Source organism: Sorangium sp. So ce128, assembly GCF_051525245.1.
Classification (GTDB): domain Bacteria; phylum Myxococcota_A; class Polyangia; order Polyangiales; family Polyangiaceae; genus Sorangium; species Sorangium cellulosum_B.
Map to the genome: position 1 here is coordinate 13147017 of NZ_CP150313.1, position 57294 is coordinate 13204310.

At 71.9% G+C, this 57294-nt stretch carries 46 protein-coding genes and 1 pseudogene (2 of these 47 running past the window's edge); 32 read left to right on the top strand and 15 right to left on the bottom strand.

Going from position 1 to position 57294, the window contains the following annotated elements:
- The 4 genes from WME82_RS49855 to WME82_RS49870 form a co-directional block, all read right to left on the bottom strand.
- A protein-coding gene (locus tag WME82_RS49855) for an isochorismatase family protein (protein WP_438041066.1) crosses the window boundary here: on the bottom strand, positions 1–543 show its 5' portion. It extends 24 nt beyond the left edge of the window; the window shows 543 of its 567 coding nt (coding positions 1–543); its start codon is at positions 541–543; the stop codon falls past the left edge of the window.
- Positions 544–548: 5 nt separating this feature from the next.
- Complete coding sequence (locus tag WME82_RS49860) at positions 549–992, bottom strand: hypothetical protein (protein ID WP_437714683.1); 444 nt, start codon at positions 990–992, stop codon at positions 549–551.
- Positions 993–1006: 14 nt separating this feature from the next.
- A complete protein-coding gene (locus WME82_RS49865) occupies positions 1007–1390 on the bottom strand; it encodes a (2Fe-2S) ferredoxin domain-containing protein (RefSeq protein ID WP_438041067.1) in 384 nt (127 codons plus the stop codon).
- 626 nt (positions 1391–2016) lie between these two features.
- On the bottom strand, positions 2017–2649 hold the full coding sequence (locus WME82_RS49870) for a hypothetical protein (protein ID WP_437743421.1): 633 nt from the start codon (positions 2647–2649) through the stop codon (positions 2017–2019).
- 116 nt (positions 2650–2765) lie between these two features.
- Here WME82_RS49870 and WME82_RS49875 point away from each other — a divergent pair, with 116 nt between their 5' ends.
- A complete protein-coding gene (locus tag WME82_RS49875) occupies positions 2766–3476 on the top strand; it encodes a TetR/AcrR family transcriptional regulator (RefSeq protein ID WP_438041068.1) in 711 nt (236 codons plus the stop codon).
- Positions 3477–3504: 28 nt separating this feature from the next.
- On the opposite strand, the gene hisN is transcribed toward WME82_RS49875, so the two are convergent.
- The 3 genes from hisN to WME82_RS49890 form a co-directional block, all read right to left on the bottom strand.
- Positions 3505–4302 carry a histidinol-phosphatase gene (gene hisN / locus WME82_RS49880; protein ID WP_438041069.1) on the bottom strand — a complete coding sequence of 266 codons (798 nt, stop codon included), beginning with the start codon at positions 4300–4302 and terminating at the stop codon, positions 3505–3507.
- Positions 4303–4410: 108 nt separating this feature from the next.
- Positions 4411–5418: an alpha/beta hydrolase gene (locus tag WME82_RS49885; protein WP_438041070.1), complete on the bottom strand. Its 1008-nt coding sequence runs from the start codon at positions 5416–5418 to the stop codon at positions 4411–4413.
- A gap of 107 nt (positions 5419–5525) precedes the next feature.
- Positions 5526–6668 carry a hypothetical protein gene (locus tag WME82_RS49890; protein WP_438041071.1) on the bottom strand — a complete coding sequence of 381 codons (1143 nt, stop codon included), beginning with the start codon at positions 6666–6668 and terminating at the stop codon, positions 5526–5528.
- A 341-nt stretch (positions 6669–7009) separates the two neighbouring features.
- Here WME82_RS49890 and htpG point away from each other — a divergent pair, with 341 nt between their 5' ends.
- Both htpG and WME82_RS49900 read left to right on the top strand, forming a co-directional pair.
- Positions 7010–8998 (top strand): molecular chaperone HtpG, encoded by a 1989-nt coding sequence (gene htpG / locus WME82_RS49895; protein ID WP_438041072.1) that lies wholly within the window; start codon positions 7010–7012, stop codon positions 8996–8998.
- Between the two features lie 62 nt (positions 8999–9060).
- On the top strand, positions 9061–10083 hold the full coding sequence (locus tag WME82_RS49900; RefSeq protein ID WP_437743426.1) for a hypothetical protein: 1023 nt from the start codon (positions 9061–9063) through the stop codon (positions 10081–10083).
- 58 nt (positions 10084–10141) lie between these two features.
- On the opposite strand, the gene WME82_RS49905 is transcribed toward WME82_RS49900, so the two are convergent.
- A complete protein-coding gene (locus tag WME82_RS49905) occupies positions 10142–11002 on the bottom strand; it encodes a tetratricopeptide repeat protein (RefSeq protein ID WP_012241841.1) in 861 nt (286 codons plus the stop codon).
- Between the two features lie 184 nt (positions 11003–11186).
- Between WME82_RS49905 and efp the strand changes: the two genes are divergently transcribed.
- Positions 11187–11750, top strand: coding sequence for an elongation factor P (gene efp / locus WME82_RS49910; RefSeq protein ID WP_437296963.1), 564 nt, complete (start codon positions 11187–11189; stop codon positions 11748–11750).
- 71 nt (positions 11751–11821) lie between these two features.
- Here the strand turns inward: efp and WME82_RS49915 are convergent, their stop codons facing one another.
- On the bottom strand, positions 11822–13774 hold the full coding sequence (locus WME82_RS49915; protein ID WP_438041073.1) for a hypothetical protein: 1953 nt from the start codon (positions 13772–13774) through the stop codon (positions 11822–11824).
- A gap of 151 nt (positions 13775–13925) precedes the next feature.
- Between WME82_RS49915 and WME82_RS49920 the strand changes: the two genes are divergently transcribed.
- The 3 genes from WME82_RS49920 to chrA all read left to right on the top strand — a co-directional run bounded on the left by WME82_RS49920 (position 13926) and on the right by chrA (position 17809).
- Positions 13926–14120, top strand: a complete 195-nt coding sequence (locus tag WME82_RS49920; protein ID WP_437530338.1) for a DUF5522 domain-containing protein — start codon at positions 13926–13928, stop codon at positions 14118–14120.
- 251 nt (positions 14121–14371) lie between these two features.
- Positions 14372–16540, top strand: a complete 2169-nt coding sequence (locus WME82_RS49925; RefSeq protein WP_438041074.1) for a VWA domain-containing protein — start codon at positions 14372–14374, stop codon at positions 16538–16540.
- 63 nt (positions 16541–16603) lie between these two features.
- The gene (chrA, locus tag WME82_RS49930; RefSeq protein ID WP_438041075.1) at positions 16604–17809 is read left to right on the top strand and encodes a chromate efflux transporter; all 1206 of its coding nucleotides are present in this window, start codon (positions 16604–16606) and stop codon (positions 17807–17809) included.
- 76 nt (positions 17810–17885) lie between these two features.
- On the opposite strand, the gene WME82_RS49935 is transcribed toward chrA, so the two are convergent.
- Positions 17886–19076, bottom strand: a complete 1191-nt coding sequence (locus WME82_RS49935) for a glycosyltransferase (RefSeq protein WP_438041076.1) — start codon at positions 19074–19076, stop codon at positions 17886–17888.
- 204 nt (positions 19077–19280) lie between these two features.
- Positions 19281–20444, bottom strand: coding sequence for an acyl-CoA dehydrogenase family protein (locus tag WME82_RS49940; protein WP_437743431.1), 1164 nt, complete (start codon positions 20442–20444; stop codon positions 19281–19283).
- 94 nt (positions 20445–20538) lie between these two features.
- On the opposite strand from WME82_RS49940, the gene WME82_RS49945 reads away from it, so the two are divergent.
- Positions 20539–20718 carry a hypothetical protein gene (locus WME82_RS49945; RefSeq protein ID WP_437743432.1) on the top strand — a complete coding sequence of 60 codons (180 nt, stop codon included), beginning with the start codon at positions 20539–20541 and terminating at the stop codon, positions 20716–20718.
- Here the strand turns inward: WME82_RS49945 and WME82_RS49950 are convergent.
- Positions 20686–24084 (bottom strand): hypothetical protein, encoded by a 3399-nt coding sequence (locus tag WME82_RS49950; protein WP_438041077.1) that lies wholly within the window; start codon positions 24082–24084, stop codon positions 20686–20688. The genes WME82_RS49945 and WME82_RS49950 overlap by 33 nt on opposite strands.
- A 1048-nt stretch (positions 24085–25132) precedes the next feature.
- Here WME82_RS49950 and WME82_RS49955 point away from each other — a divergent pair.
- Positions 25133–26209 carry a hypothetical protein gene (locus tag WME82_RS49955; protein WP_438041078.1) on the top strand — a complete coding sequence of 359 codons (1077 nt, stop codon included), beginning with the start codon at positions 25133–25135 and terminating at the stop codon, positions 26207–26209.
- Between the two features lie 156 nt (positions 26210–26365).
- On the opposite strand, the gene WME82_RS49960 is transcribed toward WME82_RS49955, so the two are convergent.
- Positions 26366–27460 (bottom strand): hypothetical protein, encoded by a 1095-nt coding sequence (locus WME82_RS49960; RefSeq protein WP_438041079.1) that lies wholly within the window; start codon positions 27458–27460, stop codon positions 26366–26368.
- Between the two features lie 1046 nt (positions 27461–28506).
- Here WME82_RS49960 and WME82_RS49965 point away from each other — a divergent pair.
- Positions 28507–28881: a hypothetical protein gene (locus WME82_RS49965; protein ID WP_438041080.1), complete on the top strand. Its 375-nt coding sequence runs from the start codon at positions 28507–28509 to the stop codon at positions 28879–28881.
- Here WME82_RS49965 and WME82_RS49970 read toward each other — a convergent pair.
- Positions 28847–29227, bottom strand: a complete 381-nt coding sequence (locus WME82_RS49970) for a hypothetical protein (RefSeq protein WP_438041081.1) — start codon at positions 29225–29227, stop codon at positions 28847–28849. The two genes, WME82_RS49965 and WME82_RS49970, sit on opposite strands and share 35 nt — an antisense overlap.
- 496 nt (positions 29228–29723) lie before the next feature.
- On the opposite strand from WME82_RS49970, the gene WME82_RS49975 reads away from it, so the two are divergent.
- The 10 genes from WME82_RS49975 (at position 29724) to WME82_RS50020 (ending at position 42507) form a co-directional block, all read left to right on the top strand.
- Complete coding sequence (locus WME82_RS49975; protein WP_438041082.1) at positions 29724–30377, top strand: sigma-70 family RNA polymerase sigma factor; 654 nt, start codon at positions 29724–29726, stop codon at positions 30375–30377.
- A gap of 333 nt (positions 30378–30710) precedes the next feature.
- Positions 30711–32099 carry a sigma-70 family RNA polymerase sigma factor gene (locus WME82_RS49980; RefSeq protein ID WP_438041083.1) on the top strand — a complete coding sequence of 463 codons (1389 nt, stop codon included), beginning with the start codon at positions 30711–30713 and terminating at the stop codon, positions 32097–32099.
- Between the two features lie 174 nt (positions 32100–32273).
- Positions 32274–32840 carry a cytochrome c maturation protein CcmE gene (locus WME82_RS49985; RefSeq protein WP_438041084.1) on the top strand — a complete coding sequence of 189 codons (567 nt, stop codon included), beginning with the start codon at positions 32274–32276 and terminating at the stop codon, positions 32838–32840.
- Positions 32841–32924: 84 nt separating this feature from the next.
- Positions 32925–33383: a hypothetical protein gene (locus WME82_RS49990; protein ID WP_438041085.1), complete on the top strand. Its 459-nt coding sequence runs from the start codon at positions 32925–32927 to the stop codon at positions 33381–33383.
- Positions 33323–34156 carry a phospholipase D-like domain-containing protein gene (locus tag WME82_RS49995; RefSeq protein ID WP_438041086.1) on the top strand — a complete coding sequence of 278 codons (834 nt, stop codon included), beginning with the start codon at positions 33323–33325 and terminating at the stop codon, positions 34154–34156. The genes WME82_RS49990 and WME82_RS49995 overlap by 61 nt, the downstream gene beginning before the upstream one ends.
- Before the next feature lie 18 nt (positions 34157–34174).
- A complete protein-coding gene (locus WME82_RS50000) occupies positions 34175–34948 on the top strand; it encodes an endonuclease/exonuclease/phosphatase family protein (RefSeq protein WP_438041087.1) in 774 nt (257 codons plus the stop codon).
- Between the two features lie 101 nt (positions 34949–35049).
- Entirely contained in the window at positions 35050–35691 is a 642-nt protein-coding gene (locus WME82_RS50005) for an NAD(P)-dependent oxidoreductase (protein WP_437548267.1), read from the top strand.
- Between the two features lie 159 nt (positions 35692–35850).
- The gene (locus WME82_RS50010) at positions 35851–39363 is read left to right on the top strand and encodes a DVUA0089 family protein (RefSeq protein WP_438041088.1); all 3513 of its coding nucleotides are present in this window, start codon (positions 35851–35853) and stop codon (positions 39361–39363) included.
- Positions 39364–40147: 784 nt separating this feature from the next.
- Complete coding sequence (locus WME82_RS50015) at positions 40148–40672, top strand: hypothetical protein (RefSeq protein WP_438041089.1); 525 nt, start codon at positions 40148–40150, stop codon at positions 40670–40672.
- 251 nt (positions 40673–40923) lie between these two features.
- Complete coding sequence (locus WME82_RS50020; RefSeq protein WP_438041090.1) at positions 40924–42507, top strand: MSCRAMM family protein; 1584 nt, start codon at positions 40924–40926, stop codon at positions 42505–42507.
- Positions 42508–42581: 74 nt separating this feature from the next.
- On the opposite strand, the gene WME82_RS50025 is transcribed toward WME82_RS50020, so the two are convergent.
- Positions 42582–44033: a hypothetical protein gene (locus WME82_RS50025; protein ID WP_438041091.1), complete on the bottom strand. Its 1452-nt coding sequence runs from the start codon at positions 44031–44033 to the stop codon at positions 42582–42584.
- Positions 44034–44562: 529 nt separating this feature from the next.
- On the opposite strand from WME82_RS50025, the gene WME82_RS50030 reads away from it, so the two are divergent.
- The 12 genes and pseudogenes from WME82_RS50030 to WME82_RS50085 form a co-directional block, all read left to right on the top strand.
- Positions 44563–45744, top strand: coding sequence for a YkgJ family cysteine cluster protein (locus tag WME82_RS50030; protein ID WP_438041092.1), 1182 nt, complete (start codon positions 44563–44565; stop codon positions 45742–45744).
- Between the two features lie 138 nt (positions 45745–45882).
- Positions 45883–47214: an aspartate kinase gene (locus WME82_RS50035; RefSeq protein ID WP_437743451.1), complete on the top strand. Its 1332-nt coding sequence runs from the start codon at positions 45883–45885 to the stop codon at positions 47212–47214.
- A gap of 244 nt (positions 47215–47458) precedes the next feature.
- Positions 47459–48262: an HAD family hydrolase gene (locus tag WME82_RS50040; protein WP_438041093.1), complete on the top strand. Its 804-nt coding sequence runs from the start codon at positions 47459–47461 to the stop codon at positions 48260–48262.
- Positions 48263–48271: 9 nt separating this feature from the next.
- On the top strand, positions 48272–49381 hold the full coding sequence (locus WME82_RS50045; protein WP_438041094.1) for an ABC transporter ATP-binding protein: 1110 nt from the start codon (positions 48272–48274) through the stop codon (positions 49379–49381).
- A complete protein-coding gene (locus WME82_RS50050) occupies positions 49378–50706 on the top strand; it encodes an ABC transporter substrate-binding protein (protein WP_438041095.1) in 1329 nt (442 codons plus the stop codon). The genes WME82_RS50045 and WME82_RS50050 overlap by 4 nt, the downstream gene beginning before the upstream one ends.
- The gene (locus tag WME82_RS50055; RefSeq protein ID WP_438041096.1) at positions 50703–51584 is read left to right on the top strand and encodes a carbohydrate ABC transporter permease; all 882 of its coding nucleotides are present in this window, start codon (positions 50703–50705) and stop codon (positions 51582–51584) included. Before WME82_RS50050 ends, WME82_RS50055 begins: the two co-directional genes overlap by 4 nt.
- A complete protein-coding gene (locus tag WME82_RS50060) occupies positions 51581–52447 on the top strand; it encodes a carbohydrate ABC transporter permease (RefSeq protein WP_438041097.1) in 867 nt (288 codons plus the stop codon). Before WME82_RS50055 ends, WME82_RS50060 begins: the two co-directional genes overlap by 4 nt.
- 321 nt (positions 52448–52768) lie before the next feature.
- A complete protein-coding gene (locus WME82_RS50065; RefSeq protein WP_437743457.1) occupies positions 52769–53044 on the top strand; it encodes a hypothetical protein in 276 nt (91 codons plus the stop codon).
- Between the two features lie 376 nt (positions 53045–53420).
- Complete coding sequence (locus WME82_RS50070) at positions 53421–55130, top strand: cytochrome-c peroxidase (protein WP_438041098.1); 1710 nt, start codon at positions 53421–53423, stop codon at positions 55128–55130.
- A 422-nt stretch (positions 55131–55552) separates the two neighbouring features.
- Positions 55553–55855, top strand: a pseudogene (locus tag WME82_RS50075) (hypothetical protein); the annotation flags it as partial.
- Positions 55856–56147: 292 nt separating this feature from the next.
- On the top strand, positions 56148–56804 hold the full coding sequence (locus tag WME82_RS50080; RefSeq protein ID WP_438041099.1) for a hypothetical protein: 657 nt from the start codon (positions 56148–56150) through the stop codon (positions 56802–56804).
- Between the two features lie 84 nt (positions 56805–56888).
- Positions 56889–57294: the 5' portion of a mechanosensitive ion channel family protein gene (locus WME82_RS50085; RefSeq protein WP_437858223.1), read on the top strand. Its footprint extends 443 nt past the window's final position; the window shows 406 of its 849 coding nt (coding positions 1–406); it begins with the start codon at positions 56889–56891; its stop codon lies off the right edge, out of view.

A 57294-nucleotide genomic window follows, 5' to 3' on the forward strand; every position in this document is an offset into this window, starting at 1 on the left:
CTTGAAGTCGTCGGTGCCGGCGATCCTGAGCCAGTCGAAGACGACGGTCTCCGCGGTGGTGATGATGGCGCCTGCGGCGCGGCAGAGATCGAGGCCGGCGAGCCGGTGGTCGTCGCGGCGGGAGGCGACGCCGTCGAGCGGCACCTGGACGAGGACGCCGCGCGCGGCGAGGTCGCGCACGGTCTGGAAGACGCAGACGTGCGCCTCCACGCCGACGACGATGGCGGCGCGGGGCGCGCGCCCGGTCGACGTGCGCAAGGCGCGCTCGAACTCGGGGGAGCCGCAGGCGGAGAACTCCATCTTGGGGATGACGGGCGCGCCCGCCTGGGCGAGCCGCTCGGCGATGGGCGCGACGGTCGGGCCGAGGCCTGCGGGGTACTGCTCGGTGGCGATGACCGCCGCGCCGAGCCGCCGCGCCGCCTCGATCAGCACCGTGGCCGCGCGGGTCAGCGCGTCCATCTGGGGCGCCGGCATCGCGCCGGCGAGCTTCTCCTGGACGTCGATGACGATGACCGCGCTGTCTGCGGGCTCGATCCTTTGCATGGTGGCTACCTCGTGGCCCGGAAGCTCCTCAGGAACCGGAGCAGGTCGCTCCGCAGGTCGAAGCGGAGGAGCGCCTCGCCGATCAGGGCGCCGCCGTCTCCGACGAGCACGCCGGGCAGGACGGTCATCGACGTCATGAGGTCGCCGGGGCGCACGGTCTTCCGGCCGGCGAACGCGCAGCGGCGGCCGTCGTTGGCGGTGAACTCGAAGGAGTAGGGCAGGGTGCCGGTGCGCGCGACGTCGAGGCCGAGCCGCCCGGAGAGGTAGCGGTGGTCGGCGAAGCCCTCGGCGTCGATCTCGCCCTCGATCTCGACCTCGGGCTTGCGCAGGAAGGCGAGGAGGCCGCGCGAGCGCGCGCGGATCGTGAACGACATGGGCCGCTCGTCGGAGGGCGAGTCGACCAGGTGGAAGCTCCCGGCCATGGTCTCGCAGAACTCGAAGCCGCGCATCACGCCTCCGCCCATCACGCCTGCGGGGGCGCGCCCCGGGGTGGCGCCGGCAGCGGCGGGCCGGCCGTCGCCTCCGTGAAGTCCTCGGGCGGGAGCACGAGCCGCTCGACGCGGCGGCCGGAGGCGAGGGCGTCGACGATCTCCGGGACGTCGGCGGGGGTCACGCGGCCGTAGAAGTAGCCGTCCGGCTCCACGGCGATGACGGGGCCCGCCCAGCAGACGTCGAGGCAGCTCGCGGAGCAGGCGCGCGCCTCGACCTTCGCGAGGCCCCGCTCGGCGAGCGCGGCCTTGAGCTGCACGTGGATGCCCTCGGCGCCGCGCTGAGCGCAGGAGCCCTTGGGAACGCCGTCGGGGCGGCGGTTGACGCAGACGAAGAGGTAGCGCTTTCGCTGGGGCACGAGGCGGATCCTCGTGCGTCGCGGGGGCCAGGTCAAGCTGGGGAGAGGTAGGGCGGGATGCGCCGGGGGCGCGCGTCGAGCTTCGCCGGGGGGCGGGTCGGCGGCCGGACGGGCGCACAGATGCTGTGCGCGAGGCATTCTTGGGCCCGGTGGCGTACCGTACTCGGAGGTTGTCGACGATCTTGGCGGTTCAGACTTCTTCGGAACCGCATTCGTAAAGGTTATCGAGACTGCGTTTTGACACGAGGCTACTGTGTCACACCCCAGGAGTTTTCATGGCTACAGGTGATTATAGCCTCATTCCAATGGTAGCAAGCTACCTTGGTTTGAGCCCAGTTTCAGCGCAGTGGAGAGGAATCGATGCGGTCCTCCCGATCCTGGAGCGTATGCGCAGCGACGGGGCGATCGTCCTCATAAAGCTTGATGGTGGTAGAGGTCCGTCCGATAACGGCCCGTATACCGTCCTTGCTTCCGGTGGGCCTCTCAAGGGCGACTTTGTTCGTGCGGACGTGTCATCGATTGAGCACGGTGTCGCAGAGGTGGTCGTGGAGTATGCGAGAAGGTGCTGGGGGTTCGTTGAACCCTCGTAACCTGCTCGGGGGGTGAACGCCGGGCGGCTCCTCGCCTCAGGCCCCGGCTTCTGCGGCGGTGCGCGCGCGGTGCCGGCGCCGCGCGAGGTTCACGATCCCGATCGGCGCCACGAAGAGCACGGTCGCGAACCCGAGGACGCCGACCACCATCCCCGCGAGGCTCGCGAGCGCGAGCCAGAGCACGTCGAGCGCCGCCGGGCTGGAACCGGACGAAGAGCGCTCGTCGACGCGCATCTCCCTGCGCAGCTCCCCGACCTCTCGATCGAGCAGCGCCTCGAACGGCCGGCCATACAGGCTCTCGCTGCGGCGGCCTCGGAAGAACGCGCGGATCGTCCGGCGCGGGGCCGAGAGCAGCCCCGCGAAGAGGCCGCCCAGGTTGAGCTGCCAGGCCGCGACGAAGCCCTTGCAGCCGGCGCCGAGCTCCCATGCCGCGATCTCGAACTCGCCGATCGCGTTCGTGTCGTAGCCCGTCAGCACGTGGTGCAGGTCGTGGTAACGCACGGCGCGCACGCGCGCCCGGGTGTTCGGGAACGGGACGGGGAGCGGGCCGAGCTTGAAGTCGACCCACGCGTCGCCGTACCCGCCGTCCGCGCCGAAGCGGTTCACCTCGAAGTAGAGCGCCCGCGCCTCCCGCATCGTGAGGCCTTCGTCGTAATGCACCAGAGCCATGGCACCACCCTCGTTCGATGACTTCAGTCACTGACCATGGTCATTCTTCGCGCTCGTTCTGTCAAGGAGATCTCCGCTTGACGTGGAGGCATCCGCGGCAACAGATTGCCCGGTCGATGAGCAAGGTCATTCCAGGCGCGACGAAACGCCGGAAGCGAGCCGCGGCGCCGCGAGCTCCGGTCGCGCCGGCGCCGGTCGCGTCCGCGCCGATCGCGCCGCCGCCCGAGCGCGGCGGGCGCGCCCAGCAGAAGCTCGACACCCGCCGGCGGATCCGGGACGCCGCGTGGGCGCTCTTCACCGAGCTCGGGTACGACGGCACGACGACCAAGGCGGTGGCGGAGCGCGCGGAGGTCGCGACGGGGACGGTGTTCGTGCACGCGCGCGACAAGCCCGACCTGCTCATGATGGTGATGCACGACCGGCTCGCGGCCGCTGTCGACGCGGCGTTCGAGGCGCTGCCGCGCAAAGAGCCCCTGCTCGCTCAGCTGCTCCACGTGTTCCAGCGGCTGTTCGCGATGTACGGCGAGCAGCCGCTCGTCTCGCAGGCGTTCGTGAAGGCCTTCCCCGCCGCGTCGGGTCCGAACGGAGAGCGGCTGAACGCGCTCACGTTCGCGTTCCTGCACCGCATCGCGGGCCTCGTGCGCGACGCGCAGGCGCGCGGCGAGGTCGCGGGCGACATCGACCCGCTCGCCGCGGCGCACAACGTGTTCGCCCTCTACTTCGCGGCGCTCCTGTCCTGGCTCAGCGGCTTCGTGACGCTCAACGCGGCGCTGGATCCTGTGCTGAAGAGCTCCCTCGCCCTCCAGTTCCGAGGGCTCAGGGCGTGAGGCGCCGGCGCTTCAACGTCGGCGCGCGTCAGCGCGTGCCCTGCCGGGGATCGCCGGCGCGGAGCGCGGCGAGCACCTCGGCGTGGACGCGCGGGTCGCCGGCGGCCACCACGTCACCGGCGCTCGCGGCGTCGAGCGGGCGCCCTTCCCAGTCCGTCATGACCCCGCCGGCGCCGGTGATCACCGGGACGAGCGCCGCGAAATCGTGGAGCTTGAGGCCGTACTCGACGACCACGTCGATGCTGCCGCTCGCCACGAGGCCATACTGGTAACAATCGCCGCCGTAGCTCACGAGCTTGGCCCGGGACGCGACCTCACCGAAGGCGCGGGTCTTCGCCGGCGGGAAATACTGCGGGCCCGTGGTGGAGAGGCGCGCGAGCGAAAGCCCCGCGCACGCGCGGACGCGCGCCGGCGCGCCGTTCCAGAGCGTCGGACGGCCCAGGACGCCGAGCCAGCGATCGCCGAGGACCGGCTGATCGATGACGCCGAGCACCGGCCGGCCCCGGTGCAGCAGCGCGATGAGCGTGCCGAAGAGCGGCTTGCCCGTGATGAACGCCTTCGTCCCGTCGATGGGATCGAGCACCCACACGAGCTCCGCCCCCTCGTCCTGGCGGCCGAACTCCTCTCCCACGATCCCGTGGCCCGGGGCGTGCGCGGCAAGGAGCTCGCGTATCGCCGCCTCGGCCTCGCGGTCGGCGATCGTGACAGGGCTCGCGTCCGCCTTGTCGTCGGCCTCGATGCCCTTGCGGAAATAGCGCCGGATCACGGCGCCGCTGGCGTCCGCGAGCCGCTCTGCCAGCTCGACCAGGTCCTGGGAAGGGGTCATCGTCTCCTCCGTGGGCCCTCGACGCGAGCCTCACGGCGCGATCCCCTACGCGCGCCGCCCGCTCACGGCAACCACCTCGCCTCGCAGCGCCCCGGAGCGAGCTCCGCATCAGGCCGCATGAGGTCGCGTCGCCCCCGGGGCGCTCGACGACAGGCTCGCTCGGAGATACGAGCCCAGCGTGTCCGTGCCCCGCACCCCTTCCGGGTGGAAGTCGGCCAGCACCGGCCCGTTGTGGGGCATGTCCCGCAGCACGTCGAGCGTGACGTCGACGCCCGCCTCGCGGGCGCGCCGCGCGAGCTCCTGGCCCTCGTCGTGGAGGCGCTCGGCGTCGCCGACCTGGATGAACAGCGAGGCCAGCCCCTCCAGACCTGCGTGGAGCGGTGACAGCCGGGGATCGTCCAGCGGGGTCGCGCCCGCGAAATCGCGCGCCTGGCGCAAGAGACCCTCCCGGGTACCGTAATCGGTCGCGTCGTTCGCGCGCGCCGAGGCGCTGCTCGAGGTGAGGTCGAGCCAGGGAGAGATGAGCGCGGCGCAGCGCGCCTGCGCGCCGCGGTCGCGCAGCGCGAGCTGCGTGACGAGCGCGAGGTTGCCGCCGGCGGAGTCGCCGGCGAGCGCGATCTCCCCCGGTGCATGGCCGCGCTCGACCAGCGCATCGAAGGCGGCGAGCGCGTCCTCGAGCTGCGCGGGGTAGCGGTGCTCCGGCGCGAGCCGGTAGTCGATGCCCACGACGCGGGCGCCGCTTGCCAGCGCGAGCCGCGCCATGAGATCCGCGTGGGTCCTCGTGGAGCCGAACAGGTACGAGCCGCCGTGGAGGTAGAGGACGACGCCGCGCGACGCCGCGCCCGGAGGCTCGAACCAGGCCGCGGGGACGCCCCCCAAGGTATCGTCCGTGCGCTTCACGCGCCGAACGGCCTTCCGGGAGTACGGGCGCGCGTCGAGCTCGGCCCTGACCTCGGGGTAGGGCCGGTCGAGCAGCTGGATGAAATCGCGGCGGAGAAAGCGGACCACCCACTCGAAGCCGAAGCCCCAGCTCGGGCGCGCGGGCCCCCGGCGGGCGCGTTCGGTCGTGGTCTCCACGAACGCGAGGCCGAACCTCTTCATCAGGCGAAGCATCATGGCGGGCATCGTAGCGGACGCCTCCCGCGATCGCGGCGTCCTGTGCCCGCGCCGGTCCGAGCGCCGCGCCGTCGCTCCTCTCGGCGAGGCGCGCGTTGCGGCGCGCGTCAGCGCTTCTTCCGCGGATCGCCCCGGAGGATCGGGTACGCCATCAGCAGGCTGAACCAGACCACCAGGAACTTCGGGTCGGTCAGCGTCTCGAACGGGATCTCGAAGCGCTCGTTCGCGGTCGCGGCCTCCGCCTTGCGCTGCTGCGCTTGCGCCACCGCGGGGCTCACGACCTCGATTCGCCTCGCGCCGCTCGCGCCGCTCGCGACGCCAGTGCCGCCGGTCGCGGGCATCTTCGGCAGCAGGGTACCCTCGGCGATCGCCCTCTCCTCGGGCGTCCGCTCCGTCCTGAGATCCGGGTCGATGATCACCGCCGCCGGCTCGAGCGCCTCGGCGCCCTCGGCGCCGCCCGGCTCCGCGGTCGCGACCCGCGCGTCCTCTTTCTCCGGTCGATCCACCGGGACGAAGCGCGGCGCGACCTCGCCCGGCTTCCGATCGCGGAGCTCGACGGTCACCTGGGTCGGGATGTACAGGCGCCGCGCCTCCTCGATCGGGACCACGGTGTCCTTAACGGAGGCCGGCGGCCCGCCCGCGAGCTCGGGCACCTTCGCGCGCGCCGCGTCGATCGCCGCCTGCTCCGCGGCCATCGCGGCCTTGCAGCTCGGAAGGGACGGATCGAAGTCGAGGCCGACGGCGCTGGCGCCCCCCTTCCTCCGCTCCTGGGGCGGCGTGCACTCCTCGTGGATGCGCTCCGCGACGTCGTCATCCTCCCGGTGCAGGAGCCCGAGCGGGAGCTCCTTGCGATCGTCGATGCCGTTCGCGACCTCCGGCCGGGCCACGAAGCGGTACCGCACGCGGAGCGCGAGGGTGCGGTGCCCCGCGGCGTCGACGACGGTCACGGCCTCCTTGGCGAAGTTGTCCGTGGTCGCGCCCTGGACCTCGCGCCGGCTCACCATCACCCGGGACTTCCGTAGCCCCGTGAACACCGATCGCGTCTGCGTCCGCACGCGCTCGAGGATCTTGAAATCGCTCGTCCCGGTCGGGACGTAGACATAGCCGTCGAACTGGAGCACAGCGGGCGGACGCTTCACGTCCCGATCGGCCGTCTTGCCCCGATCGCCGCACCCCGCGAGCGCCAGCACCCCGGCCAGCACGCCGATTGCCGGGAGAACACGGAGGACTGCACGGAGAAGTGCTACCACAACAGATCTCCACGACGGCGAGGGTGCAACGCCGGTGAATCTAGCTCCGGCGACCTGATGAAGAAACCCTTACCCACCGGAAAAGCCGGGCAGGGATGCGGGGATCGCGCACAACGACCTGAACGTGACGACCCGGCGCGCAGATCCCGACCTCGACGCAGGCGTTGGCCCGCGGCCTGGTGAGCCCCTTACCTCGGCCGGGGGGCGCCGCGGCGGTGAGGCTTCGAGCTGGCCGCGGAGCGCGCTCGGAGCGAGGCGACACATCGCGGCGCGTCTTGGGGACGCCCCGCGGCGCGCCGGGGGATTGCCCTTTCGAAAATCGGATCCATTTGGTCGCCGACATGAACACGGAAAGCCCGAACCCCGAAACCAGCGGTTCCACGCCCTCTGCCGAGCCTTCGGGTGCGGCCCCGGGCCCGGAGACGCCCGCGTCGACCCCGTCCGAGGAGGCCAAGGCCGCCGGCGCGGTCGAGCTCCCCTTCCAGGCCGAGGTGCAGCAGGTCCTCGCGCTGGTCATCAACTCGCTCTACGCAAACCAGGAGGTCTTCCTCCGCGAGCTCATCTCGAACGCGTCGGACGCGCTCGACAAGGCCCGCTTCCTGGCCCTCACGCGCGAAGGCGTCGCTGAACAAGCCGGCGAGCCCGCGATCCTCATCACGCTCGACGACGCCGCCCACACCCTCACCATCGAGGACAACGGCATCGGGATGACCCGGGACGAGGTGGTGCAGAACCTCGGCACCATCGCCCGCTCTGGGTCGCTGGAATTCCTGAAGGCCAACGCTGAGGCCGCCAAGCGGAAGAAGGACGGCGGCAAGCTCCAGCTCATCGGCCAGTTCGGCGTCGGCTTCTACGCCGCGTTCATGGTCGCCGCGCGCGTCGACGTGCAGACCCGCTCGATGCTGCCGGGCGCGGAGCCCGTCCTGTGGCGCTCGTCCGGCGCGGGCTCCTTCACCGTGGCCCCCGGCGATCGCGAGCACCCGGGCACGAAGATCGTCCTCCACCTCAAGGACGACGCGCGCGAGTACACGAAGGTGTGGCGGATCAAGGAGATCATCCGCAAGTACTCGGATTTCGTTCATTTCCCCATCAAGGTGAACGACGAGGTCGCGAACCGCTCGGCCGCGCTCTGGACGCTGCCCAAGTCGCAGATCACCGAGGAGCAGCACGCGGAGTTCTTCCGGCACGTGACCGGCGGCTACGAGGGGGAGAAGCCGCTGCTCACCGTGCACCTGTCGATCGACGCGCCCGTGCAGTTCCACGCCCTGCTCTACGTGCCCGAGAAGGCGCCGGCGGACATGTTCCACAAGGACCGCCGTGGCGTGCGCCTCTACGCGAAGCGGGTCCTCATCGTCGAGGACTGCGACAAGCTCACGCCGATGTACCTGCGCTTCCTGCGCGGCGTCGTCGACTCCGAGGACCTCTCGCTGAACGTCTCTCGCGAGATGCTCCAGGAGAACCGCACGCTCTCCCAGATCGAGCAGCAGATCGTCAAGCAGGTGCTCAAGTCGCTCAAGGACCTCTCCGAGTCGGAGCCCGAGCGCTACGCGGCTTTCTGGAAGGAGTTCGGCCGGGTCATCAAGGAGGGGGTCACCAACGACTGGAAGAACAAGGACGCGATCGCCGAGCTCTGCCGGTTCGAGTCGATGAACACGGAGGCCGGCAAGGTCATCTCGCTCCGCGACTACGTGGCGAAGATGCCGGAGGCGCAGAAGGAGATCTATTACGTGACGGGGCTCGGCCGCCACGCGGTCGAGCAGAGCCCGCACCTCGAGGCGTTCCGGAAGCGCGGCTACGACGTGCTGTTCCTCGTGGATCCGGTCGACGAGTGGTTCGTGCAGTCGCTGAACGAGTTCGACAAGCGCCGCCTCAAGAGCGTGATGCACGGCGATGTCGACCTCGGCGCCGAGCCGGAGAAGAAGGACGAGCCGGAGGCGTCGGTGGACGCGGCCGTGGCGGCGGTCAAGGCGGCGCTGGGCGACCGGGTGAAGGACGTGCGCGTCTCGCGGCGCCTGACCGACAGCGCGAGCTGCCTCGTCGCCGCCGAGGGGGATCCAGGGGCGAACTTCGAGCGGATCATGAAGCTCATCGACCAGAATACCGGGGAATCCAAGCGGATCCTGGAGCTCAACCCGGGCCACCCGGTGGTGAAGAACCTCAATATCCTGGCGGGGCGCGAGGCCGGCTCGGAGCGGGTGAAGCAGTGGTCCGAGCTCCTCCTCGACCAGGCCCTCCTCGTCGAGGGCGTGGTCCAGGAGCCGGCGAAGCTCGTCCGGCGCATCCAGGATCTGCTCGCGCAGGTCAGCTCCGCGGCCGTCAGCCAGCCCTGACGAGCCGCGGTTTCTTGGCCGGGGCCGAGCGCCGGTGATAGGCGCGGGACGAGGTCGCCAGGATGTCCCGAATCGCAACACCGGCGCTCGGCCGCCGGGCCTTTCTCCGAGCGCTCGGCGCGGCGGGCGGCGCCCTGGCCGCGCCGGGGCTCTGGGCGCCGGCGCCGGCGCTCGCCAGGGCGGCCTCCAGGGTGAGGGCCGTCGAGGCGTCGGACATCGGCGTGACGCTGAAGATCGAGCTGTCGAACGCGCCGTTTCCCTGCGATGGGGCTCCCTACCAGGACGCCACGGCGATGGTCTTCGTGCCGGCCCATTACCGCGCGCCGGAGAGCGATGAGCTCGACCTCGTGATCCACTTCCACGGCCACGTCACGACCGCGGAGCGGGCCATCGCGGCGCACAAGCTCCGCGAGCAGCTCCACGAGAGCAAGCAGAACGCGGTGCTCGTGGTGCCGCAGTGCGCGGTGAACGCGGCGGAGTCGCCCCCGGGCAAGCTGGGGCAGAAGGGCGGCCTCCGGCGGCTGTGCGGCGAGCTCGCGTCGGTGCTCGCGAGCCCCTCGGCGCGGCGGGCGCTCGGCGATCGCGCCATCCCGCGGCAGGCGAGGCTCGGGACGCTCTGCCTGTCGGCGCACTCGGGCGGATACCGCGTCGCGGCCGCGTGCCTGCGCCACGGCGGCTGCGAGGTGAACGAGGTGTACCTGTTCGACGCGCTGTACGGCGAGGTCGACGCGTTCCGCGACTGGGTGCTCGAGCGGAAGGGCCGAACGGGGCGGGACAGGCACAAGCTCATCAGCCACTTCGTCGCGGGCGACGTGCGGCGGCTCAACCTCGAGCTGGAGCGTGCGCTCGAGGCGCAGGGCGTCGCCTGCCTTCACGAGCGGCGCCCGGGCGAGCTCACGCGCAAGCAGCTCCTGGACGGCCGCGCCATCTTCATCCAGGTCCCGCTCGCGCACAGCGCGGTGACCTTCGAGCAGAACGCGTTCCGCGACTGCCTGTTCGCGTCAGGCCTCCGCCGGCAGCTCCGATCCAGCTGGTTCAAGAAGAAGGACGAGCCGCGCCGGATCGACGTGCGGCGCGGGTCCTGACGTCGTCCCGCCGCCGCGGCGCCGCGTGGGGGGCGCCGGCCGGTCGTGGCGGCGCGCGTCAGTGCCGGAGCGAGACGTCGGCCAGCGCGAGGCGCGCGTCGTTGATGTAGGCGCTGTCCGGGAAGCGGCGGATGAACGAACGCAACGTCGTCTTCGCGTCGTTCCAGGCCTGGATGTCGAGGAGGCACTCGGCGAGGAGGAAGGTCGCGTCATCCATGACCTCCCGATCGGGCGACGCCTCGGAGAGCGTCATGAGCAGCGGAATCGCGTCGCGCTGCCGGTTCAGCCTGCGGTAGGCGCGCGCCAGGTTGAGGCGGGCCGACGGGGTGTGTGACGCCGTCTCCTTCTGCCGGATGGCGTCCTCGAAGGCGACCGCGGCCTCGTGCCAGCGGCCCGTCCGCATGTGATCGAGGCCCGTCTGGTACGATTTGATCGAGAGCTCCGAGCGCGACTTGTCGACCGAGTCCGAGAAGAACGCGAGCTCGGCGCGGGTGAGCGGCGCCTTGCGCAGCGCCTCGAAGCCCTCGATCACCTCCTGTCGCCGCTCGGCACGGATGAGCTCGTAGAACGCCGCGGCGTCGCTCTCGGCCTTGGCGCGCGCGTCGCTCCGCTGCTGCATCTCCTTGAGATCGGCCTCGTGCTTCGCGATGCGGTCGCGCGCGCCCTTGGTCTCGGCCTGGACGGCGTCCACGCGTGCGTCCCAGGCGAGCTTGACCACGCCGATCACCACGATCACGAAGAGCAGGTTCGCGCTCGCGCTGTTCCAGAAGGCGCGCCGCTCGTACGCCATCTGGCGCTTGGAGATGCTCTTCAGATCCGCGGCGAGGGCGTTCGTGAGGTTGTTCGTCTTGATGATGAGCCCACGGGATTCCACGATCTCACGCTTGATCTCCCTGAGCTCGTCGTCGAAGTCGTGCATTTTCAGGTCCTGAAACCGTGCCCTGTGCAGGAGGCTGTGCTCGTGCTAAGGGGGCCGCGAACGCGGACCCCCGACCCGTGGAAGGGGCCGCGAACGCGGACCCCCGAGCCGCGCCAGGGTGCCGCGGACGCGGATCCCCGGCCTCGCCGACAGGCCGCCCTTACGCTACCAGGAAGCTCTCCCCATGGACACAAGCGACATCCGAAAAGGCCTCAAGTTTATGGTCGACGGCCAGCCCTACTCGGTCATCGACTTCCAGTTCGTCAAGCCGGGAAAGGGGCAGGCGTTCACCCGCGTCAAGATCCGGAACATGGCGACGGGCGCGGTGCTCGAGCGCACGTACAAATCGGGCGAGAAGCTGGAGCCGGCGGACGTGGAGGAGCGCAGCCTCCAGTACATCTATCCGGAGGGCACCGACTTCGTGTTCATGGACGCGGCGACCGGCGAGCAGCTCACGGTCCCCGGCGACAAGATCGGCGATGACTCCAAGTGGCTGAGCGACGGGATGTCGATCGACGTGACCCTGTTCAACGGGCTACCGATCGGCGTCAGCATGCCCCCGCACGTGGTGCTCCAGATCGTGAGCAGCGAGCCGGGCGTCAAGGGCGACACGGCGAGCGGCGCCACCAAGCCCGCCACGGTGTCGACCGGCGCGACCGTCAACGTCCCGCTCTTCGTGAAGGAGGGCGAGTGGATCAAGATCGACACGACCGACGGCAAGTACCTGGAGCGCGTCAACAAGGGCTGAGCCCCGGCCGACCCTCGGCTGACGCGCGGCTGACCCTCCGGGGGCGGGGCGCGCCCACGGGCCGCCGGGGGTCACTTCGCCTCGAAGATCACGGCGGCCGCGCCGGAGACGCACGCGACGCGGGCTCCTCCGTTGGCCGGCGCGCACGCCGTCGCCTGCGCGAGGTCGCCGCCCGTCCAGAGGCGCGCGGCGCCGCCCGCGGTCGCCACGAGGAGCCCGCCGGCGGCGGGGATCGCCAGCGTGGCGCCGTCCGGCGACCGCGCCGCGCCCTGAGGCGCGGGCGTCGTGAGCGGGAACGACAGCGCGGACGAGGCCGGCGCGGCCGCCCGCAGGTCGATCGAGATCAGCGCGGCGCCGAGGGCGATGTCGAAGCCGCGCTCGGACGCGGCGAGCGGAACGAACGGCAGGCGCTCCGTCCCGGCGCAGCGCTCGGGCGCGGCCGCGCCGGGCCGGGAGCGAGGCCCCTGGCCGCGGAGCAGCGGGAGCGGGACCTGCATCTCGCCGACGGCATCGGGCGAGCTGCGGAAGAGCGCGAGCAAGGTGGGCGCGTCGCAGCGCCGCTCGACGGCGACGAGCTCCGCGGGCCCGGCGTGGACGGCGGCGGGCCAGGGAGGGATGTCCGTCGCGGACTCGGTGGACGTGGCCGGGTCGACGCGGACGACGCCCTGCGCGGTCCTGACGAGCAGGGCGCCGCTCGCCTCGAACGCGAGCGGGCCGAAGGCGCCGGTCCTGGTCGGCTGCGGGGCAGCGGCGGTGCGGTACACGGCGGCGGCGGTCGCCGGCGGCGCGAGCTTCGCGAGGAGCTTGCCGTCCTCCTTGGTGCGCGCCTCGGCGCCGCCCCGGTCGAGCGCCGCGATGGCCGCGATCGGCGCGCCCCGCGTGGACGCCGCCACCGCCTCCGCGTGGTCGATGGCGGCCGCGAGCCCCGGCTCGCCGCAGCGCACCGGGCCAGGGCCCGTCCAGACGAGGGCCTCGCCGGCGCGCGCGGCGTCGCGGCCGGTGGTCGCTCCGGCGCCGCTTTCGGCGTCGGCGCAGAGGGCGGCGTGGAACCGGCGCAGCCGCTGGGCGGAGGCGGCCACGGCCGGCGCCGTCGACTTGCCGCGCGCGTCCCGGAGCAGGGAGGCGGCGAGGGCGCGCAGCGCCTCGCCGGGCTGGGCCGCGTCGCGCGAGAGGCCGGCGGGGCGATCCAGGAAGACGAGCGGGGCGCGGACCTCGGACGCTGGGCCCGCCGGGGCAGGGAACGGGCGCAGGGCGCCGGCGAGGCCGACCGAGACGATGAGGTCGTCGCGGCCGTCCGCGTCGCGGTCGGCGACCTCGAGGGAGGCGGAGAGCGCTTCCTCCGCAGGCGGCGCGCGGAGGCGGAGCTCCAGGGCGAGCTCCGGCGGCGCGCCCGCGCCCGCGGCGGGCCCGGGGAGGCGGATCACGGCGATCCAGCGCGTGGGGCCCGTACCCGCGGCGCCGCGGTGAGCGCCGCCGCACTGCGGGGCGAAATCGAAGGCGAGCGCGGAGGGCCCGATCTGGCTGAGGCCGACGCGCGGAGTGCACCCCTGCGCGTCGAGATCGCCGGGGAGCGCGGCGAGCGTGCGCAGCGCCTGCGGCCGCGCGGCGGGCGCGAGCAGGAGCTCGCCGCGCAGGCCGTCGGGCGACCGCGCCCAGGCGACGAGATCGCGCGCGCCGTCCCCGTCGACGTCGAGGAGGAGCCCGGTCTCGAACGTGCGCCCGGTCGGCGCCGCGGCCACGGGGCCGCCCTCGAGGGGCCATCGCTTGCCGCCTTCTGGCGCCGGGACGCTCGGCACGACCGCGAACCGAGGCGCGGCGGCGTCCGGAGCGCCGGCGTCGGCCTCGGGGCCGGCGGTCGCCGCGCCAGGGCCGACGCCGCTCAGCGGGGGCGGGGAGCCGGAGGGCGCCGCCGAGCCGAGCGTGTAGGGCGTGTAGGGCCTGGAGCTCGGGCAGCCATCGCAGCCGGCGGCGGCGAGGAGCGGGAGCAGGGCGCGGAGGAGCTTCGAGCAGGATCGATCGGGCATCGCGGGCGGACCCGGCGGCGCACCGGTGTGCGGCGGGCGGCGCAGGAGTAGCACGGGCGGCGGGCGGGCGTCGTGGAGCCGGCGCGCCATCCAACCGCCCGCGCGCCGGATGGCGCCGGTGCGCCTTTCGGCGTAGCTTGATCGAGCGTAGATGAGCGGGCCGAAGCCTCCCAGGGCCGTCGAAGGCGAAGACTATTACCTCGAGGGAGGCCGGGTGGTTTTTACAGAGGCGTATCACCTGAAACGGGGATACTGCTGTAATTCCAAGTGCCGCCACTGCCCTTACCGGGAGAAGGCGCCGGCAGAGTCGATCACCGTCGCGCTGCCTCGGCTGAAGCTCCCCTGACGCCGGTGACGCCTGCGCAGCGGTCGAGCCTCCGCGGCGGATCGCGGCGAGCGGCGCCATGCAACGCGCCGCTGTGACGGTATCGAAGAAGCTGCTGCGCACGCGCGCGCCGGCGTTCCGCGGTGGCCGCAGGCGGCAATCCGTCTGCGGTTGATGACGGGCGGAGAGCCCCGGCGCACCATGGAATGTCGGTTGATCCGGATTGCGTGGAGCGTCTAGGATTTCGCGCCCACATTCGCGCGGGAGCTCCTATGCGTCGCAGTCTTCACCCTCTGCTCTGCTGCCTCTTGCTCTCCGTGCCGATCGGCTGCGACGCCACGTCGGCGAACAGACCGCCGTCCCACGATACGCCGGCGGAGCTGCCGAGCGTGGACACGGATGGCGATGGGATCAGCGATGCGGTTGAAGGGCGCGGCGATGCGGTCGATACGGATCGCGACGGTCAGCCGGATTTCGAGGACACCGACTCCGATGGCGACGGGCTGTCCGACAAGCTCGAGGGCGCTCCCTTCCCAGGAGAAGCGGAGCCGCCTGACAGCGACGGCGACGGGGTGCCGGATTACCGCGACGAGGACTCCGACAACAATGGGCTACCCGACGAGGACGACGGCGACAGCGACCGCGACCGCGACGGAACCGCCGATTATGTGGATCTCGACGATGACGGCGACGGCCTCCTGGATGTGGTCGAGCTCGGGTCGGACCCGCTCGATCCGGTGAACACCGACGGCGACAGCTGGCCTGATTTCCGTGACAGGGACTCCGACGACGACGAACTCCTGGATCGGTTCGAGAGAGAGTTCGACGCCGACGGCGACGGGATCCCGGCGTTTCAAGATCTCGACTCGGACGGTGACTGCCGGCCCGATTCGATCGAGCGCGGCGACGGCGAGCCCGAGCAGCCGCCCAGCGACAGCGACATGGACGGCGGGGGCGATTTCCTCGACCTGGACAGCGACAACGACAGCCTGCTCGACGAGCTCGAGGACCTCAATTGCGACGGCGTGCTCGACCCGGGCGAGTCCAGCACCGCGAGCGAGGACACGGACGAGGACGGCGTGAACGATCTCATCGAGCAGGCCGCCGGCACGGACCCGAACGACGACCTGGACAACCCGCGGGCCAGCGGGGATTTCGTGTTCATCGTGCCTTATCAGAGCCGCCCGGATCCCGCGCAGGACACGCTGGATTTCTCGACCAACATCTCGCAGGCCGACGTGGTGTTCGCGATGGATACCACCGCGACCATGGGCGGCCAGATCACTCATCTGAAGGGCGCGCTCCAGGAGATGATCGATCAGCTCGCCGAGGAGATCCCGAACATCGGCATCGGGGTGACTCAGTACAAGGACTTCCCGATCGACTCCTACGGGGGCCGCAACGACCAGCCGTTCTACCTGGAGCACCGGGTGATGAGCGTCCTCACGCCGGCAGGGCGCGAGTCGGTGCAGGACGCGGTAAACTACCTCAAGGCCGAGGCCGGCGGCGATATCCCGGAGAGCGGCTGGGAGGCTCTTTATCAGATCGCCACCGGGGCGGGCACGAACGAGGGCGGCGCCGACGTGCCCATGTTCAATCCGCTGAGCGCTCCGCCGGGCATGACCCCGGCGGGCGAGACGGTCGGGAACATCGGTGGCGTGGGCTTCCGCTTCGGCTCGCTGCCCATCGTGGTGATGATCACCGACACGCCGAGCCACAACGGGACGTTCGTGCAGCACAACTACGCCAGGTCCAGGGTGGAGTCGCCGACCCATTCGGAGGCGCTGCAGGCGGTGACGGGCGTGGGAGGCCGGCTCATCGGCATGGTCGCCTCCAGCTCGGTCGAGGCGCAAGCCGACCTGACGGCCGGCGTGGTGGCGACGGGCTCGGTGGTCCCGCCGGCGGCGTGGGGACCGGAGGGCATGCGCCCGCCGCGGTGCGCGGTGGGACAGTGCTGCGTCGGCGAGAACGGGAGCGGCGTGACGATCGAGAGCGGCAAATGCCCGCTCGTGTTCCGGGTCGCCAGCAGCGGCGACGGGCTGAACCTGGCCGTCGTGCAGGCGATCAAGGTGCTCACGACCTATGTCACGCTCGACATCTCGGCGGCGGCGGTGGCGGACGAGATCGACGCGGTCGACGCCGCGAGCGCGTTCATCGACAGGATCATCGCGAACAACAGCGCTCCTGAGCCCTGCACCACCGGCTTCAGGGTCATCGACAAGAACGTCGATGGCGTCGCGGATACCTATACCAACGTGTTCCCCGGGCCCACGGTCTGCTTCGACGTGATTCCGAAGACCAACGTCTCGGTGCCTCCGACGACGGAGCCGCAGGTGTTCACGGCGAACATCGTCGTCACCGGCGACAGCGTGACCACGCTCAGCACCCGCAAGGTCTTCTTCCTCGTCCCGCCGGAGATCCCGGTGCCCCCCATCGACTGATGAGCATCCGGCGCTCGCGGCTCCCTGGAGGCCCGGCGAGGCCTGTTTCACGCGGCACGTATCATGAGCAAAGACTCTGGCATCGAGGGGGCGCCGACGTCCGGGGAGGCCCGCGGCGCGGCGCTCTGGGAGCTCGCGCGGCTCTTCTTCCGGCTTGGCGCCACGGCCTTCGGCGGCCCCGCGGCTCATGTCGCCATGATGGAGGACGAGGTGGTCGGCCGGCGCGGCTGGATGACGCGCGAGGACTTCCTCGATCTCTATGGTGCCACGAACCTCATCCCGGGACCCAGCTCGACCGAGCTCGCGATCCACATCGGGCATCGCCGGGCCGGCTGGGCGGGCCTGCTCGTGGCCGGAGGGTGCTTCATCGTGCCGGCGGCGCTCATCACGCTCGGGTTCGCGTGGGCCTATGTCCGGTTCGGCGCGGTGCCGGAGATGTCGGCGCTCCTCTACGGGGTGAAGCCGGTGATCATCGCGGTCGTGGCCCAGGCGCTCTGGGGCCTCGGCCGCGCCGGGCTGCGCTCGCGGCGCTCGCTCGGCCTCGCGGCGCTCTGCGCGGGCGCGAGCCTCTTCGGGATCCACGAGCTCGCGGTCCTGGCCGGCGCGGGCGCGCTCGCCGTGTCGCACCGGCTGGCGGCCGGGCGCCCCGCGGGTCCGCCTCCCGGCGCGGCCGCCGTCGCCGTCCCGCTCGCCGTCCCGCTCGCCAGCGGCGCCGCCGCGACGGCCGCGGCGGCTGTGAGCGTGCCGTTCGGGCTCCTGCCGCTGTTCCTGTTCTTCGCCAAGGTGGGCTCGGTCCTCTTCGGGAGTGGGTATGTGCTCCTCGCGTTTCTCCGCGCGGATCTCGTCGAGCGATACCGGTGGATGACGGAGGCGCAGCTGCTCGACGCGGTGGCGGTCGGCCAGGTGACGCCCGGCCCCGTCTTCACGGCGGCCACCTTCATCGGCTATCTCCTGGGCCGCGTCCCGGGCGCGCTGGTCGCCACGGCGGGCATCTTCCTTCCTGCGTTCTTCTTCGTCGCGCTGAGCGGACCCCTGATCCCCCGCGTCCGCCGTTCCCCCGTGGCCTCGGCCTTCCTCGACGGCGTGAACGCGGCGTCGCTCGCCCTGATGGCGGTCGTCTCGTTCCGCCTCGCCCGCGCGGCGGTGGTCGATTGGCTCACGGGCGCTCTGGCCATCGCGGCAGCGCTCCTGCTCATCCGGTACCGCGTGAGCTCGCTCTGGCTCATCCTGGCCGGCGCCGTCATCGGCGTCGCGTCGGTTCACGTCTGAGCCGGCGCTCCTCGCTGCTCCGGCCCCTCCTCGCCGTGCCCGCGCCCGGGGAGCAGCCCGGGATCCCTCGCCCCCGCTACCTGGCGGGTGATCGCAAGGAAGACGGCTCCTCCGCGGCCACCAGCGCCGTCCCGGGCCCGATGTGGAACGCGTTGCCCCGCCAGGCGACCCGCCGGTTCGAATACGCGTTCAGCCAGCAGAAGAACCAGCACAGCGTCCGGAGCGGCTCCACCGCCACCAGCGCCAGGTTGGAGCGCGCCGGGCGCAGCATCTTCAGGGCCAGGAACGTCCCCAGGCTCTGGAGCGTCCAGGCGAACAGCCACATCTCCAGCGCGAGGCCCGTCGGGTTGAGGAGCAACGTGAGCCACGCGATGAGCAGCGGCGAGTTGAACGGCTCCGCCGCGAAGCAGCGCGGAACGAGCGTGCGCCGCATCTTCGCCCAGCGGGTGTGTCGATCCAGCATGCGCGTGAGAGAGCAGCTCGTGTTGCGGTTCTCGATCGGATCCAGGCAGAGATCGACCACGAACCCGTACGCGCTGAAGCGCTGTCCGAGCATGTCGTCCTCCGCCAGCACGTGGGCCACGCTCTCGAACCCTCCCACCCGCGCGAGATCGACCCGCCGCATCGCCATCGATTTGCCCACGCTGATCGACCGCCCCGCGAGCTCGGCGGCGGCGACGACCCCGGGCGCGATGAACGCCCCGAGCTGCGCGTTCTCGACCACCGCGCCGAGCGTCCGCTCCCCCGTGCCCACGACGACGCTCGAGACGAGCCCCACGCCCGGCCGCATCAAGATCGACAGCAGCGAGCGGAGGTAGTCCGGACGGACACACACGTTCGCGTCCGAGATGACGAGGACGCTGCCCTCGGCCCTGCGCTCGAGCTCGAGGAGCTGCGCCACCTTCGGGTTCAACGCCTCGGTCGGATCCGTCAGGCAGAGCCGCGCCTTCAGCTCGGGGTGCGCCGCGATGAAGGCCTGGATCACAGGCACCGCCCGGTCTTCTCGCGAGGCCACGCCGAAGACGATCTCGTAACAGGGGTAATCGAGCCGGGCGAAGGATTCGAGGTTGTCGGCGAGCCCGTCGTCGACGCCCGCGACGGGCTTGAGGATGCTGACGAACGGGGTCGCCCCGCACGGCCGCGACGCTTGGACCGGCGCCACGAGCCGGTGCCGCGCCATCCTCCAGAGGAAGGAGGTCTGAATCGTCGCGTAGATGATGGATGACAGCGCCGTCGGCGCGACCGTCGCCAGATCTCCCCAATCCATGGATGGCCATGCTGATCGAACCGCGTGGCGTCTCGATGGCCGGACCGCAAACCCAGCGCTGACTTTCCGCAACCGAGGCGTGACAGCCCCTCATCGCCCACGACACACCGTGATGGCCGGTACGAACTCGGGGTGTTACGCGAGATCCGTCGCCGACACACGCGCGCCGAGGCCACGCGAGCCCATCGGCGCGGCCGGGCAGCGTCAGCTGATGCGGCCTATCAGCTCGCGGGTGATGTTCTTCTGGTGCGACTCGAGCGTGCCGCCGCCGATCTCGAGCAGCTTGGCGTCACGGAAGAACCGCTCCACCTTGTACTCGGTGCAGTAGCCCCAGCCGCCGAGCACCTGCATGGCGTTGTCGGCCACCTCCTTGCCCACCGGCGCGGCGAAGAGCTTTGCCGCGTCCGTCCCGAGCCGGTTTCTCCGCTCGGGGCTGACGTTGCGCGCCACCGCGTAGATGAGGGCGCGCGCCGCCTCGGTCTTGGCGTAGCTCTCCGCGATGTAGCGCTGGATCTGCCCGTGCTCGGCGATGGGCTTGCCGAAGCTCCTCCGCTCTCCGGCGTACTGGATCATGATCTCCAGACAGCGGTCCGCGATTCCGAGGCTCATGGCCGCGAGCGTGAGGCGCTCCAGCTCCAGGTTCCTCATCATGTTGCGGATGCCGCCCCCCTCCGGGCCCAGGACGTTCCAGGCGGGCACGACGCAGTCGTCGAAGAGGAGCTCGCTCATCGTGCTCCCCCGCATTCCCATCTTCGGGGTCTTCTCGTCGGTCGAGAACCCCGGGAACCCCCGCTCCACAACGAAGGTCGTGACCCGGCCCTCGATGGTCGCATAGACCAGGAAGATCTGGGCCTCCGGGGCGTTCGTGATGAGCGCTTTGCGCCCCTTCAGGATGTACCGATCCCCGTCGCGCCGGGCGAACGTCTTCATGCCGAGGACGTCTGTCCCGCTCGTCGGCTCGGTCATGCCCATCGCGCCGATCCACTCGCCGGAGAGCACCTTCGGCAGGTACCGCGCGCGCTGCTCGTCATTGCCGGCGTGGAAGAGGTTGTTCACGAACAACATCGCGTGGGCGAGGTACGCGAGCGTGAACCCGGGATCGCTCTTCGCGAGCTCGTGGTGGACGATCACCGCGGCGACCGCGTCCATGCCCGCGCCCCCGTGCTCCGAGGGCACGGTCACGCCGAGCAGGCCGAGCTCGCCGAGCCGCCGCATCAGGGGGACGTTCAGGGTGGCGCTCCGGTCGTGCTCGTCGGCCTGCGGCTCGACGACCTCACGGGCGAAATCCCTCACCATCTGCCGCAGCATCCGGTGCTCTTCCGTCGGGTTTTCCAGATCGCCTGCCATTGCGGAGGATGACGCGCTCATCGCGGCCCAACGTAGCACGCGCGGCCGCGCATCAGCGATGGGGTGGCACGCCGTTCGCCTCGTCCCCGGACGGACCTCATCGAAAGGGGCACGAATGAGAAGCTGGACCGATGTGGTGCTCTGGAGCGTGGTGCTGGTCTCGCTGCTGACCTGGCTGCTCGCCGTGGTCGGTGTGCTGACCGTGCACCCGTGGACCCCCGCGCTCCTCGTGATCTCCGCCGCCTTCGCCGTGACGGGGATGTTACGGCAGATGCCCGGGCGGCCGCGGCTCTGAGCCGGCGGGAGCGGCCGGGGCGCCCGGCGGCGCGTCCGTCGCTGTCGCCGGGGGCGAGGGCCCGTCCTGGCAGCACCGGACGCCGGTCGAGTAATCGAGGTAGCTCCTCGGGTGGGCCGTGATGAGGGCCTCGCAGCCTGCGCGGGTCGAGCGCGCGTAGAAGCCGCCGGCGAACGCTCCGCCCGGCTCGTTCACCCACTCGTCGAGGTTGCCCACGAGATCGTAGACCGCGTCGCTGCCCCAGCGGCTCCTGCACCGCGGGCTCCCGCCCGTCTCCCGGAGCAGCGGCTCCCGGGCGCTGCGCACGCGGTTCAGCCGGGGATCCAGGTGGCCAATCGACGCATTGCCGTGGAGCAGCGCGGCGGGGTGCGCCGGCCGGTAGACATTGCACGCGCCCTCCTCGAACGTGTCGCCGTACGGGTAGAGCGTGTCGTCCTCGCCCCGGCACGCCGTGACGAACTCCTCGACCGAGCAGAGCCGCTTGCCGGCCGCGGCGCAGGCGCTCTCGGCCACGAGGCCGGTCACGTAGCCGCTCGGCCGCACCCCCGACCGCGAGCGGGCAAGGGCGGCGATCGCCCGGCCGCGCTGCCAGGCGGCGAGCAGCGGCAGGGGGAAGGCGCGCGCGTGGACGTCGCCGATCCGCCGCAGGCCGGTCGACCAGTCGGCGAGGGTGAGCTCGAGCAGGTTCGGGGTCGACGGGTAGTCGGGCGAGAGCGCCTGTCCGGTGGCGCCGTCGACGAGCATCGCCTCGAAGCGATCGACGCAGAAGCGGCCGCCGTCGATGGCCACCATGTCCGCCGGACACGCGGGCGCGCCCGGCAGCGCGGCGGCGGGCGCCTCCGCGGGCTCTCCTGCGGCCGAGCGCGCCGCGCCCGCGCTCGCGGGCAGCGCGGGGCGAGCGACGCCGGCTTCGGCCTGCGCGTCGAGGCCGCTCACGGCGCTCCCGAACCACCGCAGGCTGCCGTCGGAGGCCCAGACCGCATCGCCCACCACGCAGGCGCCTGGCGCCGCGAGCTCCGGGACGGTCACGAAGGCGCCGGGCGCCGGGGCCGGGACCGCGCGCCGCGCGGGCTGCCCGTCGACGCAGAGCGCGCCGGTGTCGTCGGCCGGCCAGGGCTGCGACGCGAGCTCGGCGCCTTCGTCGTCCAGCCACACCACGTGGCGCCGGGCCGCGTCGCTGAGCAGCGCGCCCCCCTCGGGCAGGGCGACGAGCCGCACCGCGAGGTCGCCCTCGGCGATCGGCAGCGAGGTCACGCGCGCCGCGCCGGGCCGGCCGAGCGCGTCGATCGAGAGCGCCACGACCTTGCGCGGATCCGCGGCGCTCACGCCGGCGACGATGGCCCCGCCGCCGCGGCGCTCGCATGCGTCGAACCCCGCGCGCACCGGCGACGCGATGGCGAGGGCGGGCGGCGCGCGGCGTGCGGCGTCGGGGTCGGGCGCGCCGGGCGCGACGGGCGCGAGCCCGCCCTGAGCGCCCGGCGCGCCCGGCGCGCCCGAGGCGTCGATCCCGGTGATCTGGAGCCTGTCGCCGAGCACCTCGAGGAAGAGCCCGCGCTCGTGCCCGCCGACGAGCGCCGTGCTGTCCTCGTGCGCGCGCCCCCGCAGCGCGGGCACCACGAGCGGTTCGGGCAGGAGCCGCGCCACGTCGGTCCTCGCGAGCCACCAGGACGACCCGATGCGCGCGGCGCGCCGCCTGTCGGTGGGGCGCTCCGGCTCGCCGATCGGCGTGGCCGGCGCGCCGCCGGCGGCGCCTGCCGGCGCTGCGCCGAGGCTCTCCGGCGCCGCCGCCGCGGTGACCAGGGCGCGCGCGTCGAGCCGGTGGAGCTGCCCCGCGGCGAAGGCGAGCCCCTCGCCGTCCGTCGCGAGCGCGCCCCACGCGATGCGCGCGCGCCGCGCCGGGAATGGGTCCGGCTCGCGGCGCGGCTGCCCGTCGGCGCGCGAGGCCGAGAAGAGCCCGCCGGAGATCGTCTGGAAGTACGCGCGATCTCCCGCCCACGCGGCGAGCCCCGGATCGTACCCCGGCTGCCCCGCGGCGCGCCGGGCGCCGCTCGCGGCGATGCGCTCGAGCGCGCCGATCTCGGCCGGCGTGACCGGGGTCGCGTCCGCGAGGCGCGCCGGATCCACGGCGCAGACCGCCCTGGGCGCGGCGCCGGCGACAAGCCGCTGGAGCGAGGGCGCGACGCGCGTCGCCTGGCAGGCCCCGTTGCGGCCGGTGATGTCGACGACCACGGCGCCTGCGGTCGCCGTCACGAGGCGCGGATCCTGGTGGCCGCGCAGCGCGCCGTACTCGAGGTCGCCCTCGACCACGACGGCGCGCCGGCCCGGATCGAGCTTGCCGTCCTCGCCGAGCGAGGCGAAGGCGATCTGCGCGCTCCCGAGCCACGACGTGCTCGTTTTCTTCGAGCTCGCCGCGTAAAACAAGAGATCGATCGCGCCTGGCCGCCCGCCTGCGTCGATCAGCCCCATGCCGTCGAGCGGCGGCCGGAAGCGCAGCCCGGTGGGGGACGACGTGGCCGCGATCCCTTCGGACGGCGAGACCCAGCGGAGCCGCACCTCGACCTCGGGCAACGGGTCCGGCCGCTTCGGCCGGGGCGCGGGGCGCGCGGTCTTCGTGGGCCGACCGTCGCGCCCGCGGTGCTCGCCGCGCTTCTTCCGCGTGGCCTTGCCGCTCGCGCCGGAGGCCTTTGCCGGCTGCTTCGGCTTCGCCACCGTCGCCTTGCGGCCGGGGGCCTTGCGCGCGGGCTTGGCCGCGGCGGAGCGCTCGCGCGCGGCGCGCTGGGCCGGCGTCGTGGAGCTGCCGCGCGGCGCGGTCTCGGCGAGCTCGAGCAGCGCGACGCGCTCGCCCACGGCGGCCATCGCGTGCGCTCGGATCGGGGCGCACGTGCGCGATGCGGCCGAGGCCTCGCCGGGGAGGACGGCCGTCACGCAGAGCTCGCCGCCTTGCGAGGTGAGCAGCGTGGTGGTCCCGTCCGGGGAGGCGTGGGCGCCGGCGAGGTCCTCGTCGAGGAGCAGGTGCGGCGGTCCGAGCTCGCCGGTGGCAGCGTCGAGCCGCCTGACCCAGCCGGCGCGATCCGACGACAGCTTGGAGAGGAGCAGCACCGAGCGGCGGTCGAGCGACGGCTCGATCGTGAACGGGAGCGGCTGCACCGCCGCTGTGCCGAGCGGCGTGCGGCCGGGGGGAGCCACGCTCGCCAGGGGGGCCACGGCGGCGCCGATCGAGGGCGCGCCCTCCGGGGCGGGGGCCGGGGCCGGGCTCGCGCCGGGCGCGTGCGCCGCGGTGCCGGTCTGTGCGGGCGCGTCCCGCAGGGAGCCGCCGGAGCACGCGCTCGTGCCGCAGGCGAGCGGTACGAGCAGGGCAGGGATCACGGATCGGGGGGAGAGGGGGGATCGGGGACGACGCATCCTTCGCTCGCGCTCGGGTCTCCTTGTCCGCGTGGCTGCCCGGCGCGGCGGCCGAGCCTAGCGCGGGCGCCGTCCGCACGCTCGCGGTTGGTTCGGATCGTCTGGGCACCTGATCGCCGGGTTGGTGGAGAGTCTTCCGCATGGATTGACCGCCGTGGCCGGTCATCCGTGGCCAGGAGAAGCGCGCGTCGCTTATGACGCGCTACCTCCCTGATTCCTGAACATGCGCCGCTCGACGGGCCGAGGCTTGCATGGACTGCTCGGGAAGCGCTGGGAGCCATCAAGATAGATGGCTCGATTGGGTCGAGGTCGTGGCGCGTCGTATCAACAACAGCGAATGCTCCTTCCCTGAATTGCTCTTCAATGGAATAGTCGACAAAATGTCGGCGTTCGTCTTCTCTTCGAGATGAGCTTCAGGCTCGACGACGCGCGTTGCAGCGGTACCCCGCTCAGATCGCCGCCACCGGTGCCGGTGCGCAGCTGTCCGAACGACATCGATGGTTGCGACGGCGCTCCTCCGATGGCAAGCGACCTCCCACCGCCGCTCCTACCGCCGGGCGGAGGCTACTTCTGAGCGACGGACTCTCACGGTGCCGGGTCGTGGTCGCCGCCGCCGTCACCTTGCTCTCCGGAGTCGCCCGCGCGGGAGAGTTCGAGCTCGAGGCGGGCCTCGGCGTGGGCATCACGTCGCTGGGCGAGCGTCGCGCCACGGGAGGGATGACCTTGCATCCCAGCGTAGCGCTCGACGCTGCTCCTCGCATGCCCGCCGGCAGGCGACCGGCCTTCCCACCCATCGCGCGCGGACGGCGCCGTTCGCCGGTCACCTCGCAACGCCGCTCCACTCCCAATTCCAGGTGACATCTCTCTCAGGTTCGGGGGAAATGTCGCCGGTAAACCTCGTGCATTCTTTTTCGGGGTCGGCGCACGATTTCGCAACAAGCCGGGCAACCTTTCCGGAAGTCGTGCGGATGACGACGGACGACGACGGATGACGGCTGAGGGAGCTCCGCTCATGTCCGGCCCGCTCCTCGCCCGCGGCCGGATCCGGAGGATGAACCGCGCCGCGCTGCCGCTCGCCGCGTCGCTGTTCCTGGCGGCGCCCGTGGCGCTCGCGCAGGTCGCGCCGCGCGGCGCGCGCCTGTCCTATACGCGGGGGCCTGGCACCGAGGGGTGCCCCGAGGAGCCGAGCCTCCGGCAGATCGTCGCGGCCCAGCTCGGCGGGGTCGACCCATTCGTGCGCGACGGCGCGTGGCACATCGAGGTGGCCATCCGGCGCAAGGGGGCGGCGTTCCAGGGAGCGATCGCGCTTCATGACCGCGATGGCCGGGATCTCGGCCGCCAGGAGCACTCGAGCGCGATCTGTGGCGTGCTCGTGGAGGACATCGGCCTCTCCCTCAGCGCCGTCATGCGCCCGTTGCTGCCACCACGGCCGGCACCGGGGAGTGCTCCCACCTCGCCGCCGTCAGGGCTGCCGTCTGCATCGGTTCCGGGGGGCGCCGCTCCACCCGTCTCGCCGGACGCGCCGCCCGAGGCGCCTGCCTCGAAGCCGCCCCATCCGGTCGCTACGCCGGCCCGACCCGTTCCGCGCCCGAGGCCGCCACCGGATGGCCCGCGCCTTCAGCTGGGCGCTGGGGTGCTGCTCGGCGCCGGCGTGGCGCCGTCGGTGGCGGTCGGGTTCTCGGGGTTCGCCGGCGCCCGCTGGGAGAGGTTCTCGCTCTCGCTGGAGGCCCGCGGGGATCTTCCGATCGATGCCGAGCCCTACCGCGGCTGGACCATCGGCGTGTCGGGGTTGAGCGGCTCGCTCGTTCCCTGCGGTCACGCGGACTGGTTCTTCGGCTGCGCCGTCGCCACGGCAGGCGGGGTGTGGCACGTCAGGGACAGCACCGGCATTGAGGACGCGCTGCCCTACGCAGCGCTCGGGCTTCGTGCGGGGCTGGAGGTGCCGCTTTCGGCCCGCCTCGCCGGGCAGCTCACCGGCGACCTCTTGCTCAACACACTTCGGCCGCACGTTCGACCGCTCCATGGCGAAGGCTGGTCCGCGGCGCCCGTCTCGGAGGCGGTGGCTCTCCGCCTGGTCGCTTTCTTCTGAACCTCCGTGTGGTTTCGCGAAGCATCAGACACGCCTGCGGGAGCGATTCCCATGAGGCGGTTGCGAGCGCGTGCGGCCGGGGGGGTTGCGAGCGCGCCCCTCGCGGCCTGCCTCCTCCCGGCGAGGCCGCTGTTGCGCCCGGAACGAGCCGCCGACTCAGGCCGGTACAGCGCTGGTGCGGTGACAGCAGAACGTCGCCGCTGCGGTCGGCGCGATGTTGCCGACCGGCTCGCCGCCGAACGGTTCGCACCATCCGGGATCGAGGCTGACGACGCTCACCGACTTGCTTCCGAGCGCCGTGCCGGTCGCGACCGTCCCGCAGTCGGGGGCGTCGGAGGTGATCACCTGGCCCGCAACGAGCTGCGAGCACCCTTCGTCGCTGAAGGCGGAGGCCAGGACGCTGCAGGTCGCTCCGGTGGGCTCGGTGCAGCCGCAAGGAGCGCAGCCGCGCGTGTCCTCCACGCCGGCGTAGAAGACGTGCCGATCCGGGTACGTGGAGGGGCATTCATGCTCTCCCTCGCGGTGGATGCACGTGAGAAACCCTTCCGGCGGCGCGGCGTCGCCGATCGGCGGTGCCGGCGTGCAGGTCATGCCCGGATCCGCGCACGGGGGGGACGCGTTTCCAGTACACGCTCGGGCGACGATCGCGAAGCTCCCCGCCGTCGCGGGCTCGTCGGGGTTTTCCGGCGCCTCCGCGACCCTCGGTGCGCAACCTGCGGACACGACGCGAGGCGCCTGGATCGCGAGCGACTGCACGCACGGGGCGCCATCGCAGGTCCGTCCGGTTTCGACGGCATTCACCGAGGTGCAGGTCCCGTCCCACCCCTCCGGGGCAGCGAACGAGGTCGCGGGAGCCTCGGGGCCGCCGCACGGGAAGCTGGCGTAGGCCCTCCATTCCGTCGGCACCTCGCACGTCGCCTCGGGCGGGTCGCACGCGCAGGCGGGGCACGGGTGCGGGGCCGGAGCGGCGAAATCCGCGTAGCCCTCGTAGCCGACGATCGGCGCGGTCGCAGGGCAGCTCGGCACGCCGTCGGGGGAGCCGATCCAGAGCAGCGCAGGCTCGGACCACCCGAGCGGCTCCTTCGGTACGCACTGCCCTGTGCAGACCTCTGCCGCCGGGATCAGGTCGCCGAAATCGGGCGCGATGGCGACGTCCGTGTCGTCCTCGGCCGCGCAGTCATCGCCGCCATCGCCGCCACCGCCAGCACCGCCGCATCCGCCAGCTCCGCCGGCGTCGGGGGGCTCGAGCACCTCACAAGGCGTTCCCTTGGGTCCTTGGTTCTCATCCCACGGGCACAGGTACGTGGTCGGGTTCCCGCATCCGCCGGACGCGACCCCGAGTCCGAGCCCGAGCGCGCTCGCACAGCAAACCGCCACGATTCCACGCTGCCAACGTCGCGCCCGCGCCGCCATCGCCGCTCCTCATGATCTGCGGCGCCGTTGACGGCGCGCCGCCGTAAGTGCGGCCACGTTACCAGGGGACCCCAGGACGCCGCCAGACCAACCCCGGGGTAGACCACCCCCGTGCGATCGCATTACGAAGAGCGAGGTCCTTTTCTCATCTTTCTCCGGGCGACAGCCCGCGTCGCCCATCACGAGGGCCCGAACTGTCCCCGTCGTGCGCCCGTCCCCCACCTGCCGCCAGAACGAGCGCTCTGGCACCCTACGGTTACGCTGGCCCGTCGATTGTGCAGCGAGAAGCGGGGCAGTCCCGGAAGCCGCTCCCATGAAGACCCCGTCGCCGATCCCTCCCAGGCGGGAGGGCTGCCGCCCGTCCTCCGATGCGCCCGGATCCCGGACGCGCCGCCGCACATGCAGCGCGCCGATCGACGTCTTCCACGTCGCTCCGATCTGCATCGCTAGCTTCGTCCGCCGCCCCGCAAGCTGGCGCTCCCAGGAGGGCAGCCACGGCCGGGGCGATCCTGCTGCGCGGAGCCATCTCCGGCGCAACGGTGAGCGTTGCGCGGGAGTTACAGCGCGAACGTCATACCAGGGTGTCTGCCCCGCCTGCCCCGCACGAGGGGCGAGCGGACCGAGCGAGGTGCGGCGCCAGGAGTCCGCCTGGCCGTGCGCCCCCACCAGCAGACGAGGGGAGCCAGGCGCGGTCTGGTGCTCGGTAACCTTCTTTTATCGCGCTCCAGACCGTCCTCGGACGAGGCGACGCCGCCGCGCCTTTCCGCATCGTGAGACTGCACTAGACTCCGGGCATGCCTCACCCGGATCAGCCCCTCACCAACGACGACGACGAAGAGCCTCTGCTCGACGAAGACGAAGAGGATCTCCTCGACTGGGCGTCCATGGCCACGTTCTACGCCGCCGGCTACATCTGCATCCTCGCCGACGCCATCGAGCACGGCGACGCCGAGCTCCAGGTGGATCGCGTGGCGTGGGAAAACACCCTGACCGCCGCCGAGGGGGCGATGGTGGAGCAGATGCGCGGTCGCCTGCACGGGCCTACGGCCATCACCGCGGAAGACATCGAGCGGATGCGGCGACTCCGCGAACTGGGTTCCGCTGCGCTCTCGGGCGGTGAGCGGTCGCCCGAGCTCGGCCCGCTCGCTCTTCGATCCATGGAGTCTCTGTTCGGACCGGACTGGCAGCACGCGGCGCGGAAAGCCGCGTCCTACGCGCGCGCTCTCAATCAGGAGTTCCACCCTCGTAGCCGCACTTAACGGGAACTCCGACGACGAAAACGCAGATGTCTTCGTTCTCGTAATAATACCAGCAGCTGGTGACCACGCCGAGGCCTCTGCATTGCATCAGTAGTCCAGTTTTGACGTTGGATTTGTACGGGTGTTTTCGTCCGGCCTGACAAGATATTCCTGCATCGTCGCACTTCATCATGCAGTCAGCGCCGTGCTCATATCTCTTGCAGTGGATGATCTTGAAGCTGCCGATCGCCTCCGGCTCGGTCGTGGAAACGTCCTCCGTTTCGTCGTCAAGTGTCAGATTGTCAGCTTCTGGCTCGCTGGTTGGTGTGTCGGTCTCCCTCTCATCGGCATTTTCTGATGGGTGCACGATACAAGATGCAACGCATAGAGCGACTCCATGGAGAGAAACGAGGGCGGCAACCGTTGGAACGATTCGCATGGCACCGGCGACCGAGGCAACCAGCGGGCCCACGTCCGCCGAGTGGGACGGTGCCATGCGGCAGGGGCATCTGGTGTCCATTCTGAGGTTGGAGGACGACGAGAATCCGCAGGAGTGAACATCGTCCGGAGGGCGTGCATCGGCGAAGAGCTCGCCGCGCAGCACGGAAGCCGGCGATGATTTCCGCGACCCCTCGACGGCATTCACCGAGGTGCATGTCCCGTCCCACCCAGTAGGGGCAACGAACGAGAGCGCGGGAGCCTCGGGGCCGCCGCAAGGGAAGTCGCCCTTCACGAGGACCCGAGCTGTCCCCGTCGTGCGCCGGTCCCCCGCCTGCCGCCAGAACGAGCGCTCCGGCGCCCCACCGATACGCGGGCCTGTCGATTGTGCAGCGAGAAGCGGGGCAGTCCCGGAAACCGCTCCGATGAAGACTCCGTTGCCGATCCCTCCCCGGCGGGAAGCCCGCCGCCTGTCCTCCGATGCGCCGGGACCCCGGACGCGCCGCCGCGCGCGCAGCGCGCCGAACGAGGCGCTTCACCCGGCGGTCTCGCCCTCGATCGAGGCCCTCTGGGCCGAGCGGCGGTTCGTCGCCCCCCTGCTCCGCGCCCTCCACGTTCCCGCTCGCGACTTGGAGGATCTCCTCCAGACGGTGCTCCTCGGCGCCTGGGAAGCCATCCGAGCGCGGAGGTACCGCCCGGACCCACGGCGGCACCCGCGCGCGGCGCTGCGCGGGTGGTTGCGGGGCATCGTCTGGCACCATGTGTCCCATTACCGGAACAGCGCCTGCATCCGCTGCGAGATCCTGCTCGACGCGCCCCTCTCGCCCGCCGGCCATGCGCCTGTGGAGATCGAGGGAGCGCTCCTCGCCCGCGCCGCGCTCCGCGAGCTCGCCGCGCTCCCTGCCGGCCATCGCGAGGTCCTCCTCGCAGGGGCCGGGCCCCTGAGCCTCGTCGCCTGGGCACGAAGACGCCGCATGAACCCCAATTCCGCCGCCAGCCGGTTGCGTCGCGCCAGGAGGGCGCTGGCTGAAAGGCTCGCCTCACCGAGGCGGCCGTTCGGTGACGGCGCCGTTCGGTGACGCCGGCGCCGGGGTGATCCTCCGTTCGGTACCCGCTCGGCCGGTCGTGTCGAGCCCGTGTACGATTTCGCAACGAGCCGGGCGGCCTCGCCGGACTACCTATCCATGAACGACCCCCGAGCGCGCCCAGCGCCCCCTCCTGCGCCCGACCCGACGCCCGCGCCTGCACCTGCCCCCGCACCTCGGCCCGCGCCCGCCCCGGAGGCGGCGTCCGCGCCCGCCCCGGAGAGGATGCCTGCACCGGACCCAGAGCCCGCTGCCGGACCCAATAGGGATCCTGCGTCCGCCACCGGCTCGTCCCCGCCGCCTTCGTTCGAGGAGGTCTACCAGACCTTGCTCCCGTACGTCCTCGCGGTGCTCTGGCGGGTCGGCGTCGCGTCTCGGGATCTCCACGATGTCGCTCACGAGGTGTTTCTCGTCGTTCACCGCCGCCTCAAGGACCAGGATCCTCGCCTGTCGCTCAAATCGTGGGTCGCGGGGATCAGCGCGCATGTCGCCCTTCGCCACCTGCAGCTCGCCCGGAACCAGCGGGAGCTGCTCGCGCCCGGCGATGTCGAGCCCATCGAGCTCGCGGACCCCGGGCTCGACGCGGAGCGCCGGGTCGCACAGGCCGAGACCCAGCGTATCGTCCGCGAGCTCATCCAGCGCATCGAGAGGGAACGACGAGCGGTGTTCGTGCTCTACGACCTCGAGGGCAGCGACATGCGCGACATCGCGCAGGCCCTCCAGATCCCCGTGAACACCGCATGGGATCGGCTGAGGCGCGCTCGCAGCGAGTTCACGGCCGCGGTCAAACGACTCTCCGCGCGGGACCCGGACGCGCTCGGCCTTCGCCGCCTGCGCTTCGCCCTGGCGCCGTTCGCCCTGGCCGACAGACCCCTGCTGCTCGACGCAGGCGGGGTCCGGCTCGGCCTCTCGCAGGCCCTCGCCGGGCCGCTCTGGGCGCGGCTCCAGCGATCGCTCGCCTCGACCGAAGGGCTGGCTTGCGGCGCGGACGGCCTCTCCGGCGCCCCTGCAACACAGCCCGATGCAGGCGCTACGTCGTCCCACCGGCGCCGCCCCGGGAACGCGGTGGAGGCCGCCGGTGCCACCGGGGAGAAGCGCACGCCGCCGGTCGTCACGATCGCGCGATCCAGGCTCATCAAGGCGGGGGCGGCGCTGTTCGTCTGGGGCGCCGGGGCCGGCGCCGGCCTCGTCTATGCCATGCTCCCGCCGCCTGCTGCGGCGCCGGTGGTGTCCGTCCGCGCCGAGGCCGACGGCGCCGCGTCCGAGCGAGCCGAGCGCGCCGCGCCCGAGCGAGCAGAGCGCGCCGGGGCCCGGCGCAGCGGGGGCGCCGCGGACGGGCGCGCCGTGGCCGCGACCGTCGGGAGCGCTGGATCCCCGGCGGCTGTCGAGATCGCGGCAGCAGGGCCGTCACGCGCCCCCTCCCGCAAGGCGGCTCCGCCCAGCGAGCACCACACGACCGAGGAGAGCGCGTTGCTCAGCAGCGCCGGCCTTGCGCTCAGCGAAGGGAAGGCGACAGAGGCGCTCGACGTGCTGGCCCTGCACGAGCGGAGTTACCCGCGCAGCCCGAGAGCTCAGCTGCGCGAGGCGCTCGCCGTCCAGGCCCTCGTCCAGGCCGGGCGGCGCGCCGACGCCGGCGCGCGCGCCGAGCGGTTCCGCGCGGCGTTCCCTCACGCCGTGTTTCTCCCCGCCATCGAGGCGGCCCTGAACAGCCCATGAGGGCCCAGCTCCGCGAGCGGGCGCGCGGGTTCGTCGGGTCCGCTCGCGAGGGAGAACTCCGGTACGGCTGTCCGCCGCGGCGCCCAAACGGGAGGACGCCGCCGGCCGGGCCCGAGGCCGTGCAGGTGGTGCTCGACCGTCCGCGGGGCGCGGGCTAGCCTGTACCTATCCCCGATGAGCAAGAAGCTGGACGACGAGTTGGCCCAGGCGCTGTCTCTCGCAGAGCAGCAGGATACGCCGGCGGTGGTGAAGCCGGCCGCGGCGAGCCAGGAGCCGAAGCCGCGCCCGTCGCGCAGCCTCGGCCTGCTGGCGACGCTGCTCGTCATGGTGGGCGCGCTCGTCGCCCTGTTCCTTGTCGGCTTCAAGGAAGCGGCCGTCTACGCGACGCCCGTCGATCAGCTGCTCGCGTCGAAGGACAAGCTCGCCGGCCGCAAGGTCCGGGTCGAGGGCGAGCTCGTGCCCGGCACGCTGGTCAAGCGCGATTCGCCCTGCGAGTACCGCTTCCAGATCCACGGCACGCAGGCGGCGCTGCCCGTGCGCTACGCCCAGTGCGTCATCCCCGACACCTTCCGCGACGTCCCGAGCGGCGGCGTCCAGGTGACCGTCGAGGGCGCGCTCTCGCAGGGCGGCGACTTCGAGGCGAGCCTCGTGATGGCCAAGTGCACCTCGAAGTACGATCCCAACTCGCACGAGATGAAGGGCGGCGCCCAGCCCGGCGAGGGCCCGCTCTCCCTCAAGTGAGCGAACGCGCCCGCCCTCGCGCGGCGCAGCGCCGGCGGGCCGGGTAGCGCTCGTCTTCCCCCGCGCATCCTCCACACTTCGGCGATGATCTCCCGTGACCGCCGGTTGCTGAGCCCCGTGGGCGACGGACGCAGCTCGCCTGTTCCGGGCGATCCGCCCGCGGGCCGCTCCGGCGGCGGCGCGTCGAAGCCGATCGACACCATTCTGACGGCGCAGCACGCGCTCACCCTCCTGCCCGGCATGGAGGCGGTGCTGGGCTCGATCTTCCGCGACGTCGAGCGCGCAGAGCGGCGCGTCGACATCGAGACGTACATCTACCGCGACGATCTGCTCGGGAGCGCGTTCGCCGACGTCATGGGGCGGGCCGCGGCGCGCGGGGTGCGCGCGCGGCTCCTCTACGATCCGCTCGGCTCACACGAACCGACGCCCCTTTCTTCGACGAGCTCCGGCGCCGCGACATCGAGGTCCGCGCCTACCGCCCCATGGCGCCCGGGCTCGGCCACGGCGGGCTCCTGCCGCGGGATCACTCGCGCGTCATCGTGATCGACGATCACGCCTACACCGGCGGCGCCGCGTGGGGAGACGAGTGGCTCCCGGAGCGGCGCGGGGGCAGGGGGTGGCACGACGTCTGTATGCGCCTCGAGGGCCCCTGCGTCGAAGATTTCGCCTTCCTCTTCGAGCGGCGCTGGCGCGAGGCCGACGGCGGATCCGAGGGCGTGCGCGACTACGCGACGGGGCGCAAGTACCCGGATCTCGAGCTCGTCGCGGACACGCCGGACGACAACGCGCGCGTCTATGCCCGCTACCGCGAGGCGATCCGGCGATCGCGGGAGCGCATCTGGATCGAGAACGCCTATTTCTTCCCGCCCGCCGGGATGCTCAAGGATCTCGTCGACGCGGCCGCGCGCGGCGTCGACGTCCAGATCATCCTCCCCGGCGAGACCGATCTGCCGATCATCAAGCGCGCCGCGCGCGCCGAGCACGCCGCGTGGCTCGATCGCGGCTTCACGATCTTCGAGTACCAGCGGGATGTCCTGCACTCGAAGTTCGCGCTGGTCGACGGCGACTGGTGCACGATAGGCACGTTCAACGCGAACCCGAGCAGCCTGAGCGCCGTCAACGAGGTGAACCTCTTCGTGTTCGATCCGGCGTTCGTCGCGCAGGTGGCGGACCTGTTCTCGCGGGACAGGGCGGACTCGCGGCCGGTGACCCGGGGCACGCTCGCGGCGCGGTCGCTCCGGGGCAAGGCAGCGGACTGGCTCGCTCACGGGGCCTTGAGCCTCCTCGACAAGCTGGTTAAGACATCCCCGGACTGACGCCCGAGGAGGAGGCATTTGAGCCACGATCGCGATCTCGTCGTCCTGACGCAGAACATCTGGGGGGGAGTCGCCCTCTGGGAGCGGCGCCGGACGATGCTTGCCAGGCTCATCGGCGATCTGCGCCCTGGCCTCCTCGGGCTCCAGGAGGTGCACGCGCCGGCGGCGAGCGGCGACCTCGGCCAGGCCGGGGAGCTCTCGCGGCTCGCCGGCGGATACCGGGCCTGGTTCGCGCCGGGCAGGGTCGCCGCGAGCGGCGAGTGCGAGGGGGTCGCGCTGCTCTGCCGGGAGGACATCGAGGTGCTCGATCACTCCGTGGAGGCGCTCACGCTCGATCGCGACGACCCGTTCGAGCGCGACAGCCAGCGCGTCGTCCTGCGCGCCGCGATCCGGCACGCCGGCGCGGTGGTCGACGTGCTCGTCACGCACCTCTCGCTGTCGAAGCGCGCGCGGGCGCGCACCGTGCGCGAGCTCGTGAGCTTCGCCGCGCGCGAGCGTCAGAAGTCGGGGAGCCACGGCGCCGTGCTGATGGGCGACTTCAACGCGCTCCCCAGCGAAGAGGCGGTCTGTTATCTCCGGGCGAGCGCCGGAAACGGCTCCTGGCTCGACGCCTGGACGCAGGCGCACCCCGGCAAAGCGGGCGGCACCTGGCCCGCGGGCCTGCCGCTGCGCCGCATCGATTATGTCTTCGTTCAACCGGGCGAGGGGTGGGCGATCACGCGCTGCGAGCGGGCGCCGTTCTCCGGCTCGGATCACCACGGCGTGGCCGCGTGGCTGCGGCTCGGCGCCTGAAGGGCGGGCCCCGCTCGCCCGGATCTCCAGCAGATCTCGATGGATGAGGCATTCGCGCGCAAATTGTACCCGCTGCGGCGGACCGGGTAGGCTGGCGGCACATGAGCAGGCTGCTGATCTTGGGGGCGACCGGCGGCACGGGCGCCGCGTTGATCCGTCAGGCGCTGGAGGCTGGACACGAGGTCTCGGCATTCGCGCGCACGCCCGCCACCATCCCTGTCCCGCACCATGAGCGGCTGCGCGCGCTCCGCGGCGACATCATGGATGCCGAGCAGGTGTCGCGCGCCGTGTCCGGCCACGACGCCGTCCTCTCGGCCCTGGGGTCGCGCGGCCTGGGTCCGACGCGCGTCTACTCGGACGGCATCGTCCACGTCCTGCGCGCGATGAAGGAGCATGGCGTCCGCCGCCTGATCGCCGTCACCGCCGCGGGCATCGGCGAGGAGCAGCAGCCTGCGCTCTGGTTCCGGCTCCTGGTCAAGCCGATGCTCCGCAACAGGTATTCCGACATGCTGCGCATGGAAGAGGCCCTCCGCCGGAGCGATGTGGCCTGGACCGTCGTGCGCGTCCCCAAGCTCACCGACGGGCGGCTCACCAAGGAGTGCCGCGCCGAAGTCGACCCCTCGCCGCCGGAGGGCTACCTCTTTGGCGGCCCCACGATCTCGCGCGAGGATCTGGCGTATTTCATGCTCTCCCAGCTGGAGAGCGAAGAGTACCTCCGCAAGGCGATCGTCGTGACGTACTGAGGGCGCGGCGCGGTCGTCATCTCTTGACGCAGCCGCGGAGCATCGGTCTGCTGCCGCCCCCGCCGTCGTGGCCAGCCTGCGGCGCGCCTGCGGTGATCGCCACGAATGCCGCGATCGCCGCGATCCTCGCGGTGCTGCCGAGCAGAGGCCTCATAAACCATGATTTTCTCCCCCAGGACCGCTCTCCCATGGTTCCTCGGTCTGGCGCTGATTTCACTGAGCGGGTGCGAGCTGCTCGTCTCAGCGGACCGCAGCAAGATCGATGCACCCGCAGCCGGAGGCAACGGCGGAGACGGCGGCAGCGGTGTAGAGAGCGGTAACGGCGGAGAAGGCGGCAGCGGCGTAGAGAGCGGTAGCGGCGGAGAAGACGGCAGCGGTGGGCAGGGCGGCGCGGCCGGCCCGGTGTGCGGCGATGGGGCGGTCAGCGCTCCTGCCGAGGTGTGCGACGATGGGAATCGGACGGCCGGCGACGGGTGCGATCCGGGTTGCGCGATCGAGCCTGGGTTCGCGTGCGCCGGGGCGCCGAGCGTGTGTACGAGCGGGTGCGGCGACGGCGCGCTGGGCGGCGCGGAGACCTGCGACGACGGCGGCGACAAGGACAGCGATTGCTGCTCGCGCGCGTGTCAGGTCGAGTCCGGCTGTGAGGTCGAGCCGAACGACGGATTCGCCTCGGCCAACGACGCCTTCGCCATCGCGCCCGGCGGTCGGATCCGCGCGTTCATCGACCCCGAATCCGACGTGGACGTGTTCTCGGTGACCGTCCCCGAGGGGTCGGTAGGGCGCATCAAGGCAGAGACGCTCGATGGCCCGCTGGGCACGACGTGCAGCTCGCTCGGCGTCGATACCCATGTGACGATCTTCGACGCGAGCCTGGCGAGCATCGAGGACAACGACGATGTCGCCGACGACGATTATTGTTCTTTCCTGGCGCTGCGCAAGCTGAGCCCTGGCGAGTATTTCGTCCGCGTGCAGATCTCCCCTGAAGCGGAGCCCGCGACGTTCGACTACACGCTCTCCCTCACGCTGGATACCTCGGTGTGCGGCGACGGCGTGCTGGAGGATCCGGAGCTCTGCGACGACGGCGATACGACCGGCGGTGACGGTTGCAGCGCGGCGTGCGAGCTGGAGCTCCGCTCTCCCGAGGTCGAGCCGAACGACACCGCGGCGGAGGCGGAGGGGCGCGCCGTGCTCCGGCCGAACGTGCTCGTCTCGGCGGCGATCGAGCCCCTCGGCGATATCGACGTCTTCGCCTTCGAGGTGCCGGGCCTCGCGGACGTCCAGCTCGCGACGTTCAGCCCCGGGCGGCTGAACGAGTGCGTCGAGGGAGTCGACACCTTCCTCCAGCTGCTCGACGTGGACGGCGCGACGGCGCTGGCGAGCGACGACGACAGCGGCCCCGAGGCTTGTTCGCTCATCGACTCGAGCGTCGACGACAGGGCGACACGGCTCCAGCCGGGCACGTATTATGTGACCGTCGAGGAGTTCAACAACGACGCCTCCATCCCCGGGTACGACCTCCTCGTCGCCTTCACCTCGCTCTGCGGCAACGGGGTGATCGAGGAAGGCGAGGCGTGCGACGGCGGGGAGCGGTGTTCCTCGGAGTGCGCGCGGATCCCGGTGTGCGGCGACGGAGCCATCGACGGCGGCGAGGCGTGCGACGACGGCGGTACCGAGGGCGGAGATGGCTGCAGCGCCGCGTGCCAGCTCGAGGGGACCCTCCCGGAGATCGAGCCGAACGACGCGCGAGGCCAGGCCACCGCGGGTCGGGCGACCGCGGCGGGGGCGCTGTTCACCGCGTCGATCTCTCCGCCGGGAGAGGCCGACTTCTTCGCCGTCGACGTCCCCGGCCTGGCCGAGCTGGAGGTGGAGACCTTCGACGCGACCGGCCCGACGTCGTGCCGCGGCATCGACACAGCGGTGCAGTTCCTCGGGCCCGACGGCGCCGTGATCGCCGAGGACAACGACGGCGGCGAAGCCAGGTGCTCCCGTATCCGCGCCGCCGTCACCGCGCCGGGCGTCTACTACGTGCGCGTCCAGGACGATGCAGGAGACTCCATCGCTGGATATACCGTGCGCGCGCGGACAACGGCCCTCTGCGGCGACGGCGTGGTCGAGGGCCTGGAGGAGTGCGACGGCGGCGCCGCGTGCGGGGCGACGTGCCAGCGCGTCCCGGTGTGCGGCGACGGCTTCATCGACGAACCCGAGGTCTGCGATGACGGCAACACCGGAGGCGGGGATGGCTGCGACGCCGCATGTCGGATCGAGGGGGCGATCGCCGAGATCGAGCCCAACTCGACCCCTGCCGAGGCCGAGGCGAACGGCGCTGTCGCGCCGGGAGCGCTCGTGTCCGGCGCGATCGAGCCGGACAGCGATGTCGACCTGTTCGCCCTGCAGGTCACGACCGTATCCGATCTCCGGCTCGAGACCTTCGACTCGAGCGGCCCAGCGCGGTGCGCCGAGGGCGTCGATACGGTCCTCTCCCTCCTCTCCCCGGAGGGGGCGACCGTGCTCGCCTCCGACGACGACGGCGGGATCGGCGCCTGCTCGCTCATCGATTCGAGGAGCCCCGGCGGGGCCGCGGCGCGCCGCCTGGATCCCGGGACATACCATGTCCGGGTCAGCGGCTTCCCGGAGCAGCCGGGGGCCCGCTACACGCTGCGGATCTCGCTCGACGCCTCGTGCGGCGACGGCGTGAGGGAGGGCGCGGAGGAGTGCGACGGCGGCGCGGGGTGCAGCGCCCGCTGCGAGAGGCTCCCGGTCTGCGGCGACGGCCTGCTCGACGCGCCGGAGGGGTGCGACGACGGCAATGCCGCGGGCGGCGACGGGTGCAGCCCCGCCTGCCAGCTCGAGGCGGTGACCGCCGAGATCGAGCCGAACGACACCCCCGCGCAGGCCGGGGCGAGCGATCTCGTGATCTCGGGCGACGCGCTCCTCGCGGCGAGCCTCGCAGCGGGCGGCGACAGGGACGTGTTCCGCCTGAGCTTGCCTGTCGCCTCGGTCGTGCGCCTCGAGGTCTTCGACGGCACCGCGGCGGGCTGCGAGGGAGGCCTCCTCACGACGCTCCGCGTGCTCGACGCGGCGGGCGGGACGGTCGCGACGGACGAGGGGCTCTCCGACGCAGCGTACGCGGGCGGCATCGGCGGATGCTCGGCGCTCGTCGTGGCGTTGCCTTCCGGCGACCACGACGTCGAGGTCGCGGCGCGCGAGGGCGGCGCGGAATTTCCGCTCTACCTCCTCCAGGCCAAGATCCTCGCGCCGGCGGGCGCCGAGGAAGAGCCGAATGGCACCATCGCCACCGCGAGCAAATCGGTCGGATCCGACGGGTTCATCGCCGGCGCGCGGACGACCGACGATTTCGACTTTTACGCCGTGGATGTCCCGGAGGGCCGGTCGATCCGCGCGGAGATCATCGAGGGCGGCGACGAGGCGTGCGAGTCGCTCGAGATCGACAGCCGGCTGTCGCTGCTCGACGTCGCGGGCTCGCTCATCGCGGACGATGACGACGGCGGCCGGGGCAACTGCTCGCTCCTCGACGGCACCGGGGACACCCCGCGCCACCCCGGGGCTCACGCGCTACGGGCGGGGCGGTACTTCCTCCGCGTCCGCGCCGCGTCTGGCGCCTCGGGCACCGCGGCCCTCTTCGAGTACCGGCTGGCCGTCACGCTCCGCTGACGAGCGCGGACGCCGCGGGACGTCCGGGATCACCGGTGGCCCCGTCCGGCCGGGACGGGGCGTGTCCGCCGCCGCGCGCCGCGCGCCGCCGGGAGGCCGGGACGCACCCGCCGCCGCGCGATGATTTGATTCGATGTCTCGATATCCCATCATCGCGAGACTGCCGCGCTCCGTCGCGCTGCCGCGCGGTGTGGCTCCGCGGTGCTCATCGGAGCCGCATGGGGGGGCCATACCCACAAGCGTTGGTAGGTAGGTAATAGGTAGGTAAATCGAGCGCCGCGGGCGGCACGGAGCTGCCTTGTGCCTCGCCCGCGCGTCCGACGCCGCGCGCCGCGCGCCCGCCCTGGCGTTGCCCGGCGATTCCCGCCCTCGGCCGCGCCTCGCGGCGCCGCCGTACATCGCCTCTATCGCGCGGGTGCGTGATACTTCGGCTGGATGTAGGAGCCCGCGGGGTGCGTTCGAGGCAGAGGACATGAGTTTATTGTCGAGGAGTGCCGGTATTCTCCCTGGTTCTAACTCCGTCCTGTTTTTGACCGGAAAGATGCCAGTCAAAAGTGCTTGCGTGAGACCGCGGGGAGAATAGTCTCCTGTTGTTCGCGTCATGACCTCGGGGCGGGTTCCTCCGGGAGCGTGACCGTGACGGGACGACGACGACGTGCGTCGCTCCCGTCGGGGCACCGCTCTCCTGGCGCTGGCCCCGGGGGATTGCATCCCTTGGGTGACGATCTGGATAGGTATCTGCATCAAACTTCACCACAGATTCGATTCCTCGGAGGTATTTCTCATGAAGAATTTCGCTCGTTGGGTGCTCGCCTTCGCAACCGTCACGTCGATCTCGGGCAGCGCCATGGCTATCCGGAACGACTGTATCTACAACGTGTCCATGAAGACCGGGCTGAGGAAGGTGCCGGTCGGTACGACCGTCTGCCAGCTGGCCGAGCAGGCGGGCACCCCGTTCAACGATGAGTGCGGCTACGTGTGCAAGTGGGGCGTCGTGGCGGCCCCGGGCGCCGCCGTTGCCGCCAACATCTTCCTTCGCCAGCAGACGACGATCGGGAGCAACGACTGCGACTGGAACTCCTTCTATTTCACGGACGGGAGCATCTCGCTCCTGCCCTCTGTGCCGATTCCGCCCAGCACCGTGGCGTTCCCGCCCAGCACCGGCATCACCTCACGGCTCCAGAAGGCGCCTATCTGCAACTTCGTGGGGATGGAGGACGACTTCACCGGCACGATCAAGGCCACGATTCAGTTCTACTCCGCGCTGTCGATGCCCGTGCCGGTCACGTACGCCCCGCACTGCTACTGACGGCGTGCCTTTGAGACCGGTCTTCACTGGGCTCTGAGACGGCGCCCGGCGTCCGACCGATCGGCGAGAGCCTCCCTGCAGAAAGCCCATAGTAACGGCCCCGGGCAGGTCGGGGAGGCGCTCGTCGATCGCGTCGTGCGGATTGAGGAGGGGGCGCCGGCGGAACGCCGGCGGCCCCTTTCTCTTCTCCGCCTCTGCCGAGCTCCCGGCCGCAGGGCTCTAGCCAGGTCAACTTGTCTGGAGGAACAATGATGCAACCGAGTTCGTCGCAACGGAACCCCTCGCGCCGGCCCTTGTGGATCGCCGCCGGATTGCTCCTGGCCGCCCTCGCCGGCGTCGCCCTCTTCCTCGCCTTCCGCTCCGGGGACGAGCAGGCCGCCGGGGCGAGCGGCCCGGCCGCCGGGGCCGAGAAGCACGTCCGCTACCGCAACAGGGCGCTCGTGCGCGGCCCGGCGCCGGCGGCGAAGGAGGAGGCGCGGCCCACGATCAGCGGCCTCGTCTATGGCACGGACGGGAACACCCTCGCCGGAGCGACCGTCGTCGCCATGACCTTCGAGGTCGCCGGCAACGTGCTCTCGACCGCGGGCTCCGTGAAGAGCGACGATGGAGGGCGGTTCGAGCTCACGCTCCCGGACGGCACCTATCAGCTGAGCGCGAGCGTCGATGGGTACGGGACCACGTCGATCACGGCGCGCCCCGGCGAGGCGGTGAGCCTCGTGCTGCCGAAGAGCGGCGTCATCGAGGGGCGCGTGTTGGACGAGCGGGGCGAGCCCGTGCGCCGCTTCTCGATCGACATCCTCTCGGCCGTGACGGCGGAGACGCCGGCGACGCCGCCCCTGTTCTCTCGCACGTTCGAGAGCCCGGACGGCTCGTTCCGCGTCGATCAGCTGCCCTCGTGGGACGTCGTCGTCAGGGCGACGGCGGCGGAGTTCGCGCCCGCGTTCTCGCCGAACGTCAATGTGCGCGCCGGAGACGTCGAGAAGATGGATCTGACCCTCTCGAAGGGATGTACCTTGAGCGGGCAGGCGGTGGACTCGTCCGGCGCTCCGCTGCCCGGAGTGTACGTGGACGCCGAGTCGCTCTTCGCCGTCGGCGAGCTGAGCAGCCTGTCCATGGAGGCCGCCGCGCAGGCGCAGACCGAGGACGACGGCTCCTTCAGCCTGCCGCACGTGCCGAAGGGCACGATCGTCGTCCGCGGCTACGACGGCAGCAACGCCGTGAGCTCGACCGAGATCGAGGTCGCGGGCTGCGACGGCCTGAAGCCGGTGAAGCTCGTGATGTCGCCCGGCGGGAGCCTCTCCGGGGTGGCGCGAGACGCCGAGGGCAAGCCCGTCGCCGGGGCCCGGCTCACGCTCATGCACCGCCCGATCGGCTTCGTGAACACGGTGAGCGACGAGGATGGCAGCTTCAATTTCGACCAGGTCCCGCCCGGCGAGCTCCGCGTCATGATGCGGCGAGGCGAGGAGGTGATGCTCGCGGCGGTCGGCATCGAGGAGGGGAAGAACACGCAGCACGACATCGCCTTTGCGCCCCGGGGCACCGGGGAGATCCGCGGCCGCGTCACCGTGGCCGGCAAGCCGCTCCCGGGGGCTCGCCTCATGATGGCCACCCAGATCGGGGACGACGGCGCGATCGGCATGTTCTACCCCGTCACCGCGGAGGACGGCTCGTTCCGCGCGTCCGGTCTCCCGACCGGCGGCTACATCATCAACGTCGAGTCGACGAGCATCGGGACCGGCGTGCAAGTGAAGGCGGGCGAGGTCGCGACGGCGGATCTCCAGGTGATCGACCTGCCCAGCATGAAGGGCAAGGAGGCCGCGCTCCCGCTGCGGTAGCGAGCGCAGCGCCAGCGCGATCTCCCGGCTGTCCGGAGGCGGAGCCTCCTGGACGGCCGGTCCGCGTTTTCAGGTCACTCCGCCGGGGTGATGGTCAGCGTGAACGGCCCCGAGGTGGCGGCGTTGTAGCTGTCGACGAAGATGTCGATCGGCTGGCCTGCTGTCCCCGTCACCGTGATCGACTCGGGCCACCCGGACTCGAAGGGATCATCCTCGCAGGCAAGCTCGCTGCCCTGGTCTGCGCAGTCGCCACGCGCGTAGAGGACGACATCGGCGTGGCCCGCCGGCGTCGCGGTGATCGTCAGTTCGCCGCTCGCCTCCGGCGTATACCGGTACACGAGCTCCCCGCCTTCGCCGCCGCACGACGCCGTGACGCCCTGCGTGCCCTCGGAGGTGTCGCCCACCGTCGTTGCCTCCATGAGCGCGGCCGTGGCCGCGCACAGGGGCTCCAGGTTCACCTTGCACGCGCCGCTGCACACGTTGTCATCCACGGCGTCGCCGTCGTCGCACTCCTCCGTGCCGACGCGCGCTCCGTCCCCGCAGATCTCCTCCGCGAAGGACACGTCGAGCGTATACGACGCGTCCATCCCGTTCTTGCCCTCGATGAAGATGAAATAGGTCTGACCGGCCTCGGTGAGCAGCTCCAGAGGGGCGTCTTCCGGTCCGAACGCAGGGACGCAGCCGAGCAGCGTCGCCTCGTCGTCGCAGCTCTCCCGGATGTACCAGTCGAAGTCGGCTTCCGGCGCCGTCGCCGTCGCGGCGATCTGGACCGCGCCCTTCGCCGGCGCGACGAACCGGAAGACCCGCTCTCGCATGCCCGTGCCCGTGATGGACGTGATCATACCAGGGCAGAGCGCCGCGAACAGGTTGGTGCCGGCCTCCGTCGTGCCGGTGTACCTCCCGCCCTCCGAGACGTCGGTGGCCTCCGCGCACGCCGCGGCGACGCCCTCGACGCACGCTGCCTTCGTCGAGCAGTCGCGCTCCTCGCAGTCCTGCAGGCCGTCCTTGTCCTCGTCTTCGGCGCTGTCGCAGATCTCACCCGTCGAGACGCAGAACGCGGAGTCCTCGTCGCAGGCGCTCTTGCACTGCGCGTCGTCGTCGCAGCCGCCAAAGCACATCGTCCACCCGTCGTCGGTCACGTCGACGCACGTATGCCCCGCCCTCCCGCAGTCGGACGTCTCTTCACAGGACTTGAGACAGAGCGAGAAGCTGCCCTGCGGCAGGCACTCGGAGCCCTCACCGCAGGGCAAGAGCGCCGTGTCGCAGAGCCTTGAGCAGTAGCCGCCCGCCCAGCCGAACTCCTCCTCGGTCAAGCAGAGCCCGCCGAGGCAGTCCTCGTTGACCGCGCAGGCCGCGCCGTCCGCCTTCCCGTCCGGCGCGATGCCCTCGCCGTCGTCACCGCCCTGGCCGCCCTGGCCGCCTGCGCTGGACGCCGCTCCCAACGGAGAGATCTCGTCGTCGTCGCCGCAGGCGGCGAGCGCGAGAGACATCGCTGTGACCGCTGACAGGGGAAGAGCAAGTCGCATGTCGTTCTCCTGAAAGAGAGGTACAGCGCTCGACCACGGAACGCAGCAAAACTTGCGACAACAGCAAAAAGAGCCTGGATTGACTGGAATTGTTACGTCCGGAACGAAATATGGTGGTAAGAAAAGAACCCTTACAATCGTTCAATGCTGAGACCGTGACGTTTCAAAAACGAAACCTGTAGGGGACGTCCCTGACGCATGACCGCAATTCGGGGTGCTACCTAGGGGTCGTCCGGATGGCACGGTCAGTGCTTCATGGTAGGCAGCGCCGCCGGCGTGGCCTTCGCCCCCCTGAGGCCCCGGCGGCGCTGTCTTTTTGTCGGTCCTCGTTTCGCGTCGCCACGCCTGAGCCCACTGGCTCGCTGCGCCACGCCGGGCGCGATGGACACGCGGCACGCGGTGATCGAGCGCCGATCTCCGTGGCGTTGTATGGTCCCGCCGCCCCATGGCGACGAAGCTCATCGCTCCCTCGAGCCACCCCCCGAATCAGAAGTTCGAGTGCCGCGACTGCCCAGCTCGGTGCTGCCGGATGCCGTGGAACATCCGCTTCAGCGGCGACGAAGCCAGGCGGTACCTCGCCGAGCCCTGGGTGCGGGAGCGCGTCGGGGAAGAGGGGGCCCTCGTCATCGGGCGCGGCGTGTTGCCCGTGCGGGAGCGGGATCGCCAGCTCCAGTGCGTCTTCCTCGACGACGACATGCTCTGCAGCATGCAGAAGCGGTTCGGCCACGAGTACATCCCGAAGTCGTGCCAGGCGTTCCCGTTCGGGTTCGTCCGCGACGAGAAGGATGTCGTCGTCGCGCAGCTCTCCCAGCTGTGCCCGTCGATCCGCGACAACTACGGCAAGCCCGTGGACCGCCAGCTCAAGGCGAAGCTCCAGCAGCGAGGCGACACGGAGCGGATGTCGACGGCGCTGGCGACGCTGAGCGGCGTGATCCTCCCCCAGCCGCTTTATCTGCGCGCCGCGAGGCACTGGGAAGAGCAGCTCGCGACCGGCGCGTCGCCGGCGTCGACGCTGGCGCGGCTCTACGACTGGACGGCGGCCTTCGAGCGCGCTCTCCCCCAGGGCCAAGGGCGCGCGACGGACGCCTCGGCCGACGCCGCACTCGGGCAGGCCGGCAAGGAGGAGCCCGAGCCGCTCGCGCCCCGCAAGAAGCCCTCTTTCTATGCGCGGGTGCTCTTCGCCTATCTCCTCGGCAACCTCTGCTATCCGTCGCGGGTCCGCGAGCCCCACCGGGTCGAGAAGGCCTCGTGGACGGAGCTCCAGGCGCTGCGCAGCTTCGGGAACAAGGCCGCCTGGATGCTCGGGAGAGGCACCGTCGATATGATGTTCGTCCCCAGGCCGTTCAAGCTCCAGCGGGTGAGCACGGTCGATCGCTTCCTCGCCGGCGACGAGGGGGCCGCCGTGAAGGACTACCTGCGCCTCGTGCTCCAGCGCCGGCACATCTTCTCGGCGCCGAGGCACCTCCTGGCGGCCGTGCTCGACCTCTCGCTGGCCACCGTCGTGATCTCCCGCTTCGCCCGCTGCCGCGCCGCGGCGGATGGCAGGGTCAAGGTCTCCCTGGAGGACGTGCGGGAGGGCATCAGCGTCGCCGAGCTCGTCCTCCTGAGCCACGCGGCCCTCTCGGAGCAAGGCACGCTCATGAAGAACCTGCGCTGGCTCCTGCTCACGAAGCGCGAGAGCTTCCGGGCCCTCCTGGCGACCGAGGCATAGGCCCCTCGCCGGCCTGGTTGGGTCGGCTACCGAGACAGGCTCTTAGCACCTCGCGTCAACGTCAGGCCGGGCTCGCTTCACCGCCGACCGCGACTATTCTCGCGCCCACCGGGCCAGCTGGCCCATGGAGGCACGCGCATGATCGTCATGAAGTTCGGCGGCAGCTCGGTCGAGAGCCGCGCGCAGATCGAGAAGGTTCTTCACATCGTCAGAGCTCGCCTGGCCCGCCGCCCCGTCGTGGTGAGCTCCGCTCACAAGGGCATGACCGACGCGCTGATCAACGCCGCCAAGGCCGCCGCCACGGGGCGGTTCGATCCCTCCGTCCCGGTGAACAAGCAGCGCGCGGTCTCCGAGTCGCTCGGCTGCGCGCCCGACCTCCTCGCGCCCTTCTACGAGGAGATCGCCGATCTCCTGCGCGGCATCAGCCTCGTCAAGGAGCTCAGCCCGAGGAGCCTCGACTACATCGCGAGCTTCGGAGAGCGCATGGCCGTGCGGTGCATCGCGGACTTCTTCGCGAGGAGCGGCGTGCCGGCCCGCGCCTACGACGTCTGGGACCTCGGCTTCATCACCGACGCGAACTTCGGCCGCGCGCGCCCGCTGCCCGGCTTCGACGCCCGGATCAAGGCCATGTTCGCCGAGCGCGTCCCCGAGGGGATCGTGCCGATCGTCACCGGCTTCGTCGGCCGCAACGAGGCCGGCGAGATCACGACCGTCGGCCGCAACGGGAGCGACCTCACGGCCACGCTGGTCGCGGCGGGGCTCGGCGCCGAGGAGGCGCAGATCTGGAGCGACACCGACGGCGTGATGACCGCCGACCCGAGCGTCGTGAAGACGGCCCGGAACATCCCCACGATGCGCTTCGAAGAGGCCGCGGAGCTCGCGTTCTTCGGCTCCCGCGTCCTGCACCCCTCCACGCTCCTGCCCGCCATGGAGAGGGGCATCCCGGTGCGGGTGCTCAACACGAACCGGCCGGACCACCCCGGCACGGTCATCGACTTCGACACCGACGCCGCGTCCCCGGCCGTGACCTGCATCGCCTACCGCGAGCGGCAGGTCGTGCTCAAGATCAGCTCGACCCGGATGTTCGGCGAGGTCGGCTTCCTCGCGCAGGTGCTCGCCGTGCTGGCCCGGCACGAGGTCGTGATCGACGTGATCACCACGTCCGAGGTCTCGATCTCGATGACCACCGACGACCTCGGGAAGCTCAGCCGCGCGCTCCCCGAGCTCGAGCAGTTCGGCGCCTGCGAGGTCCTGCCCAACCGGACGACCCTCGTGATCGTCGGCCAGGGCATGCCCAGGCAGAAGGGCGTCGCCGCGCAGGTGCTCGACGCGATGGCCCAGGCCGGCGTCAACGTCGAGATGCTCAGCTACGCCACGGGCAGCGTCAACCTGTCGATGGTCATCGAGGACGCGCACGTCGCCTCCGCGGTCGGCGTCCTGCACCACTCCCTCTTCGAGAAGGCGCGGTGACGCCCCTGGCGCGCCGAACCGATTGAACCTCGAGAAACAGCAGCGATTCACAGGGAGGCGAGGAGACGGGGAGATTTTTCTTTCTCTTCCTCCTCGCCTCCTCGTCTCCCTGTTGTTTTCTCCCGGATCCTCGACGTGATCGGTGTTCCTGCCGGGTGACGCGACGTTGACAGGCGTGACGCGACGCGGGCGCCGCAGTAGGCGTAGGCCTCGGTCGGACCAGGCGTCCGGCCCCGGGGAGACCATGACGGCGGCACACCTCGACGGCAGCGCGACGATCCCGCGCGAGAGCACGACGGACATCCTGCGGCGGATCGAGGCCGCGCACGGCACGTACGCCACGCGCCCCGCGCTCGCGTTCGACGCGGACGGCACTCTCTGGGAAGGGGACGTGGGCGTCGACCTCTTCGAGGCGTTCCTCGCGGAGCGCTGCGCGCGGCCCGAGGCGGAGGCGGCGCTGCGCCGCGAGGCCGAGGCGTTCGGCGTCGCCGCGGAGGGCGGCGCGCACGAGATCGCGAGCGCGCTCTACGCGGCGTTCAACGCCGAGCGCTACCCGGAGGACAGGGCCTTCGCGACGATGGCCTGGGCCTTCGCGGGGTGGCGCGAGGACGAGCTCGCGGCGCTCGTCGACCGCGTGCTCGAGGAGAGGGGCCACGCCGGGCGGATCCGGCCCGCGCTGCTGCCGATCCTCGACTGGGCGCGCTCGCGCGGCGTCCCGGTCTATGTCGTCTCGGCGTCGCCGCGCGCCGTGATCGTGCGCGCCGTCGCGCGCCTCGGCGTCCCGGCCGAGCGCATCGCCGCGATGACCCCGGCCGTCCGCGAGGGCCGGCTCGCCCCCGAGCTCGGCGCGCCCGCGACCTACGGCGAGGGGAAGACCCGCGCCCTCGAGCGCATCTTCCCCGAGCTCGCGGTGCTCGCGGCCTTCGGCGACAGCGCCTACGACGCCGCCCTGCTCCGGACGGCCCGGGTGCCCGTCGCGGTCTCCCCGAGCCCCAAGCTGCTCGCGGTCGCCGGTACGATCCCCGGGCTCGTCCTGCTCGCCACCTGAGCTCTTGCCATGGCCACCCTCTCGCTCCGAGGCCTGACCCGACGGTTCCCGAGCGCCGAGCGACCCGCGCTCGCCGGCCTGGATCTCGACGTCGACGACGGCGAGCTGCTCGTCCTCGTCGGCCCCTCGGGCTGCGGCAAATCGACGGCGCTCCGGCTGATCGCGGGCCTCGACAGCCCCGACGGCGGCACGGTCTCGATCGGCGGGCGCGACGTGAGCCGCGTCGCGCCGGAGGACCGCGACGTGGCCATGGTCTTCCAGGGCTACGCGCTCTACCCGCACATGACCGCGCGCGACATCATGGGCTTCCCGCTCAGGATGCGCGGGATCGCGCGGGAGGAGCGGGCGCGCCGCGTCGAGGAGGCCGCGGCGCTGCTCGCCATCGGCCACTTGTTAGAGCGGCGCCCCGGCGAGCTCTCCGGAGGCGAGCGCCAGCGCGTCGCCATGGGGCGCGCGATCGTGCGCGCCCCCGCGGCGTTCCTCTTCGACGAGCCGCTCTCGAACCTCGACGCCGCGCTGCGCGCCGAGCTCCGGGTCGAGCTCGCGGCGCTCGTGCGCCGCCTCGGAACGACGTCGGTCTACGTGACCCACGATCAGGTCGAGGCCATGACCATGGGCGACCGCATCGCCGTGCTCCGCGCCGGCGAGCTCCAGCAGGTCGGCCCGCCGCGCGCCATCTACGAGGCGCCGGCGAACACCTTCGTGGCCGGGTTCCTGGGCACGCCGGCGATCAACCTCCTCCCGCTCGAGCGCTCCGGCGAGCGCTACGAGGGCGCGGCGCTCTCGCTGCCCGCCCCGCCGGGGGTGGCGCTCCCCGACCGGGCCATCGCCGGCGTGCGGCCCGAGCACCTGCGCGTCGCGCCGGGGCGAGGATCGCACGGCGACGCGGGGGCGCAGGGCGAGGTGGAGGTCGAGGCGCGCGTCGTCGTGGCCGAGCCGCTCGGCGCCGAGACGTTCCTGTACCTCGACGCGGGCGGGACGCGGCTGCGGGCGCGGGCGCACGGCTTCGCGACGCCCGCGCCGGGCGAGGCGGTGCGCGCGCGGCTCGATCCGCGCGACGTGCTCTGGTTCGACGCGGGCTCCGGCGCGCGGATCGCCCCGCCGCGGGCGGCGTCATGAGCGGGGAAGGCCGCGCCGTGCGCTCGCGGCGCGACGCGCTCCGGGCGCTCGCCGCGTCGCTCGCCGCGGCCGCGGCGGGATCCATCGGCTGCGCGCGGCGCGAGCGCGTCGCCGGCGCGCGCGCCGAGGCCTCGCTGTGGTTCGCGTACGGCGGCAAGAACCGCGAGGTGCTCCTGTCGCTCGTCGACCAGTTCCACCGCGAGCAGGGCCGCTACCGCATCGACGCCGTGTACCAGGGCGACTACTTCGAGGCGCTCGCCAAGCTGCGGACCGCGCTCGCGGCGGGCGCGGCGCCCGCCCTGACGCACGTGGTCGGCGAGGTGGTGCCCTACCTGGCCGAGGCGGACGTGCTCGAGCCGCTCGATCGGTTCCTCGCCGACGCGCCGGGCGGCGACCTCGACGTGGTCGAGGCCCTCGGCCAGTCGGGGACGTTCGTGGGCGGCGGCGAGCGCCCGCTCGTGTGCCTGCCGTTCAACCGATCGACGCCGATCGCCTACTACAACCGGGATGTGTTTCGCGAGCTCGGGCTGTCGCCGCCGACGACCTGGGAGGAGCTCCGCGCGACGGCCGCGCGGCTGGTCGTGCGCGACGGCGAGAGCACGCGGCGGTGGGGCTTCGAGTGCCCGGTCGACTGGTGGTTCTGGGCCGCGCTCGTCGGGCAAGCGGGCGGCGACGTCGTGGCCCCGGACGGCACGCCCACGCTCGGCGGGGAGGCGGGCGTGCGCGCCCTCCGGTTCTGGCAGACCCTCGTGCACGAGGACCGCACGATGAAGCCTCCGCCTGGGCGCGATTACAACGCGTGGCAGGTGACGAACACCGACTTCCTGGCAGGCCGGGTCGCGATGATCTGGACGTCGACCGCGTTCCTTCGATACCTGGAGGACAACGCGAGCCAGGCGGGCGCGGGGAAGTTCGAGGTCGGCGCCGCCCCGCTGCCGCGCGACGTGCGCGCCTCGGTGCCCACGGGCGGGACGATGTTCGTGATGCCGCGGGGCGCCGCGCCGGCGGCGCAGGAGGCGGCGTTCGCGTTCCTGCGCTGGATGATGCAGCCGGAGCAGGCGAACTCGTTCGCGACGCGGACGGGCTACATCCCCGTCTCGCGCCGCGGCCTCGAGGTGCTCAGGCAGGGCGGCTACTACGCCGCGCACCCGAACGACCGCGTCGCCGTGGACCAGCTCGCGCACGCCGCGCCCTGGCCCTGGTCTCCGGACCTGTTCCGCGTCCAGCGCGAGGCGGTGCAGCCCCGGCTCGAAGAGGCGGTGCTCGCCCCGCGCGACGCCGCCGAGACCCTCTCCGAGGCCGTCCGCGCGGCGCGCGAGCGATGAAGCCCAAACACCCCCTCTCGCCCTACCTGCTCCTCCTGCCCACGGCGGCCTTCCTGGCGGTGTTCTTCCTGGTCCCGCTCCTGCTCGCGGCCAAGAACAGCTTCTTTGCGTGGGACCTGCTCACGCCCCCGCGGTACGTCGGGCTCCGGAACTACGAGGTCCTCCTCGAGAGCGGCGAGCTCGCCGGCACGCTGCTCCGCACGCTCGGCTACAGCGCCGTCGTGGTGGCGCTCTCCGGCGCCCTGGGGCTCGCGCTGGCGGTGGCGCTCGATCGCCCTGGGCCGGTCTATGCCTTCGTGCGGGGCGCGGTGTTCAGCGCCTATGTCGTGTCGTGGGTCGCGGTGGCGCTCCTCTGGATGTGGATCCTCGACGCCGAGGGGCTCTTCACCGTCGCGCTCCGCTGGCTCGGCCTGCCGACGATGAGCTGGCTCGGCGATCCCCGCTCGGCGCTGCTCGCGCTGGCCGCGGTGAGCGTCTGGAAGATCACCGGCTATGCCATGGTCATCTTCCTGGCCGGCCTCCAGGACATTCCCCGCGCGCTCCACGAGGCGGCCGCGCTCGACGGCGCCGGCCCGTGGCGGCGGTTCCGCCACGTGACATGGCCGCTGCTCCGCCCGAGCGCCGCCTTCGTGGCGACGACGAGCCTCATCCTCTCCTTTCAAGCGTTCGACGTGATCCGCGTGATGACGCAGGGAGGGCCGGTCAAAGCGACGACCCTCTTCGTCTACGCGATCTACGAGCACGTCTTCGTGAACCTGCGGGTCGGCCGGGCCAGCGCCATGATCGTGATCTTCTTCGTCTTTTTGCTCCTGTTGACGGTCCTGCAGCTCTGGGCGCTCCGCGCGGGCGCGCCGCGCCAGGCGAGGCGGCCGTCGTGACGGCGGGGCAGAGCGGCGGCGCCGGCGCGGGGCGCTTCAACTCGCACTCGTACTCGCGCTCGCGCCGCCTCGTCTCGGACGCCGTGCTCGTCGTTGTGGCCATCGTGTGGCTCGGGCCGTATGCGTGGATGACGATCACCTCGCTGAAGACGCTGCCCGAGATCACCCGCGCTCCGGCTTACCCCTTGCCGCAGGCCCTCCAGCTCGGCGCGTACCGCGAGGTGCTCCAGGCGGTGCCGGTGATGCGGTATTTCGTCAACACCGTGCTCATGGCGACGGCCATCGCGCTCTTGCAGATCGCCCTCGCGCTCCCGGCCGGTTATGCGCTCGCGAAGCTCAGGTTCGTGGGGCGGAGCGCCGCGTTCGTCCTGGTGCTCTCGTGCCTCCTCATCCCGGCGCAGGTGACGTTCGTTCCGGTCTTCACCATGCTCGGCTCGGTCGGCCTCGTGAACACGTTCGGGGCGCTGATCCTGCCCTTCGGGGTGAGCGCGCTCGGCACGTTCCTCGTGCGCCAGGCGCTGCTCTCGGTCCCTGACGAGATCATCGAGGCGGCGAGGATGGATGGAGCTGGCGAGCTCAGGATCGTCTACCTGATCCTCGGCCCGATGCTGCGGCCGACGCTCTCGGCGCTGTTCCTGTTCAGCTTCGTCTTTCACTACAACGATTACTTCTGGCCGCTCGTCATGACGACCGACGACCAGGTGCGCACGCTGCCGCTCGCGATCGCCCTCCTCCGGGAGCAGGGGACAGGGGTCCGCTGGCACCTCGTGATGGCCGGCAACGTGATCCTGAGCCTTCCTGTGCTCCTCGTGTTCGCGGCGGCCCAGCGGCAGATCCTGCGCGCGGTGACGGCGCGGATCTGAGCGGCGCGGGCGCCCGGGCAGGCCCGGCGCCGGAGGCCGGCGATCGAGCGGCCTACCAGCCGGCGTGTGCATCGACGTGGCAGTGGGCGTCGGGCGCGATCGAGCCCTGCCATCGGCTGTCGCTGCCCCCTGCGCTTCGCTCCGGCGGGGGTCGACTGGAGGGTACAGCGCGCCGCAGCGTCGGCGGCAGAAGAGAGCGCTGCGCGGTTTGTTCTCGTCCGGACGCCCTCTTTTCTGGCCCGGTCGTCGCACCGGCTCCCGCCGGCCGCGGCAGCGCCGGCCAGGGCAGCGCCGGCCAGGCGCTGCGGAAGGAGAGCCACGATGACCACCACCGAGCCAATGATGCAGAAGCAGATGGTCCAGAAGGAAGAGGGCAAGATCACGACGAAGATCGAGGAGAGGACCGGCAGGATTCCGTCCGGCGCTTATCTCGGGTTGGCGATCGGCTCGATGGCGGTCTCGGCCGGCTTCATGCTGGCCGGCAAGAAGCAGATCGCGAACTTCATCGGCCAGTGGGCGCCATCTCTGCTCGTGATTGGCCTGTACAACAAGCTGGTCAAGATCGAGCACGAGCTGGGATACGGCGCCTACCGCTGACAGCCTTCCTGCCGAGCTCGGGCCTCCCGAGTTCGGGCCTCCATCCATCCAGCCGGCTGCTCGGCGCCCTCCGTGGCGCCGTCGCGACCCCAGGGTCGAGCGCCCGCCCCGGCGTGCGCGGCGCGTGACGCCCTTCGCGCCTCGCACGAGAACACGCGTTCCCGCTCCCACCTCCGGACGGCGCGCCGCCCGCGGGGATCGCCGCCGTCCAAATCTCGACATCTGCCTGGAATCCTCCTTGCTAAGCTCGCGCGCGCGGCGAACGGAGGAACCCATGCGTCTGCGCCTTTCTCGTTCTCTTGTCGTGGCAGGGCTCTTGTCCACGGGCGTTTTCTCGTCAGCTCTCACGGCGTGCGGCCCGGGGGATCCATCCCCGGTGGCCGGGGCCCCTGTCGGCGACCCTGATCAGGAGATCACGGTGACGGAGGTGCCACCGCCGGCCATCAGCGGCGGAACGCTGATCGTCGCCGGCGACGGTCGCACGGCGGTGGCGGCGGACGCCGACCGCGATCGCGTCTGGATCGTCGATCTCGAGGGCGGCGAGCCGACGGCGGTCCTGCTGGAGCGCGGCGACGAGCCCGGGCGCCTCGTCGAGGACGCGAGCGGCCGGGTCCACGTGGCGCTCCGGCGCGCCGGCGCGGTGGTGACCCTCGATGTCGAGGCGCGGTCGGTCATCGCGCGCAGAGACGTCTGCCGCGCGCCGCGCGGGGTCGCCTACGACGCCTCGCGCGACGCCCTCCACGTCGCCTGCGCCGGCGGCGAGCTCGTGACGCTCCCGGCCTCCGGCGGCCCCGCCGTCCGGAAGCTCCGCCTCGCCCCCGACCTGCGCGACGTCGTGGTCGAGGGCGACCGGCTCCTGGTCAGCCGCTTCAGATCCGCGGAGACGCTGGTCGTGGGCCCCGACGGCGCGGTGCTCTCGCGCCGCACGCTCCCCGTCTTCCACTCGAACGGGTTCGCCAACTCGGACTATGCGCCGTCCGTGGCCTGGCGCATGGCGCCGCTCGCCGGCGGAGGTGCGCTGATGGTGCACCAGCGCGCGATGTCGTCGAAGGTCACCCTCAGCCCGGGCGGCTATTACCAGTCTGCCGACTGCGACGGGAACATCGTGCACGCCGCGGTCAGCAGGATCGACCCGGCGGACGTTCCTGACACATCGATCCCCTCGCTGCCCGCGGCCGCGATCCCGAATGTCTCGCTGCCGGTCGACATCGCGGTCGCGCCCGACGGCGCGCGGATGGCCATCGTGGCGGCCGGCAGACGCACCGTCGTGAGCGCGACCGTCGACAATCTGGAGCGCGACGCCGAGACGGCCAGCTGCAGCCCGGAGGTCACCGCGAACGCGCTGAGCGGGCAGCCGGTCGCCGTGGCCTTCGACGGCCAGGGCGGGATCGTCGTGCAGCTGCGGGAGCCGGCAGCCCTGGAGTTGGTCGGCCGGCGCATCATCGCTCTTCCGGGAGCGAGCGTGAAAGACACCGGCCACGAGATGTTCCACCGCCCGCCGAACGGCGTGAGCGCCGTGGCGTGCGCGTCGTGCCACCCCGAAGGGCACGAGGACGGGCGGACGTGGGACTTCGATCCGGTGGGCCTGCGGCGGACGCAGGCGCTGGGCGGCGGCATCCTGAAGACGGCGCCCCTCCACTGGAGCGGGGATCTGCAGGATCTCGAGGGCCTGATGGGGGAGGTGTTCGTCTCCCGCATGGGCGGCCAGCAGCCCGGCGCCCGGCGGCTCGACCTGATGGCCCGTTACATCGACAGCCTGCCCGCCTTCCCGGCGTCGCCGCCCGAGGACGACGCCGCCGTGGCGCGGGGCGAGGTGCTCTTCCATGACAAGCAGGTGGGCTGCGCGGAGTGCCATGGTGGCCCGATGCTCACCAACAACCGGAACGAGGACGTGGGCAAGGGCGAGCGGTTGCAGGTGCCCTCGCTCCTCGGCATCTCCGGGCGCGCCCCGTTCATGCACGACGGCTGCGCGGCGACGCTCCACGATCGCTTCGATCCGCTGTGCGGAGGCGACGATCACGGCGACATCTCCGGCCTGGCCCCCGCGCAGCTGGACGATCTGGTCGCCTACCTCGAGTCCCTCTGAGCCTCCGGCGCGCCGCGCTCCTCGCGCGGTACGACCGAGGCGTTCCTCGACATCCGGGGCCGATTGCCACGCTACGAGCCCCCATCACCCGGCCGCCCGCGGAGCGGGGAAACCGCGTGTGACGGGGCGCCCGGCCCGGACGCGCCGCCAGCGGCTGGCGCCGCGCTCTCCGACGGCACAGCCGTTGCTCGTCCATCGAAACAGGCGCAGTCGATGCAACCGACGCAACCGACGCAACCGACATCGCGGCTCGATGGACCCGGGCCACACGCACGGTCTGTCTTCCCCGCATGTTTCCGCGCGTTCCCGCACGTTCGCACGTTCGCACGATCTCGCGATTCTCACGCTCTCACGACGGGGCGAGCCGGCGTTTCCGACGAAGCTGCCGACCCGCGAGGTGGAGCAGGCGCAAGGAGGGCACCATGCCTAGAGGCGACAAATCCAGCTACACGACCAAGCAGAAGCGGCAGGCCGAGCACATCGAAGAGGGGTACGAGAAGCGCGGGGTCTCCGAGGAAGAGGCCGAGCGGCGGGCCTGGGCGACCGTCAACAAGATGACCGGCGGGGGGAAGAAGTCGGGATCGGGGGTGGGCAAGCCAGTGAACAAGGAGCCGGCGAAAAAGGGGGGCCGCAAGGGAGGCGCCGCGTCCAAGGCGCGGCCGGCCGCCGCGAGGAGCGCGGCGGCGAAGAAGGCGGCCGCGACCCGCAAGCGGAACGCCGCGGCGAGCGCCGGACGGACCACGGCCGCGAAGAAGGCGCCGGCGAGGGCGAAGAAGAGCGCCGCGTCCAGCGCTCGCTCGCGCAGCTCCTCGGCCACGCCGACGAGCGGCCGCTCCCGCGCCGCGCAGGGCACGGCCCGCCGCGGCGGTGCGGGGGCCTCACGCAAGACGACCTCGGGGGCGAAGACCGGAGCGCGGCGCGGGGCCTCGCGCAAGACGACCTCGGGGGCGAGGACCGGAGCGCGGCGCGCCGCGAGCGGGTCCTGACGCTCCGGCGAGAAGAGGAGAGGGGGCGACCATGCAGGAACTTCAGAGCAACGGAGCGACGAATGGCGAGGGCGGCCTGCTGGGCGACGAGTCCGGGCCGCAGGTAGAGAGCCGGAGAGGGCGCGCGTTCCTCACGACCCTTGTCCGGGAGCTGTTTCAGACGGAGCGCTCGGCGATGATCCACCCGCGGATCGAGGCGGAGCGCCTCGGCGATGTGCCGCCGGCGCACGCCATGCGGGCGGTCTCGACCCACGCGGAGGCCGCGCTGTCGGAGGTCCGCCCGCTCCTCCGCGAGCGCGGGCTGCCCATCAGCGCGGGCGGCAGCATGGTGGGCGAGGCCTTCTCGGCCTTGCGCGATCACCTCGCCGATCACCTGCTCAGCACCGAGAGGTCCTACCGCGGCACGCTCCTCGGGATGCGGCACGGCGTCGACCTCGTCGAGCTGCTCCAGTACGTCGCGACCGTGGAGGGCGACACGCCCCTCGCCGCGTGGTGCGCGCGCTGGCTGTCGATGCGCAGGCCTCTGGTCGAGGCGGTCGCCGACGAGCTCGCGTGGTTCGCGGCGCGCCCGATGCGCGCGACGCGGGCGGCGAAGGACGACGTCGCCGCCCACCTCCTCCGGGGCCTCGTGAACGGCGTGGAGCTCGCGGCGCAGCGGCTCCGCCGCCTCGTCACGTTCGCGGGTTGACTCCCGCCGGCCGCGCGCGGAGACACCCCGGCGCTGGGCCGCGCGCGGCGTCGCGCGCTGCGTCGAAGCCGAGGAGGATGCGCAGTGGAGCAGGGGATTCCGACGTGGGGCACGCCTATCGAGCTCCTGGAGAGCCACGGGCCCGGCGTCTCGGGCGCGCTGTTCATCGCGGTCGTCGGGTGGACGGCCGCGGCCTGGGCCGCGCGGAGCGTGCGGTCGCTCGGCAAGAAATGGACGCAGGTCGACGCGACCCTCATTCCCCTGCTGGCCAGCGTAAGCCGACTCACCATCTTGACGGTCACCGCAATGGCCGTGCTCGAGCGCTTCGGCGTGGACACGAAGAGCCTGTTCGCCGTGCTCGGCGCCGCGGGTCTGACCATCGGCCTCGCCCTCAAGGACACGCTGTCGGACGTGGCCGCCGGGCTGGTCTTGCTCGTGCTCCGTCCGTTCGATGTCGGCGACGCGATCGAGGTCGACGGGACCTCCGGCG

Excerpts from the sequence above, each read along its gene's own strand:
- WME82_RS49860 (WP_437714683.1), bottom strand. The coding sequence starts at position 992 with ATGCGCGGCTTCGAGTTCTGCGAGACCATGGCCGGGAGCTTCCACCTG.
- WME82_RS49870 (WP_437743421.1), bottom strand. The coding sequence starts at position 2,649 with ATGGCTCTGGTGCATTACGACGAAGGCCTCACGATGCGGGAGGCGCGG.
- WME82_RS49875 (WP_438041068.1), top strand. The coding sequence starts at position 2,766 with ATGAGCAAGGTCATTCCAGGCGCGACGAAACGCCGGAAGCGAGCCGCG.
- hisN (WP_438041069.1), bottom strand. The coding sequence starts at position 4,302 with ATGACCCCTTCCCAGGACCTGGTCGAGCTGGCAGAGCGGCTCGCGGAC.
- WME82_RS49885 (WP_438041070.1), bottom strand. The coding sequence starts at position 5,418 with ATGATGCTTCGCCTGATGAAGAGGTTCGGCCTCGCGTTCGTGGAGACC.
- htpG (WP_438041072.1), top strand. The coding sequence starts at position 7,010 with ATGAACACGGAAAGCCCGAACCCCGAAACCAGCGGTTCCACGCCCTCT.
- WME82_RS49900 (WP_437743426.1), top strand. The coding sequence starts at position 9,061 with ATGTCCCGAATCGCAACACCGGCGCTCGGCCGCCGGGCCTTTCTCCGA.
- WME82_RS49905 (WP_012241841.1), bottom strand. The coding sequence starts at position 11,002 with ATGCACGACTTCGACGACGAGCTCAGGGAGATCAAGCGTGAGATCGTG.
- efp (WP_437296963.1), top strand. The coding sequence starts at position 11,187 with ATGGACACAAGCGACATCCGAAAAGGCCTCAAGTTTATGGTCGACGGC.
- WME82_RS49915 (WP_438041073.1), bottom strand. The coding sequence starts at position 13,774 with ATGCCCGATCGATCCTGCTCGAAGCTCCTCCGCGCCCTGCTCCCGCTC.
- WME82_RS49920 (WP_437530338.1), top strand. The coding sequence starts at position 13,926 with ATGAGCGGGCCGAAGCCTCCCAGGGCCGTCGAAGGCGAAGACTATTAC.
- WME82_RS49925 (WP_438041074.1), top strand. The coding sequence starts at position 14,372 with ATGCGTCGCAGTCTTCACCCTCTGCTCTGCTGCCTCTTGCTCTCCGTG.
- chrA (WP_438041075.1), top strand. The coding sequence starts at position 16,604 with ATGAGCAAAGACTCTGGCATCGAGGGGGCGCCGACGTCCGGGGAGGCC.
- WME82_RS49935 (WP_438041076.1), bottom strand. The coding sequence starts at position 19,076 with ATGGATTGGGGAGATCTGGCGACGGTCGCGCCGACGGCGCTGTCATCC.
- WME82_RS49940 (WP_437743431.1), bottom strand. The coding sequence starts at position 20,444 with ATGAGCGCGTCATCCTCCGCAATGGCAGGCGATCTGGAAAACCCGACG.
- WME82_RS49945 (WP_437743432.1), top strand. The coding sequence starts at position 20,539 with ATGAGAAGCTGGACCGATGTGGTGCTCTGGAGCGTGGTGCTGGTCTCG.
- WME82_RS49955 (WP_438041078.1), top strand. The coding sequence starts at position 25,133 with ATGTCCGGCCCGCTCCTCGCCCGCGGCCGGATCCGGAGGATGAACCGC.
- WME82_RS49965 (WP_438041080.1), top strand. The coding sequence starts at position 28,507 with ATGGCCACGTTCTACGCCGCCGGCTACATCTGCATCCTCGCCGACGCC.
- WME82_RS49975 (WP_438041082.1), top strand. The coding sequence starts at position 29,724 with ATGAAGACTCCGTTGCCGATCCCTCCCCGGCGGGAAGCCCGCCGCCTG.
- WME82_RS49985 (WP_438041084.1), top strand. The coding sequence starts at position 32,274 with ATGAGCAAGAAGCTGGACGACGAGTTGGCCCAGGCGCTGTCTCTCGCA.
- WME82_RS49990 (WP_438041085.1), top strand. The coding sequence starts at position 32,925 with ATGATCTCCCGTGACCGCCGGTTGCTGAGCCCCGTGGGCGACGGACGC.
- WME82_RS49995 (WP_438041086.1), top strand. The coding sequence starts at position 33,323 with ATGGCGCCCGGGCTCGGCCACGGCGGGCTCCTGCCGCGGGATCACTCG.
- WME82_RS50005 (WP_437548267.1), top strand. The coding sequence starts at position 35,050 with ATGAGCAGGCTGCTGATCTTGGGGGCGACCGGCGGCACGGGCGCCGCG.
- WME82_RS50010 (WP_438041088.1), top strand. The coding sequence starts at position 35,851 with ATGATTTTCTCCCCCAGGACCGCTCTCCCATGGTTCCTCGGTCTGGCG.
- WME82_RS50015 (WP_438041089.1), top strand. The coding sequence starts at position 40,148 with ATGAAGAATTTCGCTCGTTGGGTGCTCGCCTTCGCAACCGTCACGTCG.
- WME82_RS50020 (WP_438041090.1), top strand. The coding sequence starts at position 40,924 with ATGCAACCGAGTTCGTCGCAACGGAACCCCTCGCGCCGGCCCTTGTGG.
- WME82_RS50025 (WP_438041091.1), bottom strand. The coding sequence starts at position 44,033 with ATGCGACTTGCTCTTCCCCTGTCAGCGGTCACAGCGATGTCTCTCGCG.
- WME82_RS50030 (WP_438041092.1), top strand. The coding sequence starts at position 44,563 with ATGCCGTGGAACATCCGCTTCAGCGGCGACGAAGCCAGGCGGTACCTC.
- WME82_RS50035 (WP_437743451.1), top strand. The coding sequence starts at position 45,883 with ATGATCGTCATGAAGTTCGGCGGCAGCTCGGTCGAGAGCCGCGCGCAG.
- WME82_RS50040 (WP_438041093.1), top strand. The coding sequence starts at position 47,459 with ATGACGGCGGCACACCTCGACGGCAGCGCGACGATCCCGCGCGAGAGC.
- WME82_RS50045 (WP_438041094.1), top strand. The coding sequence starts at position 48,272 with ATGGCCACCCTCTCGCTCCGAGGCCTGACCCGACGGTTCCCGAGCGCC.
- WME82_RS50050 (WP_438041095.1), top strand. The coding sequence starts at position 49,378 with ATGAGCGGGGAAGGCCGCGCCGTGCGCTCGCGGCGCGACGCGCTCCGG.
- WME82_RS50055 (WP_438041096.1), top strand. The coding sequence starts at position 50,703 with ATGAAGCCCAAACACCCCCTCTCGCCCTACCTGCTCCTCCTGCCCACG.
- WME82_RS50065 (WP_437743457.1), top strand. The coding sequence starts at position 52,769 with ATGACCACCACCGAGCCAATGATGCAGAAGCAGATGGTCCAGAAGGAA.
- WME82_RS50080 (WP_438041099.1), top strand. The coding sequence starts at position 56,148 with ATGCAGGAACTTCAGAGCAACGGAGCGACGAATGGCGAGGGCGGCCTG.